The sequence below is a fragment of the Prosthecobacter sp. genome (genome assembly GCF_014879935.1).
In the GTDB taxonomy this organism is placed as follows: Bacteria; Verrucomicrobiota; Verrucomicrobiia; order Verrucomicrobiales; family Verrucomicrobiaceae; genus Prosthecobacter.
Window position 1 is genome coordinate 1 of the sequence record NZ_JACSRD010000164.1, and the last position, 44,232, is coordinate 44,232.

The window sequence follows — 44,232 nt, forward strand, 5'->3', positions numbered from 1 at the left end:
TGTGAGGCGCGAAGCGTCGTGGAGTGCGGTGGCAGAGATGCAAGGGCACCTTGCATCGACGACACCGCTTTCGAGCCAGTAAAGCAGTTCCACATTCGACCTTGCAGGCATTCTCCTGGGCGCAATCATTCTCACGCCCATGAAACTCTTGTTCGTCGCCCTCATCTTTGTCAGCAGCGCCTTCGCTGACACTCCCGCGCAGATCGCCGCCGACTATCATAGTAAAGCTGCGGCGGCGCTACAGAAGGTTAACGACACCCTTGAAAAAGCCACCGTGCCACTAATCGCCGACCTTGTGAAGTCCGGTGACACCGATGGCGCAGACCTGCTGCGCACGCAGATGAAGTCTAAAGTAGGTGGCGATCCGGTGCTAAAGCCTCAGGCAAGGGCGAAAGACTTGTTCAAAAACTACGATGCCGCCCGCGTGAAAGCCTTGGAACCTGCCAAGAAAGCAGCCATCGCACGGATTGATGCCATGCTCGCCAGCAGCGAAGGCAAAAAGCTGGATGTCTTGACTGCACTGAACAAAGTACGCGCTGAGATCGAGGCGGGAAAGCCCGCGATGGATCCGACCTCGACAGGCCTGGCCAGACAATGGACCTATCATATGAATGCCACCACCGACCGTGTGAGTGGCATGATTATTTTTGAAAAGGGCGGTGTATTGAAGTTAGACTTCCCCAACAATCAAGACAGCGGCACTTGGAAAAAGACCCAGGAGCCCGATACATACGAGACGAATGTGAGAGGCGAAAAGGGTCTGCTTAAGGTCACAGGGCAAACCGCTGAGTGGAAACGCGAGGTGGGTATCCGTTATCTCAGAGCCAAAGAAGGCGGTTCTGAACTTTAACCCAAAAATGGCATCACACGAATTGCGTCGCATACGCAACGCTGCCGCCAGGAGAGTTGGCGCTGCATCTCATCGAATCGGTAGGCAGCGAAAAATCGAAAACCAGTCGCGGATACCATAAGAATTTCCGGCCATCGCCAATGCGATGATGATCCAAGGCAAGCGGGACAGGAATATCTGCCACCACATCAGCCAGTGCTCCGGCTGCCAGATTGGCTTTTTCGGCTTCGTTTGGGCACGACGTTTCATGCCTGCCTACAATACGCAGATGCTTGGGTGAACAAGCAAGTTGGTTGAACAACAGATTTCGAATCTGTTATTTAACGCACGCCTTTCCCAGGGGAGCCAAAGCGTTAGACGGAATGCTACCGGTTAACTTTTTTCGTCAGGTGATCAAATCACCCGGTCATTCCCGCCATCGACCGGAATCTGTGCTCCGGTGACCTTCGCGAACAACGGGCTCGCCATGGCGGCGACCATGTTGCCGATGTCTTTGGAGCGGATCTCGACCTTCATGAGGTTCTTGGTCTTGTATTCCTCGACGGTCATGTTGTAGCGGGCGGCGCTTTTGGCGAGGGCTTCGGGGGTCCACAGTTTCGTGTCGAAGACGGCGTCGGGGTGCACGATGTTGACGCGGATCTTCCACGGGGCGAGTTCGAGGGCGGCGACGCGGCAGAGCTGCGTGAGCGCGGCCTTGGAGCAGGAGTAGGCACTGGCGCCGGGGCCGGGAGCTTTGAAGTTGCGGCTGCCGACGAAGATGATGCTGCCATCGACGCTGTGCTTCACATACGGGATGACTTTATTCATCAGCTTTTGATGGCTGGTGAGGTTGATCATGATCGTGCGATCCCAATCGGTCTGCTCCATGACGTCGAGGGCGTCGTTCTTCGGGAAGATGCCGGCGTTGCTGACGACGATGTCGATGCCGCCGAACTCGCGCACGGTGAAGTCGATGGCGTCCTGCACAGGCTGGTCCTCGGTGAGGTTCACGACGATGCCGATGGCCCCGATCTTCTTCATGATGTCGGGGATTTCCTTGTCGATGTCGAGACCGACAACCTGCGCGCCCTGCTCGGCGAGAGATTCGGCGATGGCGAAGCCGATGCCGGCGGCGCAGCCGGTGACGAGGGCGACTTTGCCCTGATGAACCTTGCGGGCGGGGCCTTTGCGGAGCTTGGCCTGCTCAAGGTCCCAGTATTCGATGTCGAAGATGTCCTTCTCGCTGAGCGGTGCCCAGCCGCCAGTGCGCTCGCCGAGTGCGACGGTGGCGGCGGTGCTCTCGGCGATGTCGGCGACGATTTTGGCGTCCTTCAACGTATCGCCAAAGCTGACGATGCCATTGCCAGGCCACACGGCGAAGCGCGGAGCGGCGTCGAGCATGGTCTGCGTGCTCGCGTGGGCTTTGAAGTAGCTTTCGTAGTTGGCGGCAAAAGTTTGGATGCTGGCGGAGTGGTCGTCACCGAGCACGACGGGGATGCGCTTCGTGCGAATGCTGTGATCGGGGGTCAAGGGGCCGCGGGTGGCGCAATCGGCGATGTTGGGCAGTGCTCCGTAGCTCAAAGCGGCCTCGCTGGTGCTGAGGCGGGCGATTTGCGGGAAGCCGCGAGTCTTGGAAACGAGCTGGCGGAGCTGCGCGAGCTGTAACAGGGGCATTCCTGCCCCTGCGGGCACCGACGGGCCAGGAATGGCCCGATTACTCAGATACTCCTCGGCCTTCGTGACGAACTCGATGTGCTTTTCGTAGCTGGCCTTGGCGTCGTCGTTGAAGGTGAAGAGGCCATGCTTGAGCAGCACGATGCCTTCGATGCCTTCTTTTCGCAGATCGGTCTTTTGGAGCACTTCGGCGACTTGTTTGGCCAAAACGAAGCCGGGCATCACGTAGGGCAACACGAGCACTTTGGAGCCGAAGAGCTCCTTCGTGCGGGCTTCGCCGTCTTGGGCGCAGGTGAGGGCGGAGATGGCATTCGCGTGGCTGTGATCGACGAACTTGAACGGCAGGATGGCGTGCAGGATGGCCTCGATGCTCGCGGCGGGCGCATTCGGGTTCGTCATCGCGGCGCGTTGTTGCAGGACCATGTCCTCATCGGTCATGGTGGGCAGTTTGGCCATTTTGAGCAGCGCCTCCATGCGCACGGGGGCAAAGCCGGCCCGCTCGATGGTGGCGAGATCCCAGCCGCTGCCCTTCACGTAGCAAATGTCCACGGAATCGCCGAAGTAGTCCTTCTCGGTGACTTTGACGGAGGTATTGCCACCACCATGAAGAACGAGTTCCGGGTTCCGGCCGAGCAGGCGGGAGGTATAGACGCGCTGTCCGAGAGCGTCGGTTCCGAAAGTGGCGGCTTCAGTGTCGTTCCAGAGGCTGTGCATGGCGGGAGAAAAGGAGCGCCAGACTTCCGATGGATGGGCCGTGAAGCAAGGGGATTTTCCCCGCTGTCAGAACTGATTCTGACCACGGATTTCACGAATGGGCACGAATCGGAACCCATCCGTGCCAATCCGTGAAATCCGTGGAAAAATCTCAGACAAGCTTGCGCTCGCGCATCTCTCCCAGCGTCCACTCGTATTCCCGCACCAACTGATCCACCACATCACCGCTGCGCATTTCCGGCGGCAACACTTCCCAGGTGTAGGTTTCCATCTCGATGTGCTGGCATTTCGTTGGATTGTTCCCTAGCCAGTCCATCGCGCCAATCAGATGATCCCGCGTGCTGTCAAAGCCATCGCCCGGTTGCGCATGGATCGGGATATGGAAATGCACGCGCCACTCCTCGCCGAGGTGGTCGGGATTGGATTGGGCAAACTCGAGCGCGTCCGGCAGATCCTTGAACCGGCGCAGCGGCTCGTCCGCGCCATAGCTGGCGATGACCTGATGGAAATACACCGGCTCATTGAAGCCCCGCAGCCGCTCCACGTTCCCGGCCGTTGGCTTCAATTTCAGCGCCGAGCTGAAGTGCAGCTTGCTCAGCCGGATTCCAGCGCCCGTGATGCGGTCCAGGGCCTTCTTCGCGTCCTCAAACTCGATCGCGAGATGGCAGGTGTCGTAATTGAGGCCGATGAACTTGAAGAAATCGCGATCCTGCGGGTGGCGATCAAAGTAGAGGCCGAAAAACTTCAGCGTCTCGCCGCTGGTCTCAAACAAGCCGAGCGGCTCTGGCTCCAGGCCCAGATGCAGATCGTGCCCGCTCTTCGTGGCGACTTTCTCGATGTGCTCGCGGCACAGCTTCAGATTCGTGAAGATAGCGTTCAGCTCATCCGTGCCGACATTGAAGGTCTTGTGCGATCCCGGCAGCGTGCTGACGCTGCCGCTCACTCCGGGCGGCAAAAGCTGCGCCAGGATGTCGAAGAGCAGATTCGTGTAATCCAGCCGCTCCTTTGTGCTCCAGTCCGGCTTGAACACATGCTCTTTGACCCTCGTGCCATGAAACGCGCCGTAGGGGAAGCCATTGATGGTGAAAACGTAGCAGTGGTTCGCATCGAGCCACGCCTTGAACTCATCCAGCCTGCCCGGCGCGCTCAATTCCACCGCCGCCTGCTGGCTGAGTCGCAAACCGATGCCATACGGCTTCCCGCCACTGACACGATCCTTCACCCGCAGCGTGTTCTCCTTCAGCCCACGCCACGTCTCCTCCCACGTCTCACCGCGATGGATGTTCGTGCAGTAACCGAGATGGATGTCGTGATTCAGGCGCATGATGGAACAAGATCCGGGCAGGGAAGGGGTTGGGGAAATGCCCGGAACGCCACCTTCCGTCAAATGCAACGTCGGGCAAGCGTGCGGTGAAGTGTGTTGGTGCCAGGCATGTGCCTGGCATTCAAAAGACAATGGCACAGATAGGTGGCATCCCCTCAGATCCTTCATTCGCGTGACTCGGCGAATGCTTCGAGCGGTTGATCAGTGTTACCGGCAGCATGATGCCTGGGAATCCAGGCCGTGTTAAAAACCTGTTTGGAAGTCGCGGAGCGACGAACGTGCCGTAGCCCGGCCTTTCAAGGCCGGGAACAGGAGACGGCGGGACGCCCCAAGGCATCCGGTGTCGCAGAGCGACACGCGAACTGGCGCGTCGAGAGGACGGGTTCGGGCGTCGCACAGCGGCACGGGTCATGGCTCAACGCGATCACCCGCATGGTCGCCCGGTCTTCAAAGGCCGGGCTACGAGACGGCTTGCCGCTCCGCGGCAGAGGTTTTCAAACACGGTCTGGCCAAAACCAGGGCCTTTCGTCGGCGCTGCTTGCGATTCGTCCTTTGTCTTCGACTTGAGAAAGTGTGAACAGCTCATGCCGCAGCGGTCCTGCTCCTTGGGGCACTTCGGAGACGAGGAGTGGCTGGATTGGCATGCGGTGGTTGTGACCTAACCCGGTGCCGAACCCGTGTTCAGTTTGGGACCCGGCCAAGTCTTGCAGGTTTTGTCCGGATGCACGAGCATCGCTGTCATCATGGGAATGTTTGACACCATCCACTTCAAGAAGCCGCTGGCCTGTCCGTCCTGCGGAGCGGAGATCACCTCCCTCCAGACGAAGGACTTCGAATGCGGGCTCACGTCTTACCAGATCGGTTCCGTGCTGCGCGGTGGCAGCGTGCATAGCGGCATCATCAAAGAAACGTTGTGGTGCGATGCCTGTCACAAGGCAGGTCGATCACCAGCAAACTCACCCGTGTATCTCGTGGTCTGGCACACCGTGCTTGCCGGTGTGGAGCGGGAACTCGCAAAAGCCGAGGCGCGTCTGACCGCCGTGGACCGGCTCGACCTCATCGCCTGGCTCGACGAAGCTCAGCTTGAGGCTGACCGCTGGCACCGCCGTTACTCCAAGCTCCACAGCGATGTCACCCGCTGGCATGAGCACCTCACAAACCCACCCGGTCCTGAACCTGCGGATGAAGAGGGTAAACGCCAGCGTGCCTTCCGCCGTCTCTTATCCCTGCCGGATGAAATCCTCAACGCTTCCGATCCGCTCGCCGCGATTCTGGCCGCCAACCAGATCAATTCCGAGGAGCATGGGCACTGAGGTAAAAACATGGACTGCGGCAGCCTGCTGCCGCTTTTCCGAGGCAGCCCTGCTGCCGTCAAAGTCTCCCAGCTACCGAAGAAGCCCCTCCGCTGCCGCAGACGCGGTAGCGCCTCAGCGAGACATCACCTTGGAAGGTTCGACGGCCAGCAGGCTGGCCTCCCGAAAGCGGCAGCAGGCTGCCGCAGTCCATGTAGTCCATGTTGTCCACGTCACTCGCCATCCTCGGCGGCGATTTCATCGAAGGGGAAGCTGGCGATGGTCTTCACCCACGCTGGCGTCGCCTCACGCTTGAAGGCTGCGGCACTGCACCACTTCCATTGTGAGGCCAGCGGCACCAAACCGTGATGCCGTGGGTTTTGATGCACATAGTTCAGTCGCGCCAGATAGCTCTGCGGGTAGGTGAGATGCGTCTCGCGGTAGTTTTGCCACAGCCGCGTGCGTCCCGGCGTGCCGTCCTCGGTGTTCAATCGCTTGGTCGCCAGGCTGTGCAGTTTCTGCACCACCTCCCTCAACGTCTCCGCGCCTCCCGGCGGACTGTGAGCGACAACATGGTAGTGATTCGAAAGCACCGCCCACGCTTCCAGTTTCCAGCCACGCTCCGCAAAAGTATTGAAAAGCATCTGCTCAAACCAGTCCCGACGTCCGGCGGTGGCAAAAAGATGCGCTTTCTCACGAGCGCGTGCCGTGAGGAAATACACACCACTCTCCGAGAGTCGATGAGGCGGCGCATGAGGCCAATGTCGTGTGCCGCGAAGGCACTCCTCATCGGATGGAACATCAGGCATCATGGCGAGAAGGATGGCAGTGACTTGGTGGAATGGTCAACCACGGGCTTCATGGACAACATGGACACGGACACAGACATGGACTGCGGCAGCCCGCTGCCGCTTTTCCGAGGCAGCCCTGCTGCCGTCAAAGTCTCCCGACCACTGAAGAAACCTCTCGGCTGCCGCCAACGCGAGAGCGCCTCGACGAAACAACGGCGCAGACCATTCGACGGCCAGCAGGCTGGCCTCCCGAAAGCGGCAGCAGGCTGCCGCAGTCCATGTCGTCCATGTTGTCCCCAAGGCGCAAGAGCGCTGAAATCAGAACGCTCGCGCCTTCTTCCTCTCTGGCGGTGCTCCTCATCCTTGCCCGCGAATGGGTCGCAGGGGCTCGTCGAGTGGTTGGAAAGCCAAGGGACGAAACATCACTCGGCTGATCAGCTTGTTGGCGACCTGAAAGCGCCCATAATCGTGTTGCACCCAAAGCTCATGAAACTCCTACGTGACACTTCTCCCCAACTCCGAAGCGAATGGGATTCCGCTAACAACGGCGACCTGAGTTTCGACAACGTCAGATCGGGAGCCAAACAGAAGGCGCACTGGATATGCGCAAAGAATCCGCTTCACCGTTGGGAGGCACAAATCAGAGATCGCTCAATGGGACATGGCTGTCCATATTGTTCGGGACGACTCTTCCTCAAGGAAGAGTCTTTTGGGAGCTTGCACCCTGGGCTGCTCAAGCAATGGGACAGCGTTAGGAATGTCGGCATCGACCCTTTCGGAATTGGTCCGCTCAACAAGATGCGCATTTGGTGGAGGTGCGGAAAATGCCAGCACAGTTGGGCGACCCAGCTACGCGCGCGCACCAAAAAGGATGCAGGATGTCCAAACTGCCGAATTGCAGCCAATTCACTGGCCAGTGCCGCACCAGAAATCGCCCAACAATGGCATCCAGAGAAGAATGGCAGCAAGGTGCCCGAAAATGTTGCGGTAGGCTCGCGATACATCGCATGGTGAAAGTGTGGCCGAGACCCATCTCATGTTTGGCCATCCCAAGTTCGAAGTAGGACCATGGCAAAGACTGGGTGCCCGCTTTGTGTCTCTGATCGGCCAACGTCGGCTAAACCAACGCTTGCCGACTACTCCCCCACGTTATCCGCACAGTGGCATCCCTCGAAAAACGGAACACTGACGCCCCGTGATGTGACGATAGGATCGAGCCGGAAAGTCTGGTGGCAATGTGACAATGACAAAACTCATGAGTGGCCAGCGACGGTTAGCAATCGTGTCCGATTCGGTCACGGTTGCCCCAAGTGCGCAAAGCGCAGCGCCAGCCCGTCCATCACTAACAATCTGGCGACGAAGTTCCCGGCACTTGCCAGACAGTGGCACCCGGAAAAGAACGGCGCTTTAACGCCCGAGGACGTCACACCTGGAAGCCAGAAGAGAGTTTGGTGGCGTTGCGATGCCGAATCGCCGCATGTTTGGGACGCCACGATCTACAATCGAACAAGTCGTCAACCTGATGCACATTGCCCGAGTTGTTCCGGCAATAAGCTCGTTGATGCGAACTCACTGGCAACAGTTCACCCAGAGATCGCCAAGGAATGGCATCCGTCCAAGAACGGGGAGTTAAAGCCGGAAGATGTGACTCGGGCGAGCGGCAAGAAGGTGTGGTGGATTTGCGCAAGGAATCCATCCCACGAATGGGAAGGCACCGTCAAGAACCGGACAGTCCACAAAAGCGGCTGCCCACATTGCGAATCCGAAACACGTTCGAGCCGATTCGAGATGTCTCTGATCGAAATGGCGCAGTCATACATCGACTACTCGGGCACCTTCCATCGCAGTCTGACTGCGCTTCGAACTTTAACGAAGCAAGCTGTTCCGCGCACAGTCCAACTCAGGCACACGTTCTTCCGAATGCTCTATTCATCTGCTATCACTGCTTTGGAGACCTATCTCAGCGATGCATTCGTTCAGAACGTTGTGACTGACCAAAGTCGGATGGAGACATTGCTCTCGACGGCACCAGAGTTCCTCGACCGCAAGTATGCGCTTTCCGATGTTGTTGATTGGAGCAAAAACCTGAATCGCCGTGTCACGGAATACCTCGTTGGCATCATCTGGCACAATCTCAGCAAGGTGAGACCCATGTATTCAACGGTTCTGGGAGTGAACTTTCCCTCAGATTCAAAATCGATCTATCAGGCGATTGCAGTGAGACATGATCTGGTTCACCGCAACGGCAGATCGAAGGAAAACCATTTCCATCGAATCACCAGTGTGGAAGTCGATAAGCTGCTCAACGACGTGGAGAGCTTTGTTCAGCACATCGACAGCCAAGTAAAAAGCTTGCCGAAACCCACCCATCGGTAGGACCGCTTCCCATCCCGCGTTTCATGTCCCCGCATGAAACCCCTCCTCGCGCTTTTCCTTTCTCTCACCGCCGCCACGGCTGCGGACCTGACATTGCTCGACGTGGGGAAATCGGATTACCAGATCGTTTTGCCGGATGCGTTGCCTTCACCGGCTTTGGACGAAAGTCTCGTGCAGACGGCGCGGCTGCTCCAAACGGCGTTTTTGGCGAACAAGGTCGAAGTCGCGGTCGTGAGGGAAAAGGAGCGGGATGCGGCGAAACCGGCGTTGATGCTCGGGAATACGCAGTTCGCGCAGAAGAATGGCCTCGAGGTGACGAAGCTGCGGGATTGGAGCTTTGTGCATCAGGTGGTGGGCAAGGATGTGATCATCGTGGGGCATGATCATCGGTCGAAGGCGCCGACGGACAATGCGCGGCGGCCGAACTGGGATCGCGTGGGCACGGCGAAGGCGGCTGTGGACTTTGCGCGGCAGTTCATGGGCGTGCGCTTTTTGTATCCTGATCTGCCGGGCTACACGCCGGTGAGCGGCGCGGCGAAGATCGACCTCATGGAGTCGCCCGCGATCGAGTTTCTGCCGATGAAGACGATGACGGTGCCGGAGTCGCTGAACGTGACCACCACGCCGCTGCTGCGGGTGAACACGGCGCATCCGGCGGGCGCGTCGTTTTACGATCTCGCGCACAATCGCTTTCCTCGCGTGGACGAGCAGTTCGGCGGTCACACGTGGGAGCGGGCGGTGCCGGCGGAGTTGTTTGCGGAGCACCCGGAATACTTCGCGCTGATCAGCGGCTCGCGTTTGAAGCCGGAGGGCAACGGGCAGTATTGCCTGTCGAATCCCGACGTGCAGGAGCGCATCTACCGCGATCTCGCGGGCTTCTTCGACAAAGGCTACGACAGCGTCGATCTCGGTCAGCCGGACGGCTTTCGCGAGTGTCAGTGCGAGAAGTGCAATGCGCTTTACGGCACGGGCAAAGACTGGTCGGAGAAGATCTGGATCTTCCACCGCGATGTCGCGCGGCGTTTGGAGAAGTCGCATCCGGGCAAGCAGGTGACGATGATGAGCTACATCCTCACCGCCGCACCGCCGAAGAGCTTCAAAGCCTTCCCTTCAAACACCTGCATCATGCTCACCGGCACCAACGAGGAGGACATCGTCCCGTGGCGCGGCATCGACGTGCCGCGCGGCTTCACCGGCTACGTTTACAACTGGTGCCCGAACCTCGGCACGCGCTACACGCCGATGCGCACGCCCGGCTACATCGAGCAGCAGGTGCAACGGCTCGCCGTGAACCGCATCCAGTCGCTCTACCGCGACGGCCCCGGCCAGCTCTTCGGCCTCGAAGGCCCCGTCTATTACACCATGGGCCGCATGTTTGACGATCCGGCGAACAACCACGCGAAGGACCTCGTCCCCGAGTTCTGCGAGGCCGCGTTTCAAAACAAGAGCATCGCCTTCTCCATGCGTGCCTTTTACGACGAGCTGTATCACGCCATCGCACTCTACTCCGACCACATCGGCACGCGCACCGACGTGTGGACCTACAAACCGCTGCCCACCGATGCCCGCGGACGCAAAACAGTGCAGGACCCGTTTCAGCTCATCGCCTTCCTCTACACGCCGCGCGTGCTCGTCACGATGGAGGGCCATCTCGCGCAGGCGCAAAAGCTCGCCACCACGCCGAAGGTGAAGACGCGCCTCGCGCTCGTGCGCACCGAGTTCGACTACTTGAAGCACTTCGCGAAGGTCGTGCACCTGCATCAGGCCTGGCAGATGCTGCCCGACACCGGCTCGCTGCATCGCCTGCTCGATGCCATCGACGCACGAAACGCCTTCATCGCCACGCTTTACGTCAAAGGGCACCAAAAAGAGTGGAACCACATTCTGTTCCCCTTTCCCGGCCACGACGCGAAGCACCTACAACTCGCCCACGACGGCTACCAGGAGCCCTACGCCAGCACCTGCTTCAACTGGGACACCAAGGCCATGCGCAACGCCCCGCCCATGGGCCTCAAGAAACTCACCATCGCCAAAACGACCGCGAAACTCACGCTCGACAGCCCCGAGTGGCAAAACACCACCGCGCATGAACTCACGCTCCTCCCGCCGCTGCACACGCTGCCGCGCATCACGACGATCCGCCTCCTCTACGACGAAAAAGCCCTCCACCTCCGAGCCGAAGCCGAACTCGGCGACGAAGCGACTTTCGCCGCCTTTAAGCGAGATCGCCTTCTCAACAACCAAGAGGCCTTCGATGTCTATTTGGCTCCGAATCCGGCTCAGCCGCTCTTCTACCGCCTCACCCAAGGCGCGAATGCCGCCTCCAAATACGACGCGCTCAACGGCCGCATCACCGACGTGATGGATCCGCGTCACGGCAAAGACGACCCCACCTGGAACGGCGACTGGACCAGCGAAGCCCGCGTCGATTCGAAAGCCAAACGCTGGCATGCGCATCTCGTCATTCCCTTCACCACCCTCGGCGTCGAACCACCCAGCAAAGGCATCACCTGGAAAGCCAACTTCGGCCGCAACCACGCCCTGCCTCGCGAAATCGTCGACCGCGCGATCTGGTCGTCGTCCCTCACCAGCACGAGCATGGATGACACGACCGTGATGGGCGATATCGTGTTTGAGTGAAGGCACATGACATGGACTGCGGCAGCCTGCTGCCGCTTTTCCCAGGCAGCCCAGCTGCCGCCGGAGTCTCCAGGTGGACGAAGAACACCCTCTGCTGGCGCAAACGCGAAAGCGCCTCGGCGTGGCATCACTTGGGGACGCTCGACGGCCAGCAGGGCTGGCCTCCCGAAAGCGGCAGCAGGCTGCCGCAGTCCATGTCGCAAGGCGCGAAGACCGGCTCTCGCCATCGCGTTTACCCAGCCGCATGTTCCTCCGCGCCCTTCTCCTCCCGCTTCTCGCTGCCTCCCTCCACGCCGAGGACATTACCTGGCAGCTTCAGTATGACGCCAAAACGCTGCCTGACGGCACCTGGAGCAGCGTCGGCACTCCGAAGGCCAAACTCGAGGCCGATGGTCTGCGCATCGAGGACGACGGCACTGGCTTCGGACATTACCGCGCAGGCTGGAAGGCGGGCGAGGATGAGGAAGTCATCGTCGAGGCCGAGGTGAAGGTCCTTTCGACCACGGGCGCGGTGAAGGGCAAGACCACGTCCTCGCTCTGGCCATGGCGCGATGGTGGCCCGGTCGTGATTCAACTGAGCGATGGCAAGCATCAGGAAGGTCTCGCGCTGTTCCCGAACCAGGCGACGAACTTCACCGACCGCTTCATTCCACAGGACACGACGAATCGTTTTCACACGTATCGGCTCGTCATTCGTGGAACGGACATGCAGATGTTTGTGGATTGCGAACGCAAGGTGGTGGGCCAAGGAGCCTTCTGGAAGCCGGTGGAGTCGAAGGAGCCCTTCATTCTCTTCGGTTCCACGGCCAAGACGGCGACGGGCAACGCGATCTGGAAATCCGTGAAGCTCGGCACGCGAAAAGCGGCCACGCCATTGCCCAAACCGCAGCTCAAAGTCACCGTCAGCGAGCCGTGGATCATCCCGGAGCGCAAAGGCGTGCCCGAGACGCGGCCTTACTTGTATGACATGGGCAAAGGCCTGCTCCTCATGAGCGTGGCGCAGGGGCCGGATGCGTTCTACGAGCCCTACGGCCTCTACAAATCGACCGACGCCGCCAAGACGTGGTCACCCATCACTGGCATCGATCAAAAGCCCGAAACACCGCTCCCATGCCTGCGCCGTCCGGATGGCAGCATCGCCGCCATGTCACGCTGGACGTGGTCGCAGCCGGACGGAGCCGTTTTTGGCAAAACCTGGCGGCTCAATGCCGACGCGACCACCTTCACGATGGAGGACAACCGCCTCAATCTGCCCGCTCAGTATGCGAACGAGCAAAAGAGCGACCAGACCATCTGCGAGCGCCACCTCTGGAACGATGCCGACGGTGGCATGACGATGGTCGTCTGGACTCGCAAGAACACCAAACGCCCCGATGGCCGCAATCAAACCGAGCGCTGGTCCCATCTCATGCGCAGCACCGACGGCGGCAAAACGTGGAATCACTTCTCCGTCGTCGGCCCCGGCGGCGAGCCCGCTGTGTGCCGCCTGAGCGACACTGAACAAGTCGCCGTCATCCGCGGCGACCGGAACTCGTGCATGAAGCAGATGTTTTCCCACGACGCTGGCAAAACGTGGACGCAGCCCGTGCAGATGGAGGAAGGCCGCGTGCTGCCCGATCTCGTCATGATGAGCAACGGCGTGCTCGCCTGCAGCTACGGCCGCCCCGCGAGCTGCCTCATGTTCAGCCTCGACAAGGGCAAAACCTGGACCAGCCACCACGTCATCTCCGACCGCGTCCGCTTCAACTATACCAGCATCCGCGAGATCAGCCCCGGCCGTCTGCTTTACATCCACGACGCGCCAAAGATGACGTGTGTTTATGTCGATGTGGAGAAGATCGTCCGCTGAGCGAGCTACCGCGCTGGAGAGTCTCCCGGAAGCCAGAAGTGGCGTGTTTTGACACCTGACGAGTCTTTCTCGCGCGAGTGCATCTGGCTCGTGTCCGGCACCTGCCAGAAGGAGCGATGATCACTTGCTGAACCAGGGACTTTGACGAAAGACAGTTCGTCGATGCTGGTCGTGACGGTGGCATCGCGACGACCATTCCGGCACCACGGATTGAGCCAGGCGATTGCGATGACTTCCTGGCTGTGAAGCGGTTCGTGACGCGTGAAGCGCTCGCGCATGGTGCCCTGGCCGTAGATGCAGGTGAAGTCGGCCATAGGCAGCACCTGCTGTGACCACTGGCCGGGTTCGAGATAGCGACGCGTCTGGTAGATGGCGAAATCGAGATCCGTGCGTGTGGCGATGCTGCGATGAGTGAGATTGAAGTCGAAGCCACGCCCCCCGCGGACACGCAATGCCTCCGATGGCCCCACAGACTTCCAGTCGAACGTTTTGCCCGCCGGTGCCACGAAGACGAGAAAATCGAGTGGCACGATCTCGCCGGCTCCGACGAGCGTGTTTCGTTGTTCAGGCGCTTCCACGCGGATGTTGAGGGAAAAGGCGTTGGCACCGGCTGCTCCGCTCGTGTGAACGCCTGCGCAGTGAACTTCCTCCGCGGTGCGACCTTTGCTGAGCAGCACTTTCCGGCCGCCGAGGCCCGTGGCGGCCACGCTGAGCTGCATCGGCTCAAAGCGCAGGGGCTTGGAGCGAGTCCACGACTCGTCGAACCACTCAGCCTCGGCAGCCGCCATGTAGAGAGTGAAGGCGCGGTCGATCTTCCCATCCTCAAAGTCGGCGAGGGTCTTCACGGGCTCGATCTGGTCTGGCGCAAAGGTGGTAAAGGGCTTTCCTTCGCCAAGCGTGACGACTTCGATGTCGTCGATGAGGCATTCACCGAGCGAATCTGGTGCGAGAAAGACGCCCACGTGTTCCTGGGCCCAGCGGTTGTAGTAATTGCGCGGTGCGTCTGTGCTGAAGCCGGAGCGGCGGAAATTTCGCCACGTGGGATGATTGAAATTGAGGGTGACTTCGACCCACTCAGGCTTCGCCATCACCCGAATGGTCTGCGGCTCAGTGAAGACATCGCTATTGCCGTAGTAGGCGGTCGGGCCTCCGCAGTAGATCGAAATGGTGCCGCTGATCACCTTGAGACGGAGGCGTAGCGCATCGGCCTCCGGAGGAAAGTAGGGCGCGAGCCGCAGGATCGAGCCCGCACCGCTGGCGAAGGCCTGTGAATCGCTCACTTTCACGCGCAGGGCTTTGCCGCCGCTGTCAGGCACCACTTCGACGCTGCTCCAGGCACGCGCCCGTTGGCGGAAGTCCTCGCTCCAGCGATGAATGTCGATGAAGCCCTTCTGGAATGGACCGATGGCTGCTGAATCGAAGTTTTCCACCATGCCGAGCGGCGCAGCCTCACTTGCATGCAGCCAGCTCATGCCAAGTGCCAGGCATGCACAAAGGAAGACGAACGGGCGGTGCTTCATGGAAGTGAGTACGTTTCCTCTCACGTTGTCATGCGCCTGCGTGAAAAGTGAGTGCGTTTCGGCGGGATGTGCGGAATCTGAAGCGTTTCATCCAACATGAAAGCTCTTCTCGCCGCCCTTTCCTTCTCCAGCCTGACTCTGGTGCTTTGCTGGCAATTGTGTGCTGCCGAACCCATCCCGGACAAGCTGGTGGTGCTGACGTTTGATGACTCGGTGGCCAGTCAGGCGACGTTTGTCGCACCGCTTCTGAAGAAGCATGGGTTTGGGGCGACGTTTTTCATCACGGAGGGCTTCGAGTTCCTCGTGGACAAGAAGAACTACATGACCTGGGAGCAGATCAAGGCGCTGCACGACCAAGGCTTCGAGATCGGCAATCACACACGCAAACACGCGGGGGTGAACAAGCAGAAGCCGGAGCAGCTCGCCGCTGACGTGGAATTCATCGAGCAGCAGTGCCTGAAGTTCGGCATTCCGAAGCCGGTGAGCTTCTGCTACCCCGGTTATGCGACCAGCGAGACGGCGGTGAAGCTGCTCCGCGAACGTGGCTACTCGTTCGCACGTGCTGGAGGCGCGAAGGCTTTCGATCCGATGACCGACGATCCATTGACGATGCCGCAGGCCTTCGACGGCAAGCCGGACAGCACGCTGGAGCAATTCAAAGCCGCCGTGGCGCAGGCGAAGGACGGCAAGATCGCCGTGATGACCTTTCACGGCGTGCCGGACATCAAGCATCCGTGGGTGAACACCGATCCGGCCAAATTTGAGGCTTACATGCAGCATCTCAAAGACGAAGGGTGCACGGTGATCGCCATGCGCGACCTGTTGAAGTATCTCGCGGCGAAGTAATGCCTGCGGCTGGCGTATAGAGACGGCCATGAAGTCCATTCTCGCCCTTTTGCTCCTGCTGCTCAGCGCACCCACCTTCGCCCAGGTCATCCAGCGTGACGTCCGCTACCTCGATGACGGTCACGCACGACATGTGCTCGACATCTACGCGCCGGAGAACGCGAAGAACCTGCCCGTGGTCTTCTGGATGCATGGCGGCGGCTGGCAGCAGGGGGACAAATCCAGCGTGCAGACCAAGCCCAAATGGTTCCTGGAACGCGGCTTCGTCTTTGTCTCGACAAACTACCGCCTGCTTCCCGAGGTGGACATGGGCACGCTCATCCGTGATTGCGCGAAGTCCTTCGGCTGGGTGCAAAAACACATCGCGGAGCACGGTGGCGATCCAAAACGCGTGCTGGTGGGCGGCCACAGCGCCGGAGCCCAGCTCGCGGCGATTCTTTGCACCGACGACCGCTACCTGAAGGAAGTCGGCGCGGATTTCTCCAGCCTCATCGGCTGCGTGCCCGTCGATGGCGACACCTACAACGTCCCGGCCATCATCGAAGTCGCTGAAACACGGGCGCGTGTGCACGGCTTTCCGCTGCCGAGTTTCGGTCATCGGCTGAAGTTCGGGAACGATCCCGCGCTGCACAAAGACTTCTCCGCCGTCACGCATGTGGCGAAGGGCAGAGGCATCCCGCCCTTCCTCATCTTGCATGTCTCTCATCATCCGGACAACACCGCCCAGGCCCGGCACTTCGGCGACAAGCTGAAGGCAGCCGAGGTGCCGGTGACGCTCTTCGGCGCGCGGGACACGGAGCACGTGAAACTCAACAGCGACCTCGGCCTCGCCAGCGATCCGGCCACGAAGGCGCTGGACGCGTTTGTCGCGTCGATCCTGAAGAAGTGACGCGTTTGCAGGAATTCGATGTGGTTGGGGTGCCGCAGGTGCGGCAGCGTTTTGGAGTGCTCCAGCCCTCTGGAGCTTTTTGCAGTCCGACAGACGTTCGAAAGCGGCGGAGGGCCGCCGCACTCCATGACGCTGCCGCGAGCCTGCCAGCCAAAGTCGGCCAAGGCAAACTGGTGGCAGGTCCGGCTTGTTGCGCGGGTCGTGCCGGGCGTCCGACACCTCCCCAAACATGTCCGCTTCCTTCCAGGTGGGCATCGTGTATGTACACCTGCGTCCAACCAGACCGACCGCCATGAAGCCGTTTTGCGCCCTCCTGCTCGCCGCCGTGCAGCTTTCTGCTGCTGAATCCCTCTTCGACGGCAAGACGCTCACGCACTGGAGTGGCAAGGCGGAGCACTGGCGTGTCGAAGACGGTGCCATCACCGGCGAAATCCCTGCGGACAGGCCGCTCAAGGGCAACGAATGGATCTTCTGGGACGGCGAGGTGCATGACTTCGATCTCATGGTGGACTTCCGCATCACCGGCGGGCCCAGCGCGAACAGCGGCATCCAGTTTCGCTGTCAACAAAGTCAACAAGGTCACGCCAGCGGCTATCAAGCCGATCTCGATCAAGGCGCGGTGTGGCTCGGCCGCATCTACGACGAGCATGGACGTGCTTTGATTTGTGAGCGCGGCTCGCGCGTGAACATCGCGCCGGATGGTCGTCGGTGGGCGGATGTGTTTGCGGAGCCGAAGAGCCTTCAAAGCGTCATCAAGCCCGGTGAGTGGAACCGATACCGGATCACCGCCAGCGCCTCGCACGTCGAGGTGCGCGTGAACGACGTGCTCATGAGCGTACCCGACGATCACGAGGCCAAAGCCGCCGAGTGGAGTGGCAAGATCGCCTTCCAGCTCCACAGCGGCCCCGGACCGGCCAAGATTCAGTTCCGCAACATCGAACTGACGCACCTTGGCAAAACGGCGATGCCGCAGCGCGAAGCCAAACTTGAAACTTTAAACCTGAAACCTGAAACAGACGCGATTTCGCCGCCTGCGGAGCTGAATCTCGGCTTTGAAACCGGCACGCTCGCAGGCTGGAAAGCCGAAGGAGATGCTTGGGAGAAGCAACCGGTCGAAGGAGACACCGTCGCAGCCCGCAAACGCGGCAACTCGCAGCATGCGGGCAAGTTCTGGCTCGGCGGTTACGAGCGCATCGGCGACAAAGGCACCGGCACGCTCACATCATCGAGTTTTGTCGCCACGCATCCTTGGGCCAGTTTTCTTGTTGGCGCAGGACGTTCGATGAAAACTGAGATCGTCAGCGAAGCGGACGGAAAAGTCCTTTTCAGTGCCAGTGGCGAAAATCGTGAGGACATGGCCCGCGTGGCCGTGAACCTCGAAAAGCACGTCGGGAAGAAGATTTTCATCCGCATCGTCGATCAAAGCAGAAGCGGCTGGGGTCATGTGAACTTCGATGACTTCGTGTTTCATGCCGAGAAGCCGAGTTTTGCCGCCAGTGCGCTCACCATCAGCGGTGACCGCACGAAGCGTGGCGATAAAAGCCCGGTGCTCTGGCATTTGTTGCCGAATCCATCGAAAGACCTGCCCGAGATGCGGGTGCAGGATGGTTTTCAGGTCGAGTTGATCGCGAAGGAGCCGGATGTGAAGCAGCCGATCGCGTTTTGCTTCGACGAGCGCGGGCGCATGTGGGTCGCGGAGGCGTTTTCGTATCCGAATCGCCAGCCCGAAGGTCAGGGGAAGGATCGCATCACCATTTTGGAGGATGCGGATGGAAACGGCAGCTTCGAGACGAAGAAAACCTTCTGCGAAGGGCTGAATCTCGTCAGCGGCATCGAGGTGGGCTTTGGCGGCGTGTGGGTCGGGGCTGCGCCGTATTTGATGTTCATTCCTCGGGATGGAGACAAGCCGCTGCCGCTCGGCAGTAATCGGGCCATTCCTGGCCCGTCTGGAGCAGATGGGGCCAAGAATGGCCCCGTTACTCAAGTGCCCGGCGTGAGTTTCACCGCCTACTCGCTCCTCGACGGCTTCGGCTATCAAGACACACACGAAACGCTGAACAGCTTCCTCTGGGGCCCGGACGGCTGGCTTTACGGCAATCAGGGCGTCTTCAACACCAGCGCCATCGGCAAGCCGGGCGCGGAGGCGAAGGATCGCGTCACGATGCGCGCGGGGGTGTGGCGCTATCATCCGGTGCGGCATGTGTTTGAGGTGTTCTGCCACGGCGGATCGAACCAGTGGGGGCTCGACTACAACAGCAACGGCCATCTCTTCATGACGCACTGCCGCAGCTTCTGGGGCAAGGGCGGCACGACGTACGCCATCCGCAACGGCCACTTCTGGAATCAGGCGAACGCGAATTATCCGTCCTTCGTCTCCGCCACCGCGCCGGACTTCGCGCCCGAACTGCAAAACTACCTGCCCGCCTCCGCGCGTTACGACAGCGGTGAAGGCGGCGCGGGCAAACCGGGCACCACGGCCGTGTATGGCGGTCACTCGCACGTCGGCACGATGATCTACAACGGCGACAACTGGCCCGCGATCTACCGCGACCATCTTTTCACGCACAACCTGCACGGTCATCAGCTCAATCATCAGCACATGGTGCGCACCGGCAGCGGCTACGAGACCTTCCACGCCGGCTTCGACCTCCTTCACAGCTCCGCGCCCGATTACATCCCCGTCGATCTCCAAACCGGCCCCGACGGTGCCGTCTATGTCATCGACTGGACCGACACCCAGCACTGCCACAACCCCGACGACGAAAAATGGGACCGCAGCAACGGGCGCATCTACCGCATCTCGTGGAAGGAGACTTACAAGCCGCGAAAAGCCGGTTTCGACTCAGCAGACGAGTTTTCACTCTTGTTTGGATGTTTAAGCCCGAACGGTTGGCGCTTTAGAACATCAATGAAGTTGCTTGCCGAGAAGGCAGCGAACAAAAGCCTTCGTCCGATTGACCCTGATGGCTCCATTGCGAAGTCCATCCAGAGCAAGTCCGAGAGATTAGCCTGGCCTCAAGATGACTTTTCGATCTTGAAGCTGATATGGGCCAGCAACGCTGCGGGCCAGCTATCTCCAACCATGATTGCGGCAGCACTCAGTCGTGACAGTGACATCGCTCGCTCCTGGACCATCCAACTCGCCACGGAAGAAGCCGGGAAATCCAAGCTCAGCTCCGAGACGCTTCTCAAACTCGCGCAGACCGATCCTTCATCCACCGTGCGCCTCGCGCTGGCATCGGCGTTGCCGAATCTGGATGCGGAGACGGTTTGGGAGGTCGCCTCGGCGCTGGCGATGCATGGTGAGGACAAGGATGACCGCTTTTTGCCGAAGATGATCTGGTTCGGCCTCGCGCGGGTCATTGAGGAGGATTGGGCGCGCGGTCTGGCGCTGGCGGAGAAGACACCGATGCCTTCGCTGGCTGATTCGATCCGCTGGTTCGCCGGGAAGAGCGCCGAAGGCCGCGAGGCGCTGGTGAAGACGCTGAAAACGACGCGCGATCTGAAACTGCTGGCGTTTTCGTTGAAGGATGAGGCCAGGGTGGAGATGCCGCAGGCGTGGGTGGAATTTCGTAACCGGGGCATTCCTGCCCCGAGTCAGAATGGGGGCAGGAATGCCCCCGTTACGGATGAACTCTCGGCGCTGTTTGGAGACAAGGAGGTGCTGAGTGAAATGCGCGCTCTTTTGGCGGACACGGGCAACCCGCTGCCGCAGCGCCGTGCGGCCTTTGATTTGCTGAAACGCACCGGCGATGCCGAATCGACGCCGATCTTCGCGAAGCTGCTCGATGAGCCTGCATTCACGGCGGCGGTCATTCCGCTGCTTTCGCGCTCGAAGGAGCCGAAAACGGCGGCGGCGCTGATGGAGAGGTTTGACCGATTTGACGTGGCGATGCAAACGACGGCGCTGGGCGTGCTCACGAGTCGTGCTGAGTTGGCGAAACCGCTGCTGGAGGCCGTGAAGGCGGGCCGCTTCGACAAGAAGCATCTCAGCAGCCTGCAAATCCGCCAGATGCGCAATTTGAACCACGCGGAGATCAACACGCTGCTCGACGCGACGTGGGGCAAGGTGAACGAATCGAGCGCGGCGGCGAAGGCGAGCATCGCGAAGCTCAAGAAGGCCTACGAATCCGCGCCGCTGTGGGCCTTCAACGCTAAATCGGGCGAGCAGACCTTCCAGCAGCTCTGTGCCGTGTGTCACGCGATGGGCGGTGTGGGCGGCAAGCTCGGCCCCGATCTCGCCGGATCGTGGCGCAACGGCCTCGACTACTTTTTGGAGAACATCATCGACCCGAACGCGGTGGTCGGAGACAACTTCAAGCTTCACGTTTTGACCAAAAAAGACGGCAGCGTCGTCTCCGGCGTCATCGAGCAGGAAACCGACACCGCCATCACGGCGCGCACCGTGACCGAAAGCGTCGTCATCTCGAAGTCAGACCTTAAAGAGCGCCAGAAGACGCCCGTGTCCCTCATGCCGCCCGGTTTGCTCGAAGCGCTGCCGGAGCGGAAGGCGCTGGAGCTGCTGAAGTATCTGCTGAGCAGGCGGGAGTGATGTTTCGGGTTGAGGTGAGGTGTGCGGCGGCTTTTCCTCCGGGATGAAAAGCATTCCGCTCGTGATGATGTCGATGTGCCTGCTCCTGGCAGCGCCGGTGAAGGCACAGGTGGATGAGTTCATCCTGGACTCGTTGCGTGTGGTCGAAGATCCAGATGGGAACACGAACCTGCGTTCCGGGCCTTCGTTGAAATCGAAAATCGTCGGCCAGGTGGCCTCCGGCAGCGTGGTGGCCATCGAGCAGGAGCCGAAGGACGGCTGGGTAAGGCTGCTCATGGAGGACAGCGAAGAGAAGCCGCGCTTCATCCACGGCAGTCGTTTGCGGCCGGTCAAAGCATGGCGGCAGGTTGCCATCGCCGAAGCGAAAGACCGCAGGCTCGGAGTGCTGAAAAATGCGGGTTTCGAGGTGCGGGTGCTGGCGGTTCCGTTTGTGGCCGCGGATCACCAGATCACGCGAGATGAGCAGGGCGGGCATCGGGTGGATGGTGAATGGCCGTGGGGCAGGGACGGCGGGTTGCCGAGCTTCTCGCTCTCGCTGACGGTCACGCAGAGCGGCGAGGCGGTCACCCTTCAGAAAGCGGCCGTGCAGAACTTGTATGAGCCGAACATGAGCTCGATCACGCTGCTGAGGTCCGATGTCGCGGGCGGGCCTGTGCTGGTGCTCATGCTGAACGGAGATGGCGCAGGTGGTTACTGCGTTGTGTGGGCGTTTCAGGGCGGACGTTATCGCGGCAGGGCGGTGTTCACGCCGTTTTGAGGCGGAAGCGCAGCACTCGCTCGAAACAAGGAAAGGGCCGGCGTGGTGCGTATGTCTGGGATGCGCACGTTCATCCTGCTTGTTTGTCTCACCGTCTCTGTTTTCGCCGCTGATGACCTCACGGTGCTCAAACCGGCCGCGGATGGCACGACGCCGGAGCAGGCGCTGGAAAACTGGCTGGTGAGGAAGTTCAACGGGCTCGTCGATCGACGCACGGCAGCCTTTGAAAAGGCGATCAAGAGCGCTGCCGCCTGCAAGACGTGGCAGGAGGAGCGGCGGGCGTTTTTCCTGGAACGCATCGGCGGACTGCCGGAGCGCACGCAGCTGAAGGCGCAGATCACCGGCACGCTGGAGGGGAAAGGCTATCGCGTGGAGAAGATTGTGCTGGAGACGCGGCCTTCCTTTCATCTGACGGCGAATCTTTACCTGCCCGACACGCCTCCACCGTGGCCGGCGGTGCTGGTCCCGTGCGGTCACAGCCACGAGGGCAAGGCGGTGGGGCAGTATCAGCTCATCTGCATGCTGCTGGCTCGTCATGGGATGGCGGCGATGTGCTACGACCCCATCGGCCAGGGGGAGCGCTACCAGATGCTGGACCAGGCCAAAGAACACGCGGTGTTCGACGATGCGCCGCACGTGAAGACGCCGCATCCTTTCGCACGGCTCGTGTGCACCACCGAACACACGATGATCGGCCTCAGCAGCGCATTGATCGGCGCGAACGTGGCGCAGTTCCGCATCTGGGACGGCATGCGCGTCATCGACTACCTGCAAAGCCGCAAAGACATCATCGCCGACAAGATCGGCTGCACGGGCAACAGCGGCGGCGGGACGGAGACGGCGTATTTGATGGCGCTGGACGACCGCATCGTGGCCGCGGCACCGGGTTGCTTCCTGACGACGTTCAAGAAGCTGATCGAGACGAAAGGCCCGCAGGATGGCGAGCAGAACATTTTCGGCCAGATCGCCTTCGGCATGGACGAGGCGGATTATTGCATCATGCGAGCGCCGAAGCCCACGCTCATCTGCGCCGGCACGCGGGACGTGACCTTCGACTTCGGCGGGACGATGGACGTGTTCCGCGAGGCGAAGCGCTTTTATTCACGGCTGGGCTACTCCGACCAGATCGACATCGCCGCGCCGGACGCGCCGCATGGCTTCACGCTGCAATTGCGCGAGGCGGTGACTCGATTCATGAGCCGCTGGCTGCTGGGGAAGGACGTGATCGTGCGGGAGGTCGCGTCGCTGCCGGATTCGTTCGATGACAACGAGCTGCGGGCACTTTCGCAGCCCGACTGGACGATGGAGCAGCTCCAATGCACGCCGAAAGGCCAGGTGCTGCTGATTCCGGGCGAGCGTTCGTGTTTTCAGATCAATGCGGGCATCGCCGCCAAGCTGAAACAGGATCGTGGCACGGCCTGGAGCGGCATGAACGACGAGCGGAAGCGGAAGATCATTCGCGAGACCATCGCGCTGCCGGAAGAAGAGTTGCCGACGCAAATCCGCGTGACCGCCACCTTGCCACGCGATGGCTTCACCATCGAGAAACTGGTGATGAAGGTCGATGACGGCTTCGAGCTGCCTGCGCTGCTGTTTGTGCCAGAGAAAGCAAAGGGCACGGCCACGCTTTACCTTCACGGCGAGAGCATGCAGGCGGATGCCGCAACCGGTGGACCGATTGAAAAGCTCGTGCGCGCGGGCGAGATCGTGCTGGCGGCCGAATTGCGCGGCATCGGCGAGACTGAGACGGGCCTGCGCAAGACCGCCTACGGTCGCGGACGCTTTGGCCGTGATCTGCTGGAGGTGCTCACGGTTTATCTGATGGGCGGCAGTTATATCGGTGTGCGGACGGAGGATGTGCAGGCCTGGACGCGGCATTTGCAGACAAAGGCGAAGTCGATGCGCGTGATCGCCATCGGCGAGGCGGCGATTCCCGCGCTGCATGCGGCCGCGTTGGAGCCGGAGCACTTTGAAGCCGTCACGCTGCGCAGAATGATTGCCTCGTGGGAGGCGCTGGTGGGCGCGGACGAGTCCTTCAACCAGGCGGTGAACCTGGTCCATGGCGTTCTGCGGCACTACGACCTGCCGGAGTTGATCGAGATGGCCGGGAGAGATCGCGTGCGGCTTGAGGAGCCGGTGGATGTCATGGGCAGGCCGACGGATTGAAACAGGGCCGGACGGGAAAACGGTTCTTGCATCGCCGCGGCGGATTTGATCATCTAGGCGGATGATCATTCGTCTCCTTCTCTGCTGTCTCGCTCTCGCCGCCACGATTCATGCCCAGGGCAGGCAGCCGAACATCCTGTGGCTGATCGCAGAGGATTTCGGGCCGCATCTGGGCTGCTACGGCACGAAGGAAGTATCGTCGCCCGTGCTGGACGCGCTGGCGGCGAAGGGGATGCGCTTCACGCGGTTCTACACCACCGCGCCGGTGTGCTCGGCCAGCCGCTCGGCCTTCAACACGGGGATGTATCAGACGACGATCGGCGCGCACAATCACCGCTCGCATCGCGATGACGGCTACACGTTGCCCGCAGGCGTGAAGCTGATCAGCGAGCGGATGCGCGGCGCGGGCTATTTCACGGCGAATGTGAAGGAGCTGCCACCAGAGGCCGGTTTCAAGGGCTCGGGGAAGACCGACTGGAACTTCGCACCGCCGATGAAGCCGTTTGATTCATCCAAATGGGATGATCTGAAGCACCACCAGCCGTTTTACGCGCAGCTCAACTTCCAGGAAACGCATCGCACCTTTCATGGGGAGGCCCATGCCGATCCGGCGAAGGTGGAGATCCCGCCGTACTATCCCGATCATGAGGTGACGCGGAAGGATTGGGCGCAATATCTCGATGCGGCGACGGAGCTGGACCGGAAGATCGGCAAAGTGATGGAACTGCTGAAACGGGACGGACTGCTGGAGAACACGGTGATCTGCTTCTTTGGCGACAACGGGCAGGCGCATGTGCGCGGAAAGCAGTTCTGCTATGAGGAGGGGCTGAACGTGCCGCTGATCATGCAGTGGCCGTCCGGTGTGCCAGCTCCGCAAGGTTATGAAGCGGGCAGGGTGAGCGACCAGTTGCTCATGTCGATCGACCTGACCGCGAGTTCGCTGGATTGGGCGGGCGTGACCAAGCCGAAGGGCATGCAGGGGCGGGTGTTCATGGGCGCGCACGCCGAGCCGCCGCGGGAACATGTGTTCGGCGCGCGGGACCGTTGCGACATGACGGTGTTCCGTTTTCGCACGGTGGCGGACGCGCGCTATCGCTACATCCACAACTTCACACCGGACCGGCCATTTCTACAGTTCAATCGTTACAAGGAGGCGCAGTATCCGGTGTGGAACCTGATCAAGGAACTCGCGGCGCAGGACAAGCTGACACCCGCTCAGGCAGTGCTGGCCGCGCCGACGATGCCGGAGGAAGAGCTCTATGATCTGCAAAACGATCCGTTCGAGGTGCGCAACCTCGCGCAATCGAACAAACCGGAGGACCGGGCGGCGCTGGAGCGGCTGCGCGGCGTGCTGAACGAATGGATCGAGCGCACGAACGATCAAGGACGCATCCCCGAGCCGGAGGAGGTGGCGAAGAACGAAGGAAGCACGAAGCCGCCGCAAGCGAAGAAAGGGAAGAAGAAGGCGAAGTGAGGCGGCGGAATGACGAAATCCGAATGAGGAATGAGGAATGAGGAATGAGGAATGACGAATGACGAATGACGAATGATCGGGCGAGAAGGCGCGTGAGCGTTTTGGAGTGCGGCGGCCCTCCGCCGCTTTCGAGCGGCGTGGGTCATTCGGAAAGCTCCAGGACGCTGGCGCGTTTGCGCTGGGGCATCGTGTTGGTTTTTGCATTCGGTTCTTCTCTGATGGTCCTGGCCGGCGAGTGGCCGCGGGAGTTGCAGGCGTATCGCGGCACGACGCCGAGGGTGGATGGCGTGATCGAGACGGGAGAGTGGGATGATGCGGTGAAGTTTGATGGCGTCAGCGGATGGACGCCGCAGTTTTCGCCGACGACGAATCCCAAGGATCGCTCGCTGACCGGCTGGGTGAAGTTTGACTCGAGGCGGCTGTATTTCGCGTTTCGCATCACGGATGACGTGCTTTATGGCATCGACACGGAGAGATGGCTGCCGGAGAAGAATCCGAAGGCACATGAGCTCACGCGTGAGGGCTGGCCGTGGTTTGGCGATGAGATGGAACTGCTCATCAACGCCTCGAACCGCTGGAAAGCTGACGAGAACGCTGCTGGTGACGGGGCGTCCTGGCAGATGGTGTGCAATCTGACCAAATCGCGGCTCGGCGGCGTGGGAAAAGGTGGTTTGCTCGAAGGCGAGCCGCGTTCGGATGCGAAGGCGTGGGAAACGTATCAGCGTTGGATTCAAACCGGCGCGATGGAGGCGGTGGCGAAGGTTTTGCCCGACGGAAGCGGCTACATCATCGAATGGGCGGTGAGTTTTGATCCCTGCCTTGAGATCGCACCGGGGGTGTTCTTCAAACCCGGCGACGAAGAGGTGACAATGGGCCTGAACATTGCCGTGGGTGATCTGGATGAGAAGACGAAAGGCGCGGGGAACTTCGGCAACTTTCATCATGAGGACTGGTTCGCGGGCGAGAAGAACAAACGGACGAATCTGCGGCAGTGGGGCACGCTGCGGCTGATGCCGGGGGTGAAATGACGAATTCCGAATGACGAATGACGAAGCCCGGACATCGTCGGCGCGTGAAGCTGCTCCCCAACCATCGCGCGCATGACGCGCAGCACCTCATCCGGCGCTGGCGTGTGCTCGCGCGGGAGACGGGATGCCGGACCCGCGTGCTGTGCGGGCTGGACGACGTGGCGGTGATCGCGATTGAATCGGCGGCGGCGCAAAAGGGCGCTCCAGCGGTTTACTTGTCATCCGGCGTGCATGGTGATGAAGCTGCTGCGGCCTGGGGATTGCTGCTGTGGGGGGAGAAGCATTGGAGAAAGCTGGCCCAGGGGTCTTTCTTGATCGCTCCGTGCCTCAACCCGATCGGGCTGATGCTGAACACGCGGGCGGATCATCGCGGGATCGACATCAACCGCCGCTTTCACGATGCGGAGGATGTGATCTGCGGCCCGTGGCAGCGCTGGATCACCGGAAAGGCGATGCGTTTCGGCCTGTGCCTGCATGAGGACTACGACGCGCAGGGAATCTATCTCTATGAGCTCAATCACGCGCGGGAGACGGCGGGACACGAGATCATCGGGCGGTGTGCCAGCGTGATCGCCCCTGACCCGCGCACGGCCATCGACGGCCAGCGTGCCCGGGGCGGCGTGATCCGCCGCCGCACGCTGCCGACGCATCTACCAGGCATGCCGGAGGCGATTGAACTGCACCAGCGTGACTGTCCGCTCACGCTGACGTTTGAGACACCGTCGGAGTTCGATCTCGACACGCGGGTGAGGGCGCAGGTGAAGTTCATCGAATCCGCGATGGAGGTGCTGGGCGCATGAGCCGGCTGCTGGCCGTTTTGGCAGTGCTCATGCTGTCTGCTTGCGCGGCGTTGAAGCCGTCCGGCGTGCGCCCGGTGCTGTGCGCGGAGGACTGGGTGAGTTTTGATGGCAAGACGATGCCCTGGCAGTCGTGGGCGGTGCCGTCTGGCACGAAGCCACGCGGGATCGTGATCGCCGTGCATGGACTCAGCGGTGCGAAGTCGGATTTCTGGTTCCTCGGCCAGGAGCTGCCAAAGCGCGGCTACACGGTCTATGCGTATGATCTGCGCGGTCAGGGGAATGATCCTGTCATCGGGGAGCGGGGCGACATCACTGGTCAAAAGGTCTGGAAGCGTGACCTGGCCACGTTTCATGCCTTGGTGAAGCGCAGGCATCCGAAAGTGCCGGTGTTCTGGTATGGCGAGAGCCTCGGCAGCCTCATCGCCCTGCACACGGCGGCGGATCTGTTGGGAAATCGCAGTGATCCAGAGGCGATCATCCTGGCCTCGCCTGTGGCCGGTCTGCGGCAGACGATCAGCGGCTTCCAGCGTTTCCTGCTGGAGACGGCGGCGAAGCTTTCACCCCGCACACGCTACACGCTGGGGGAACTGGCGGGCGTGGACGAGAAGAAGATCCAGGTGACGTCCAATTCGACGCATGGCGGCCAGATGGCGGTGACGCCGCATCATGTGGGCGCGTTTTCGCTGCGGCTGCTGACCACGATCGGCGAGATGCTGGATGAGAACCCGGACGCGGTGCGCGATCTGAAGATGCCGGTGCTGTTTGTGGCATCTCCCAATGACGTGATGTCCTCCGCAGACCAGATCCAGGGTCTTTTTGCTCAGGTGCGCAGCCGGGACAAGAAGCTGCTGTGGTACACGCGCTCCTACCATCTGCTGCTGCATGACGTGCAGCGGCAGGAAGTGGTGAATGACGTGGCCAGATGGCTCGACCGGCAGGTGAAGGACAGGGAACGCTGAACTCACAATCCCCCATGAATCTGGACGATCTTGTTTTTGATGCCGTGAGCCTGGCTGAACTGCCGCTGAAGGCCGCTGAAGTGACGAAGAGCGTGAAAGCGCAGGCGGGTCGTGCGGCCACGCCGAAGGCGGTGGCGGCTGCGTTGGAGACCTTGCGCGCCGCGAGCCGCTTGAACCGCATCCAGGCTGGCAAAACGATGCTCTTCACCACGCAGAGCCTCGAATCGGCCACGGCATCGATTTTGCGCAGCTTGATCGCGGCCGCGAAACAACCGCCGCAGGCTGCGAAACTGCGGACGAAGCTGCCCACGAGCCTGCAAACGCATTTTGAGACCGCTTTGACCGGTCTGGTGGCCCAAGGTGCCGCGTTTGTGCTGCCTGGAGCGAAGCGGCTGGTTTATGCACAAAGGCCGAAGCCATCTGCGCTGCTCGACAAGGCACGACAGCGGGCGTTGCAGAAGATCCTCGATGAACTCAACGCGGCACGTGAGGTACCTGTGACAGTGGCGGATTTCGCAGCCTGGCTGGATGGGGAAACGCCGGATGTCATGGCTGCGGCGACATGCGGGGCTGAACCGCTGCTCGTCGTGCCGGATGAGGCCGTTTTGCGAGTGTGGTATGAGCAGGACCGGCAGCGTTCATCGACGCTGATGGTGCCCATTCCTCGCACATTTGAGAAATACAGCGCGTGGGCGGAGGAGCGTGGCGGGATCGCTGATAGTCAGGCATTGCGAAACTTGATGGAGGGCCTTTACAACACGGGACGCATCCTGCTAGAACCTTGCGAACGACCACAAGACCTCCCTGAGCATGAACGTGCCATGCTCGTGCGGATGTCTCTTGGTCCTCCCGGTTACTCCTGGTGCTGGATCGCCTGATTCAGCGCCATCCCGAATCCTCCCGAAGACCCATGTCTCCCTACGTCGCTCTGAATCCGTTCGCCGTCACGAGTGTCGGCGAAAATGACCTGTGGAATGCCGCCTCGCTGCTGGATGTGCCAGACATCCACTCGGCGGCGTTTTGTGTGCTGAAAAACACCGTGGACCAGGTGCGCTTGCAGAAGCGCAGCCAGGTGCGCTTCGTGCGTGGCGCGGGCGGCTCTGGAAAGTCGCACCTCTTTGCGCGGCTGCATCGTGTGTGCGCGGACGGCATCTTCTACGCGTATGCGCCGAATCCGCCGCTGCAGCCGGAAGCGCTGGAACAGTTCGTCCTTTCGCGCTTCGTCACCAGCCTGCGGCACCCTGCGCGCACGGCGGAGGGAAAGGCCCCCTACAGCCAGCTCCGTCTGCTGGCGTATGCGTTGTTGAAGCCGGTGGTGGAGCAGAATTTCACCTTTCCCGAGCTGCACGAGGCGTGGGCGGAGATCAGCCTCGACACACGGAAGGAGATGATCCACCAGGCGGTGCAGATCCTGGAGAATGACCATCCCATGGTGCCGCGCAGTGTGCTGCGCTGCCTGCTCACGGTGCTGCGTGAGGACAAGGAGCACCTGGCCGCGCAGTGGCTTTCTGGCGCGGCGTATCTGACGGAGAGTGAATTGAAGTACCTCGGCGTCACCGAGCCGCTGCAACGCGGTGAGATGGGGCCCGTGATCCAGCTTTTCGGCAAACTGGCCTCGCAGGCCGGATCACCCGTCGTGCTGGCGCTCGACCAGCTCGATCTCATCGCCACGCCGCCGCAGTTTGACGAGATGCAGCGCCTGCTGTTCTCGCTGATCGATCAGAGCGAGAACTGGGTGGTGCTCATCGGCGTGGTGGCGGAACGTTTTGCCATGTGGGATGCGGCGCTCACGCAGGCACTGCGGGGCCGCATCGGCGTGCCGGATGCGTACGCGCCGCTCGGCTTCCGCCTGCCGGTGATCGACATGCTGCCCATCGGCAGCGAGCAGAAGCGGCAGCTCCTGGCCTGCCGCCTGGACGCGCCTGCGCTCGCGGAGCAGCGCAAGAAAGACGGCGTCAGCTCGGCCATTCATCCGCTGCTGGAGGAGGACATCGCACGCCTCACCGCCGGCGGGGCGATCTTCCCGCGTCATTTGCTCGCCGCAGCGGCGGAGGTGTATGCCTCGCGCGTTTCAGATGTGATGCCGGGTTTGCAGCCGGCGGTTGCCGCCACGCCTGAGGCTGTGGTGAACGCCGTGCCGCCTGCAACGCAGACTGCGGCACCGGCACCGGTCGTCGCTGCCCCGGCGGTCGCCGTCCCGATTCCTGTCCCGACGCCTGTTCCGGAAGCTGCTGCTTCCGCGGCGGTGCCTGTCGTTCCAGTGGTCGAAGCGGTGGCTCCCAAGCCGGCGCCTCCGCCCCCTTCGATTCCCGTGACTGAAACCGTGGTGGTGCCAACACCGGTCGTCGCTCCGAAGGCCGTGACGCCACCGCCAGCCGCTTCTGAACCTGCGGCGGCAGTGGTCGTTGCTGCCGCCGTGGCAGCGCCCGTGATCGCCCCGGTGATCGTTTCCAAGATGCCGCTGGCGGAAAAGATGGACGCCCTGCTCAAGGAGGCCATGGAGGCGGCCAAGGGCGACACCGCAGCGCCGAGCGCGGTCGATCTGGGCGAACGTGCCCGCGATGTGATCGAGCTCATGGTCGCGCCGCCGGTGACCATCACGGAAGGCGATCTGCGCAAAACCTACGACAACTTCGACGGCACCGACCGCTGGTTCGAGTGGGGCGGCGGCCGCGTGCGCCTGGTGACGAGCAATTCAATGCGCGGCAGCTTCATTGCGGTGCTGGAACGCCTCAAGGAGGCAGCCGGGGACACGCTGCTGCTGCGTCATGCGGTGGCGCCGGTCTCGGGACAGCTCACGCTCGAGCTGCTGAACGCCTTCAAGGCCAGGAACACCTTCCACCACCTGCCGGCCTCCGAAACCGTGGTGCTGGCCGCATTGGGACGCCTCCTTGCCGCGCAGCGTGAGGGCTCCTATGACGAGCTGGCCACCGAGCCGCCCGCCAGCAGGGACCATGTGCTCGCCGCCCTGCGCAGTCATCCCCTGCTGCGTGGCCTGCGCCTGTGGGACATGATTCAAAAAGCACATGCGCCGAAGGCCTCGCGTGCTCCCGCACCGCCGCCTCCTCCGTCGTCTGTCCTTTCGACCATCGCCCGTTCGAAACCCGGCTCTCCTCCATCACCCGCCGCGCCTGCGATTCCTGCGGTGCCGGCCATGGTGGTGACGGTCCCGCCACCGTCGCTTCCGGGTGCGACTCCCGCTCCGCCGCCACTGCCTGTGGCAAAGCCCGCGCCTCCACCGGTGCCGGTGGCAAAACCACCGATGCCGCCCATCACCGCAGTGCCCACCGCGCAAAAGCCCGTCGCACGTCCGCCCGCGCCACCCGTGGCAAAGCCGCCGCCCGGCGTTCCGCGTCCTCCCGTGGCCAGGAAACTGCCGCCGCCCTCGACCGAAAACGCGGCCTGATCGGCGTGCCGTGCTTTCACGGTTACAAACCGGGCTGGTGTGACGTTTACGCGCCCAGCCATGAAAGCATTCGTTCTCCTTCTGCTCAGCATCGTCGCGTTTCAAGCCTTCGCCGCGGAGTCGAAGCGGCCAAACATTCTCTTTATCTACGCGGATGACCAGTCCACGAAGACCGTGGGCTGTTATCCAGGTTCATGGCCATGGGTGAAGACGCCAAACATTGATGCCTTGGCAAAAAACGGCATCCGCTTCCAGGCCGCCTACCTCGGCTCCTGGTGCATGCCCTCGCGCGCCACCCTGCTCACCGGCCGACATCCGCACGGGATCGAGTCGATGTCGATGGAAGGCCAGTATCCCGGCAGCACTTACGATCCGAAGCAGTGCCCCTTTGTTCCTGCAGAGATGCGCAAACAGGGCTACCACACCGCGCACATCGGCAAGTGGCACACCGGCACCGATTCCGGCTGGGAGCGCGATTGGGATCATCAGATCGTGTGGAACCGCCCGCTGCACCCCGAAAATGCCGGCGCATATTACCAGACACAGATCATGAGCGTCGATGGCAAGGAACAGACCATCGAAGGCTATCCGGCCGACAACTACACGCAGTGGTCGCTCGACTACATCCGCGGCAAAAACCGCGACGCCGCAAAGCCATGGTATCTCTGGCTCTGCTACGGCAGCATTCACGGCCCCTCCACGCCCGCCAAACGCCACAAGGGCGCTTACAAAGATGCCGAAGTGCCGCTTCCTGCCGACATCTTTCCGCCACGCGAGGGCAAACCCAAATACGTCGAAGAGATGCAGGCATGGACGAAGGGGGATGACGGCCATCCGGTCGCGGGCAAAGGCGGCGAAGGTGCAGGAAAAGGCAAAAAAGCCGCCCGCTTCGACAACTGGGTCCGTCAGGTGAACGAGTGCGTGCCCGCCATCGACGAAGGTGTCGGACAGCTCGTGGCGGCGCTGAAAGAGACCGGCCAGTACGACAACACGCTCATCGTTTACACCGCCGATCAGGGCTTTGCGATGGGCGAGCACGGCTTCCGCATCAAGCTCGCCCCTTACGACGCGAACTATCGTTCGCCTTTCATCGTCAGCATGCCCTCGCGCTTTCCGACGGGTAAATTCTGCCCGCAGTCCGTGAACGCAACGGACGTCATGGCGACATTTCTCTCGATCATGGGTGTCAAGGTGCCGTGGCCGTTGCATGGCCGTGATTTCACCTCGCTGCTGGAGAATCCTGACGCCGCCTGGCCGCACACCTGTTACTACGAGCACATGGGCAATGAATACGGTGCGAAGGTTTCTCAAACGATCCTCACCGGTGCCACGCAGGCCAACTTTCAGGGCGTGCCGCTCTACTCCGCACTCGTGCAGGATCACTTCAAGCTCGTGCATTACCTCGACGGCAGATCCGGCGAGGAACTCTACGATTTGAACGCTGATCCCGAAGAACTGAACAACCTCATCAGCGATCCTACACACGCGGAACGCATCGCAAAGCTTCGGGAGGCGATGAAGGCAGAACTCAAACGCACCGAAGCCGGGTTTGGCGAGGTGGTGAAGTGAGCAATCGCGTCTTGTGTAAGCGAGATGGCGTGAAAAGACCACACAGGGTGTGATCTGGCCTTTTCACGGACGGGTAGGGAACCTCCGGTGAGGCACCTGGCTGGGCGGAAGGCTCGATAGATGCCCGGGCCCTCACATCGCGCTCTCTTCCCCGCCCCACCATCATGGCAGTGCCGGTTTCCATCCGGGCTTGCAGACGGGGTTCATCTGGCTGAGCAGGACGGCGTGTTTCTCCAGCACGGTCTTTTGATCCGCGTGGGCCGCAAGATTCACGGTCTCTTCAGGATCGCTCACATGGTCGTAAAGTTCACGGTCGGTCGTTTCACCGGTCTTCCAGTTCCTCCACTCGGTGTAGCGATGGGTGGCGGTGCGGATGGTGTAGCCCATGTGGGTGGGCGCTTCTTCCGGCTCGCGATCGTAGTAGGCCGGTCGCGAGTGCTGGGTGAGCGCGGCTTCGCGCACGGTGGCATTTGGGTCGGCAAGGACAGGAGCGAGGCTCACGCCGTCCGTGGTCGTGGGCTTGGGCAGGCCGCAGACCTCGGCGAGTGTGGGGTACAGATCCATCAACTCGGCCAGCGATTCGGTTTTCTGCCCGGCCGTCTTCATGTCCGGCGTGGCGATGATCATGGGCACGCGGGCATCGAGCTCGAAGTTGGAAGTCTTCGCAAACAAGGTCTGCTCGCCGAGGTGATAGCCGTGGTCGGACCAGAAGACGATGACGGTGTTGTCGGTCAGACCGAGGCGGTCGAGCGCATCGAGCACCTTGCCGACCTGCGCATCCATGTAGCTGATGTTGGCGAGGTAACCATGACGCATCTCGCGGATGTTGTGGGCGGTGACTTTGCGGGCCTTCGGACCTGATCCGAGAATCTCGCGGCTGTCATGCCACGCGATGCGCGGCGCGTCCGTGGGCCATTCAGGATGCTTTGGCACCGCGATGTCCTCTCGGCGATACAGGTCCCAGTATTTCTTCGGCGCGTTGAAGGGCGAATGCGGCTTCCAGAATCCCACGGCGAGGAAGAACGGTTTCCTCTCGGCTTTGCGTTGTTCGAGTGCCTCGACGGCCAGTTTGGCCACGCGTCCGTCGAAGTACGCCTCATCCGGCACATCGCGGCACTCGCACTTGGGGTCGGTGGCGCTGCTGGGCGGCACGGGCTCCTTCACCCCCGGCTTGTCAGCGCCGTGATTCGCGAAGTGCATCTGCGCCGGCACGCTCCACGAGGCGGGATCGCCCTGGATCTCGTGAATCCAGTTGTGGAAGATCTTGCCGATGTTCTGGGTGAAGTAACCGCTCTTCATGAAGTGCTGCGGCAGTGTGATCGCATCCGGTGCATGCGTGCGGAAGTGCGTGGCGAGGTCCCACACCTGCAGTGAGTCGAGCCTGCGCCCGGTCATGATCGAGGCCCGCGACGGATTGCACACCGCCTGCTGGCAGTAAGCCTTGTTGAACAGCAACCCGCGTGACGCGAGCCGGTCCAGATTCGGTGTTTTCACCATCGGATGCCCGTAGCAGCCGAGATCATTGCGCAGATCATCGGAGGCGATGAAGAGCACGTTCATCGGCTGCGCCGACGATGATGAAACCACAATGAGGAAGGATGAGAGGAGGGCGAATGCGTGTTTCATGGTTCAATAGACGAGGCTGCGGAAACCGGGAACGCGATGGAAGGTGATCAAATTGCCGTTGTGTGCGGAGTGCGCCTGTTCATCGCCACTGCGGCTCACGATGCAGAGATCATCGCCATCAATGCACATCGCGGCGTAATGGCGGGATTCCCTCGGCGTGTCGCCCTTCGCCACGAGTCCGGCGAAGCACCAGTCGATCATGTTTTTGGAAAAATGGAGGACGAGCCGCTGGCGCTCGTTGTCCGGCAGGCCCCAGCGTTCCTTCGGCATCCGTTCGGGGCGGATTGTTGAGTCGGTGGATTGCGATCCGAGCAACCAGAAGAGCTTCGTCTGCTCATCCCGCAGCACATGAAACCGCATCTGCCCGCCCGGACAGGGCGCGTACAGCATCGGCGTGCCTGCGGGCGATTTCACCAGCGCGGTGGTCATGCTGCCATCGTCGTTTTCGTGCACCTGTGCGATTGCGGCGTAGTTGGTCATGCCGGTGTTCGCCCGCATCCAGAGGTGGAAGGTTTTACCCTCAGGATCGAACCACACGTGATCCGGATCGGTGAACTGCACCACATTCGTCTCGCACCATCCCAGCGGCGCGATGCCGCGGCCTTTCGGGGGCACGAGGAAGGTCACCTTCTTGCGATCCATTGGATGAAACGGCAGGCCGAAGGCGTTCGGCAGCCGCGATTCGGGAATGTCCTCGAACACCATCTCGCTGGCAAAGGTCCAGTTCTCGCGCTTCGTGAGGTCGCTGTCCGCCTTCGCCCGCATAAGCACCGGCGCGAGATCCGCCACCTGCCAGCCAGTGATGCCGCGCTTCGGCGCGTGCTTTTCCATGACGAGATACACATTCCCCTTCGCGAAATGGACGTTGCACGCGCTTTGATGCCAGATGCCGGTGTCGTTCAAAAACGAGCGCTTGCTCCACGTCACGCCTTCGTCATCGGAGCGGATCACCGCCACCTGCTTGTCGCGACCGAGGATGTAGAGCGCCTTTCCGGCCACGAACGGCCTCGCAAAGCTCAAATCGAAGTCCGCACGATGCGTCCACGTCTTCCCACGGTCGTCGCTGGTGAGGATGCGCGATTCATGAAACGCTTTTCCTTCCGGCGGCACCGGTTTGCCCGCCGATGAAATCTCATGCGTCACCAGCAGCCGTCCGGAAGGCAGGCGACAGATGCCCGGCGTGTAACCATAAATCCGCGCAGGGTCCGGCGATTCCCAAATCGTGACATGCTCCTGCGCCAGCGGACGTATTTGAGCGAACGCGGTGACTGAGAAGGCAAAGATCGTGAAAACGAATCGGATCATGGTGCAGCAGGCAGCGCTTTGAGCCAGGCGAGATTGAAGACGTAGTGATTGCGGCTGCTGATGAGCTGGATGCGGCCGTCGCGGGTCTGGATGGCGGCGAGGTAGCCGTTGTGCTCGGCGCGGGTGTCGCTGAGCGGGAACATGTTGCGGTCGATGCCGTTCACGGTGCGCTCTTTGCCGCCGGGAGTGACGAGACGCTTGTGCGGCCACGTTTTGCCATCGTCGAAGGAGATCGCGGCGAAGAGACCTGCGCCGTTGAAGTCGCCGTTTTGGCTTTTGAAGGTCATGCCGTTCGGTTTGCGGGCATTCGCGGAGAGATCGGTGAAGGAGCAGAAAAGCAGCGGGCCTTCGCGCAGGCGGATGAGCACCTGACGCTGCACGCTGCTGATGGCGGGGAATTCGGTCGCTTCATGCGTCCAGGTCTTGCCGCCGTCGCTGGAGAAGCTGGCGGGTGTTTTGAAGTTGAAGGGCTTCTGCTCAGATTCGCTGTTGAGACGGCCGAAGCTCATCAAACGGCCGTCATTGAGCTCGACGATGGGTGCGTGGATGCCCGCGTGACGTGCGGCGCTGCCGTTGCGATGGGTGAGTTTCTTGTCGGTGATGAGTTCGGAGGTCCAGGTCTTGCCGCCGTCGGTGCTTTTGGTGAGGCTGGTGGTGGTGACGTCCTGCGTCATCCAGATCGTGCCATCGCGGCTGCGCATGAGCTGGTTTCCGATCTCGCTCCACGGCTGGATCATCTGCGGCTTGCTCCAGGTGACGCCGTTGTCGATGCTGTGGCGCACGATGTTTTCGCGCAGGCCGCGGGCGAGGTGGAAGAGCGTTTTTTCGCCATCCCACCAGAGTTTCGGCGCGTGGTTATTCACGTCCGCGCCGTCCCAGAAGAGCGATGCAGGCTCCCACTCGCTCGCACCGAGGCGCAAACGGCTGGCGAGGTTGTTCAGCTCCGTGCCGGCCTCATCGACGCAGGAATACCACACCGCGAGTAGATCACCATTCGGGCATTCGGCGATGGCCGGACTGTGATTGTGACCCGAAAACGTCGGGCCAAACGAATTCGGCTCCACTTTGACGAAGGGCTTCGGGCCTTCAAAGAACGGCACATCCTGCGGCGGCAGTTCGATCTTCGGCGTGCTCTGCGAAACGTTCTGCGCATGCAGAGCAGGCTTCGGCAGCGGCAGTTTCTCACCTTTCGGCCAATCACCGAGCACGACGCGGAAGCCAATGCGCTCATTCACTGCCTCCGGCACCCACGACATGCGATTCGCCGAACGCAGCAACCGCGTCTGCGTGGAATGACTGCCGCCTCGGATCACACGGAAGTCACCATCCACGCGGCCAAGCGGATTGGTCTGCTCCGCGGCCTCATACGGGCCATACCAGTCCGCGCACCACTCGGCGACGTTGCCATGCATGTCGAAAAGGCCCCACGCATTCGCTGGAGTGCGTCCGACCTTCAGCGAGAGCTTCGTGGCCTTCGGCTGAAACTCTGGCGGCAGTTTTTCATCCGGGAAAAAGCGATCACGCACGCCGGTGTCGTTCGGCCACGAGTGAAAACCGGCCGGAAGCGCATCGCCGGTATGAAACAGGGTCGTCGTGCCCGCACGGCACGCGAACTCCCACTCCGCCTCCGTCGGCAGTCGATACGTTTGGCCCTCCTTCTTCGACAACCACTCGCAAAACGCCACCGCGTCGATCCAACTCACCTCCGTGACCGCGTCATCATTATGCTGGCCTCGATGCTTCGGTTCGAAGTGACGGTATTGACCGAGAGTGACCTCGGTGACGCTGATTTGGAATGCCTGCGTGATCGACACGCGATGGGCGGGCTTTTCATCCCAATCGGCGTCATCAAACTTCGCTGCGTGCTTCTTCACGTTGTAATCCGCTGCTGGTCCGTCCTGCCCCATGATGAAGCTGCCCGGTGAAATGGGCACCAACTTCATGTCGATGGAGTTGGTGATCGGTTCGGCGGCGAGCAGAGGACTGAGGGCGAGGAAAAGAAGAAGCGGACGCATTTGGAGAAATGCGTGAACGCTCACTTCCGCTGCCACTTGTCGTCTTTCTCCATCACCGAGCGCTGACCTTCGCCGTTGAGCCTGACTTTGGCTTCGGCGTCGGCTTTGAGGGAGGCATCGAAGAAGGTGGTTCCCAGCGCGAGGATGACGCGGTGAAAACTGGGATTTTGCTGAAGGCCTTTGCCGGGCAGTGCGAGTTCGCCAAAGGCACCGTGCTCGGCTTCGTGGAGGACGAGTTCCTATTTGTCGCCGGGCGGTGGGGCGGGATAGACGCCAAGGCGAGACTCCGTGTCACCGCCAAGGCTGATGCCGCCAAGCCTTCGGCACCACCATGACCGAGTTCATCACGCACCACCGCATCTCACATACGCATCGCCTTCGCCTCCGGCTTCTAAAGCCTTAGTCGCTTCAACGAAGCCTTCAAACGCGCCTGCGGCTGTTCGCCGAGGGAGTATCGACGCGGTCATTGGGCTGAGCGCTGCCTTCAACGCAAAGCATCCAACCATATCAGGAACTTGTCCTTCCACCTCGCGGATTCTTCGTCACGGCCCAAAGCGAAGCCGTGACCGCCGGAGTTCACGATCAGGAGCTCCACCGGGACATTCACTTTCCGCAATGCTTCAGCGAGGAGTTCGGCATTTGGCAGCGGCACGACTTTGTCGTTGTTGGCGTGGCAGAGGAAGAAGGGCGGGAGGCCGGGGCGGGCACGCTTTTCGAGGGAGAACTCGGCGATGCGGGCTTCGCTCGGTGCGGGGCCGAGGAGGCGATCGCGGGAGCCAGCGTGCGTGTGCTCTCCGTGCATGAGGGTGACGGCATACATGAGCACGGCGAAGTCGGGGCGCGAGCCGTCGGCGGCATCGCCGAGCATGGCGGCGCTACCTGCGAGATGGCCGCCGGCGGAGAAACCGATGATGCCGATGCGCTGCGGATCGATCTGCCAATCGGCGGCGTGGCGACGGAGCACGCGGATGGCCTCGAGGGCATCTTGCTGGCTGTCGGGCAGGCCTTTTTCAAAGGTGTCCGGTTTGGGCAGTCGATACTTCAAGACGGCCATCGTGAGGCCTTGCGAGGCAAAATGGCGTGCGATGGCATGTCCCTCGCGGTCGATGACCTCCAGCGCGTAACCACCGCCAGGGCACACGACCATCGCGGCGTTGCGATGCGCGACTTTGGCGGGTCGATAGACGGTGAGCGTGGGCGTTTGGATGTTTTCGATGGTTCGGTTGAGGCCGAGGTCGTCGTAGTTGCCGATGCGGAAGGTGACATTTTCGGCTTCGGGTGCTGGAGCGCCTTTCACGGCCTTCGCAGGCGGCGGACGCAGCGGAAACTCGGCGTGGGCTCCCGGCGCGATGGTTTGAGCGTGCAGCAGGCTCGCGGCGGCGATGAGGAGGATGAGCGAGAGTTTCATTTCGTGGGCGCTTTCGGCTGGGCTTCTTGTTGAAGGTAGGTCGCGAAGCTGCGGCCGAGGTCGGCGCCGGTTTCGCGGTAGCCGGTGATGGTGGCGGCGGGGATGTTGTTGACGGTTTCGAGGATGAGCTTGAGCGCATCGGGGGCGGCGTGGCTGTGGACCCAGTTTTTGCCGATCTGCTGCCAGAAGCGCGAGTAGTCGGGGCCGTCGAACCGGGTGATCGGGCTGAAGGGGATCGCGCCTTTGAACTCTTCGCGGGCGATCTCGATGAAGCGTGTCTGACGCTCGGCGGCGATGGCGGACAGGTGCTCCTTTGGCAGGGCAAAGAAGGACGAGCGGCCACCGGTGCCGGGATTGTGCAGGTCGAAGAAAACGGCGAAGCGCTGCTGTGCGACGAGATCACGCACGAGTTTCTGCGCGGCGGCGACTTCGGGATAGTGCGGCGCATCGGACCAGTCGCGGTTGTGGTCGTGCGGCAGGCCTTCTTTGCCGCCATCGCCGGTGAGCACGCGGTCCACATCCATGATGGGCACGGCGATGATCTCCGCGTGCTCGCGCAGCCACACGGCAGACGCTTCATTGCTGGCGAGCCACTCGATGAAGCCCGCGCAAACCCAACTGCCGCCGCATTCCCATGCGTGTTGTCTGGCGAGCACGAGAATGGCGGGCGCGTCGGCCTTGGCGGGCTTGCTGCGCAAGGCGGTGACGCTTTGACCTTCGCGTGAGCGGGCGAGTTCGAAGGGCTTCCAAGTGCTCGCGTGCTTCTCTGCGAGCGCGGCGGTGTCTTTTGGCAAAAATGGCGGTCCCCAGGCGAGCCAGAGCGTGCTGGCGGTGGCCTTGATGCGGTAGCTCATCACCTCCGGGGGTGTCGCGTCGGCGGGCTTCTTTTCGCCTGCGGCTGTTTGCGTCCATGTCGAGCCATCGGCGGACATGAACGCGTGGTCCGGGCCGGTCACGACGAGGCCGACGCGTTTGCCTTTGCGTTTGTCATCGGTGAGCAGCGGTTGCTCCGAGGCCATGACCTCAAACGTCACATCCTCGCCCACTGGCAGTCCTTCCGCGCGAAAATACCACCAGCACGGCCAGCCCCGCGCTGCATCGCCACCGGGCTTGAAGCGGATGACGTGCGCCTTTTGATCAATCGAGACGACTTTCGCAGAACCGCCGTCGAAGTCGGTGTGAATCGAGATTTCACCGCGCACCTCACCCGCGATGACGCTGACCATCGCGAGGGCGAAGGCATGAAACGATGAAACGCGGCGGTGCATGGTCAGCGGGTCGGTTTGAAGGTGTCGGGCGGTGCGACGCAGAACTGCACGACGGCCTCGCGCACGCGGGCGGTCTGCTCCGGCGTCATGGTAAGGAAACGGTGCAGCCCCTTGCCGCTTTTGCTTTTGTTGAAGTTGGTCGCGCCGTTTGGTTCGATGCTCACGGTGCCCGGCGGCGAGAGATCGAAATAACCGCGGTCCGGCAGCACGGCATACAGCACGGCCGTGGGATCCCAGGTGGGCCGGTCGTGCGGTGGCGGCAGGTAGCGGATGTAGGCCTCCTTCAGCGGATGATGCGGCAGGTAGTCGAGATCGCGCTCGATGACCTCATGCGGAAACGTCGCCGCCCAGCCGATCTCGAAGCCGCTCCACACGATGGGCGTGGGCCATTGCTTCGCCACCTTCTCGGCGGTGGGCACGTCGATGCGCACGTTGTATTCGAGATGCCGCGTGGTGTGATTCACCGTCTGAAACATGCCCGCCATCACGCTGAGTAGTTTCACCTTTTTCGCGACGAGTTCGCGTCCGCCGGGCGCATCGAGCAGACGCCCGAGATTCGTGAAAAAGCCCACCTGCGCGATGACCACGCTGTGATCCGGCTGCGCGGCGAGCGTCTTCATCAGCAACGCGACTGCCTCCGGTGCCTCCGTGCCGCTCGTGAGGTCATGCGGATAAAGCAGCGAGCCATCGGCACTCTTTTCCTCCGCCAGTAAATTGAAGCGCCCGGGCTCCTTCGCTCCGCCATCACGCACGACGCCGATGGGGATGTCCGGACGGCCATAAAACGTGTTCACCGCATCCGTGAACGCCGCCGCCTGCGGATGATCCTTCGTGATCGTGACCGCCAGCAGCTCGCACGCTCCGCGCGACTGCAAGTTGTGAATCATGATGAGCGCCATCAGATCATCGACATCGTTCCCCATGTCCGTGTCAAAGATGAGCCGCACCGGCTCCGCGTGCGTGGTGATAAGCGTCGCATGCAGCAGCGCGAAGATGGCGAGGAGGTGTTTCATGAGGTGAGGGGCGTGGGTGGGGCTCAAGCGTGACCCCATACCATGCACTACCTGTCTTCAATGGCCGCTGCATCCTTGGCGGCACTTTATCGGTAAACTGAAGGTGGGGCGAAGATGAGACAGCGACCTTCAATGCCTCAATCAAGCCAAAACGCAGCGCTCTGCACCCGGCAGAACGGTTAGATTATTGGTGAGTCATGATTCCTACCACGGGCAGGGGACGCCATGCAGCCGTTGAAAGGGACGACGCTTTATCTCGATGCCTTAGACCGCGCCTGCTTCTCGCTGGATGCCCTGCATCACCAGTTCCCGGGCGGTCGCCATCATGTCCAAGCTCATCATCAGCCGCTCGGCAGGGGGCTTGCGCATCATGGCGTCAAACAGCCGCCGTTGATCTCCGGCGACTCGTTTCGAGTGCAACTCCCTCGCCCATCCCATCTTAAGCTTCTCCGTGCTCACATCCTCGACAACCCGAAGCAAACCTTGGCCTACATGAAAAAGGAGTAGCTTATAGGATCGGAGGATGCATCGGGGCACCACTGATAGATCTCTCCAATGCGCTTGGAGCCCCCCAATGTGATGGGGAGAAGGAGTCAAACTGGGTTTTGTTCCAGTTGAGTTTTGTGAGTGCCAATATCTCCTGCGCCAGCGCAGCTTGGTCACTGTCGTTCTGGAAGTAGCGTATGTGCAAGCTCCGAGGGACATACGGACCAGGATACTTTCTGTAAAATGGTATGCTGCCTCGTGTGTAGAGCAGTGAGTTGTGTTCGTCCAAGACGATATGAGTGCCACGGAGCGGCGGGTAAGAGCCAACACGAAAGAGTCGCAGAACCGATGAACGAAGAGCCAAGTAGTCCCGAAATCGGACACCATGCCTTTCGGCTGCTGCATTGAACCCCTTAAGTTCAGCCTCGTCGAACCCCGAAGACTTGTGGATCACGATCCTTTCAGGCTTTCGTTGCGAATTGGCGATGGCAAAACTTGCGATCGCATCTGACAACAACTGCTCGGCAGACTCTGCCGAGAGGTGATATTCAAAGTCCTCTGGCGACTTCCGAGCCAGCCCTCCCTTTAAAATAGTGCCTTCGCCACGATCATTGAACACCTGCGTTAGGCATGAGTGGAAAGCATCGCCCTCAGGCCGTCTGGCGAACGAAATGCCACATAGCATGTGCTGTGTCCTCCTGGTGTCTTTTCGAGTTTCCAAGGTATCCCACCAGCCTTGTAGAATAGTGCTCCAAAAAGATTCCAGGCCCTAGTCGCCGGGTCCTGAACGCCTTTGGCATTCGCGCTGTAGGTTCTCGGCCAAATAAGCTGAAAGACAGCCCCGCGCTGGAGGCAGAGGCCCTTCAAATAATCATGGAAGTCAACGCCCTTGTCCGAATCATCAGCGGCAAGCTCACCATCATCCTCATCATCAAAGCGTGGCTTCACCACTTTGCGGACTGCATCGTTTGGAAGACAGACGACGACGTTTGGCCTCGCAGAGGCCTCTTCGTAGAGTGCTACGATGCGCTTGTGAAACAGATTTGCCAGACCGACAACCGCGCCTGCGCTTGATACCTCCGCCTTTATCTCCGCTTCAGTGACTACGGACTCCCAGCTTTGGTCAGTCAGAAATGAGCAGCGCAGGCCAACGTCAGCACTCAATCCGGGGAAGGCCGGATGCATATTCGGATTGGCGGCATCAATGCCAGGGATACCCGCATCACAGACCTTCATCCACTCTCTAAATGCCGCTATAGTCTTGGGTGTTCCAACAAGACCGATGCGAATGGAGGTCAGCGCTCTAGGACTACCAACATCCACTGGGCCGAAGTTCTGGATGCCCTCACGAATATCATACGAGCACTGTCCACCCCCGAACGAGAGGATCGGCTCGCTAATGACTGTCGTGGTCCAGTTCATGGCATGAAAAGCTCTTGCTACTCATCTGCGACCAAGATGGGCTTCTTATCAGCGGGAGCGATGGTTTTCCAATCTTCATCACGAATGGACGGACTCACGTTGAGTCGCGAAGGACGGTGAATGCGGATTGAAGCAGATGGTATCTGAAAGATGTCCTGCTCTTTACAGAGTCTTCGCTGTCCTGAGTGGGTATCGAAGGTAGCAGCGGCGAAAGCGGAGTGGTAGGAAGAGGGA

33 protein-coding genes are annotated in these 44,232 nt (G+C 61.2%); 20 read left to right on the top strand and 13 right to left on the bottom strand.

What is annotated here, in order from left to right; translation table 11 throughout:
- Positions 1-139 precede the first annotated feature (139 nt).
- Positions 140-850 (top strand): hypothetical protein, encoded by a 711-nt coding sequence (locus tag IAE77_RS16210; RefSeq protein ID WP_294228367.1) that lies wholly within the window; start codon positions 140-142, stop codon positions 848-850.
- Positions 851-919: 69 nt separating this feature from the next.
- Here the strand turns inward: IAE77_RS16210 and IAE77_RS16215 are convergent, their stop codons facing one another.
- The 3 genes from IAE77_RS16215 to eboE form a co-directional block, all read right to left on the bottom strand.
- Positions 920-1,099, bottom strand: coding sequence for a hypothetical protein (locus IAE77_RS16215; protein ID WP_294228369.1), 180 nt, complete (start codon positions 1,097-1,099; stop codon positions 920-922).
- Between the two features lie 144 nt (positions 1,100-1,243).
- Positions 1,244-3,217, bottom strand: a complete 1,974-nt coding sequence (locus IAE77_RS16220; RefSeq protein WP_294228372.1) for a bifunctional aldolase/short-chain dehydrogenase — start codon at positions 3,215-3,217, stop codon at positions 1,244-1,246.
- A 151-nt stretch (positions 3,218-3,368) separates the two neighbouring features.
- Positions 3,369-4,541: a metabolite traffic protein EboE gene (gene eboE / locus IAE77_RS16225; RefSeq protein ID WP_294228373.1), complete on the bottom strand. Its 1,173-nt coding sequence runs from the start codon at positions 4,539-4,541 to the stop codon at positions 3,369-3,371.
- A 743-nt stretch (positions 4,542-5,284) separates the two neighbouring features.
- On the opposite strand from eboE, the gene IAE77_RS16230 reads away from it, so the two are divergent.
- Positions 5,285-5,854 (top strand): hypothetical protein, encoded by a 570-nt coding sequence (locus IAE77_RS16230; protein ID WP_294228375.1) that lies wholly within the window; start codon positions 5,285-5,287, stop codon positions 5,852-5,854.
- 212 nt (positions 5,855-6,066) lie between these two features.
- On the opposite strand, the gene IAE77_RS16235 is transcribed toward IAE77_RS16230, so the two are convergent.
- A complete protein-coding gene (locus IAE77_RS16235; RefSeq protein ID WP_294228376.1) occupies positions 6,067-6,645 on the bottom strand; it encodes a transposase in 579 nt (192 codons plus the stop codon).
- Positions 6,646-7,110: 465 nt separating this feature from the next.
- Between IAE77_RS16235 and IAE77_RS16240 the strand changes: the two genes are divergently transcribed.
- From IAE77_RS16240 to IAE77_RS16255, 4 genes are all read left to right on the top strand, one after another.
- Complete coding sequence (locus tag IAE77_RS16240; RefSeq protein ID WP_294228378.1) at positions 7,111-7,638, top strand: zinc-ribbon domain-containing protein; 528 nt, start codon at positions 7,111-7,113, stop codon at positions 7,636-7,638.
- A gap of 54 nt (positions 7,639-7,692) precedes the next feature.
- Positions 7,693-9,000, top strand: coding sequence for a zinc-ribbon domain-containing protein (locus IAE77_RS16245; protein WP_294228380.1), 1,308 nt, complete (start codon positions 7,693-7,695; stop codon positions 8,998-9,000).
- Positions 9,001-9,033: 33 nt separating this feature from the next.
- Positions 9,034-11,640, top strand: a complete 2,607-nt coding sequence (locus IAE77_RS16250) for a DUF4838 domain-containing protein (protein ID WP_294228382.1) — start codon at positions 9,034-9,036, stop codon at positions 11,638-11,640.
- A gap of 244 nt (positions 11,641-11,884) precedes the next feature.
- Positions 11,885-13,489 (top strand): sialidase family protein, encoded by a 1,605-nt coding sequence (locus IAE77_RS16255; RefSeq protein WP_294228384.1) that lies wholly within the window; start codon positions 11,885-11,887, stop codon positions 13,487-13,489.
- Between the two features lie 5 nt (positions 13,490-13,494).
- On the opposite strand, the gene IAE77_RS16260 is transcribed toward IAE77_RS16255, so the two are convergent.
- On the bottom strand, positions 13,495-15,009 hold the full coding sequence (locus IAE77_RS16260) for a hypothetical protein (RefSeq protein WP_294228391.1): 1,515 nt from the start codon (positions 15,007-15,009) through the stop codon (positions 13,495-13,497).
- A gap of 96 nt (positions 15,010-15,105) precedes the next feature.
- On the opposite strand from IAE77_RS16260, the gene IAE77_RS16265 reads away from it, so the two are divergent.
- The 12 genes from IAE77_RS16265 (at position 15,106) to IAE77_RS16320 (ending at position 33,455) form a co-directional block, all read left to right on the top strand.
- Entirely contained in the window at positions 15,106-15,855 is a 750-nt protein-coding gene (locus IAE77_RS16265) for a polysaccharide deacetylase family protein (protein WP_294228394.1), read from the top strand.
- Positions 15,856-15,883: 28 nt separating this feature from the next.
- Entirely contained in the window at positions 15,884-16,744 is an 861-nt protein-coding gene (locus tag IAE77_RS16270) for an alpha/beta hydrolase (protein WP_294228400.1), read from the top strand.
- Between the two features lie 229 nt (positions 16,745-16,973).
- Entirely contained in the window at positions 16,974-21,296 is a 4,323-nt protein-coding gene (locus IAE77_RS16275) for a PVC-type heme-binding CxxCH protein (protein WP_294228408.1), read from the top strand.
- 43 nt (positions 21,297-21,339) lie between these two features.
- Positions 21,340-22,053, top strand: coding sequence for an SH3 domain-containing protein (locus IAE77_RS16280; RefSeq protein ID WP_294228427.1), 714 nt, complete (start codon positions 21,340-21,342; stop codon positions 22,051-22,053).
- Between the two features lie 60 nt (positions 22,054-22,113).
- Positions 22,114-24,219: a hypothetical protein gene (locus IAE77_RS16285; protein ID WP_294228436.1), complete on the top strand. Its 2,106-nt coding sequence runs from the start codon at positions 22,114-22,116 to the stop codon at positions 24,217-24,219.
- 61 nt (positions 24,220-24,280) lie between these two features.
- Positions 24,281-25,693 (top strand): sulfatase, encoded by a 1,413-nt coding sequence (locus IAE77_RS16290; RefSeq protein WP_294228442.1) that lies wholly within the window; start codon positions 24,281-24,283, stop codon positions 25,691-25,693.
- A gap of 218 nt (positions 25,694-25,911) precedes the next feature.
- A complete protein-coding gene (locus IAE77_RS16295) occupies positions 25,912-26,721 on the top strand; it encodes a hypothetical protein (protein ID WP_294228450.1) in 810 nt (269 codons plus the stop codon).
- A gap of 44 nt (positions 26,722-26,765) precedes the next feature.
- Positions 26,766-27,521 carry a M14 family metallocarboxypeptidase gene (locus IAE77_RS16300; RefSeq protein ID WP_294228459.1) on the top strand — a complete coding sequence of 252 codons (756 nt, stop codon included), beginning with the start codon at positions 26,766-26,768 and terminating at the stop codon, positions 27,519-27,521.
- Positions 27,518-28,480 carry an alpha/beta fold hydrolase gene (locus IAE77_RS16305; RefSeq protein WP_294228467.1) on the top strand — a complete coding sequence of 321 codons (963 nt, stop codon included), beginning with the start codon at positions 27,518-27,520 and terminating at the stop codon, positions 28,478-28,480. The genes IAE77_RS16300 and IAE77_RS16305 overlap by 4 nt, the downstream gene beginning before the upstream one ends.
- A gap of 14 nt (positions 28,481-28,494) precedes the next feature.
- Complete coding sequence (locus IAE77_RS16310; RefSeq protein WP_294228476.1) at positions 28,495-29,358, top strand: hypothetical protein; 864 nt, start codon at positions 28,495-28,497, stop codon at positions 29,356-29,358.
- 32 nt (positions 29,359-29,390) lie between these two features.
- Positions 29,391-31,886, top strand: a complete 2,496-nt coding sequence (locus IAE77_RS16315) for a hypothetical protein (protein WP_294228485.1) — start codon at positions 29,391-29,393, stop codon at positions 31,884-31,886.
- A gap of 60 nt (positions 31,887-31,946) precedes the next feature.
- On the top strand, positions 31,947-33,455 hold the full coding sequence (locus IAE77_RS16320) for a sulfatase-like hydrolase/transferase (protein WP_294228495.1): 1,509 nt from the start codon (positions 31,947-31,949) through the stop codon (positions 33,453-33,455).
- A gap of 162 nt (positions 33,456-33,617) precedes the next feature.
- Here the strand turns inward: IAE77_RS16320 and IAE77_RS16325 are convergent, their stop codons facing one another.
- From IAE77_RS16325 to IAE77_RS16335, 3 genes are read right to left on the bottom strand one after another with little or no spacing between them, the layout of a single operon-like run.
- Complete coding sequence (locus IAE77_RS16325) at positions 33,618-35,081, bottom strand: sulfatase (RefSeq protein WP_294228505.1); 1,464 nt, start codon at positions 35,079-35,081, stop codon at positions 33,618-33,620.
- Positions 35,082-35,084: 3 nt separating this feature from the next.
- Positions 35,085-36,386 (bottom strand): sialidase family protein, encoded by a 1,302-nt coding sequence (locus IAE77_RS16330; RefSeq protein ID WP_294228507.1) that lies wholly within the window; start codon positions 36,384-36,386, stop codon positions 35,085-35,087.
- Positions 36,383-38,401, bottom strand: a complete 2,019-nt coding sequence (locus IAE77_RS16335) for an SUMF1/EgtB/PvdO family nonheme iron enzyme (protein ID WP_294228508.1) — start codon at positions 38,399-38,401, stop codon at positions 36,383-36,385. Before IAE77_RS16335 ends, IAE77_RS16330 begins: the two co-directional genes overlap by 4 nt.
- Positions 38,402-38,409: 8 nt before the next feature.
- Here IAE77_RS16335 and IAE77_RS16340 point away from each other — a divergent pair, with 8 nt between their 5' ends.
- Entirely contained in the window at positions 38,410-38,736 is a 327-nt protein-coding gene (locus IAE77_RS16340; RefSeq protein ID WP_294228510.1) for a hypothetical protein, read from the top strand.
- Positions 38,737-38,885: 149 nt separating this feature from the next.
- Here IAE77_RS16340 and IAE77_RS16345 read toward each other — a convergent pair whose 3' ends face one another.
- Genes IAE77_RS16345 through IAE77_RS16355 form a run of 3 tightly spaced genes read right to left on the bottom strand, consistent with a single transcriptional unit; the run spans position 38,886 to position 42,090 of the window.
- Positions 38,886-39,809, bottom strand: coding sequence for an alpha/beta hydrolase (locus IAE77_RS16345; RefSeq protein WP_294228511.1), 924 nt, complete (start codon positions 39,807-39,809; stop codon positions 38,886-38,888).
- Positions 39,806-41,077: a M14-type cytosolic carboxypeptidase gene (locus IAE77_RS16350; protein WP_294228513.1), complete on the bottom strand. Its 1,272-nt coding sequence runs from the start codon at positions 41,075-41,077 to the stop codon at positions 39,806-39,808. The genes IAE77_RS16345 and IAE77_RS16350 overlap by 4 nt, the downstream gene beginning before the upstream one ends.
- Before the next feature lie 2 nt (positions 41,078-41,079).
- Entirely contained in the window at positions 41,080-42,090 is a 1,011-nt protein-coding gene (locus IAE77_RS16355) for a nucleoside hydrolase (protein WP_294228514.1), read from the bottom strand.
- Positions 42,091-42,315: 225 nt separating this feature from the next.
- On the opposite strand from IAE77_RS16355, the gene IAE77_RS16360 reads away from it, so the two are divergent.
- The gene (locus IAE77_RS16360; protein WP_294228516.1) at positions 42,316-42,597 is read left to right on the top strand and encodes a hypothetical protein; all 282 of its coding nucleotides are present in this window, start codon (positions 42,316-42,318) and stop codon (positions 42,595-42,597) included.
- A gap of 603 nt (positions 42,598-43,200) precedes the next feature.
- Here the strand turns inward: IAE77_RS16360 and IAE77_RS16365 are convergent.
- Complete coding sequence (locus IAE77_RS16365) at positions 43,201-43,998, bottom strand: hypothetical protein (protein ID WP_294228517.1); 798 nt, start codon at positions 43,996-43,998, stop codon at positions 43,201-43,203.
- 17 nt (positions 43,999-44,015) lie between these two features.
- The coding region (locus IAE77_RS16370; protein ID WP_294228519.1) for a hypothetical protein at positions 44,016-44,232 on the bottom strand (217 nt) is incomplete at its 5' end.

Coding starts and splice junctions, on each gene's coding strand:
- IAE77_RS16215 (WP_294228369.1), bottom strand. CDS start 1,099: ATGAAACGTCGTGCCCAAACGAAGCCGAAAAAGCCAATCTGGCAGCCG.
- IAE77_RS16335 (WP_294228508.1), bottom strand. CDS start 38,401: ATGCGTCCGCTTCTTCTTTTCCTCGCCCTCAGTCCTCTGCTCGCCGCC.
- IAE77_RS16345 (WP_294228511.1), bottom strand. CDS start 39,809: ATGAAACTCTCGCTCATCCTCCTCATCGCCGCCGCGAGCCTGCTGCAC.
- IAE77_RS16330 (WP_294228507.1), bottom strand. CDS start 36,386: ATGATCCGATTCGTTTTCACGATCTTTGCCTTCTCAGTCACCGCGTTC.
- IAE77_RS16325 (WP_294228505.1), bottom strand. CDS start 35,081: ATGAAACACGCATTCGCCCTCCTCTCATCCTTCCTCATTGTGGTTTCA.
- eboE (WP_294228373.1), bottom strand. CDS start 4,541: ATGCGCCTGAATCACGACATCCATCTCGGTTACTGCACGAACATCCAT.
- IAE77_RS16315 (WP_294228485.1), top strand. CDS start 29,391: ATGTCTCCCTACGTCGCTCTGAATCCGTTCGCCGTCACGAGTGTCGGC.
- IAE77_RS16230 (WP_294228375.1), top strand. CDS start 5,285: ATGGGAATGTTTGACACCATCCACTTCAAGAAGCCGCTGGCCTGTCCG.
- IAE77_RS16210 (WP_294228367.1), top strand. CDS start 140: ATGAAACTCTTGTTCGTCGCCCTCATCTTTGTCAGCAGCGCCTTCGCT.
- IAE77_RS16360 (WP_294228516.1), top strand. CDS start 42,316: ATGCAGCCGTTGAAAGGGACGACGCTTTATCTCGATGCCTTAGACCGC.
- IAE77_RS16270 (WP_294228400.1), top strand. CDS start 15,884: ATGAAGTCCATTCTCGCCCTTTTGCTCCTGCTGCTCAGCGCACCCACC.
- IAE77_RS16255 (WP_294228384.1), top strand. CDS start 11,885: ATGTTCCTCCGCGCCCTTCTCCTCCCGCTTCTCGCTGCCTCCCTCCAC.
- IAE77_RS16280 (WP_294228427.1), top strand. CDS start 21,340: ATGAAAAGCATTCCGCTCGTGATGATGTCGATGTGCCTGCTCCTGGCA.
- IAE77_RS16290 (WP_294228442.1), top strand. CDS start 24,281: ATGATCATTCGTCTCCTTCTCTGCTGTCTCGCTCTCGCCGCCACGATT.
- IAE77_RS16305 (WP_294228467.1), top strand. CDS start 27,518: ATGAGCCGGCTGCTGGCCGTTTTGGCAGTGCTCATGCTGTCTGCTTGC.
- IAE77_RS16235 (WP_294228376.1), bottom strand. CDS start 6,645: ATGATGCCTGATGTTCCATCCGATGAGGAGTGCCTTCGCGGCACACGA.
- IAE77_RS16220 (WP_294228372.1), bottom strand. CDS start 3,217: ATGCACAGCCTCTGGAACGACACTGAAGCCGCCACTTTCGGAACCGAC.
- IAE77_RS16240 (WP_294228378.1), top strand. CDS start 7,111: ATGAAACTCCTACGTGACACTTCTCCCCAACTCCGAAGCGAATGGGAT.
- IAE77_RS16320 (WP_294228495.1), top strand. CDS start 31,947: ATGAAAGCATTCGTTCTCCTTCTGCTCAGCATCGTCGCGTTTCAAGCC.
- IAE77_RS16340 (WP_294228510.1), top strand. CDS start 38,410: ATGCGTGAACGCTCACTTCCGCTGCCACTTGTCGTCTTTCTCCATCAC.
- IAE77_RS16275 (WP_294228408.1), top strand. CDS start 16,974: ATGTCCGCTTCCTTCCAGGTGGGCATCGTGTATGTACACCTGCGTCCA.
- IAE77_RS16295 (WP_294228450.1), top strand. CDS start 25,912: ATGGTCCTGGCCGGCGAGTGGCCGCGGGAGTTGCAGGCGTATCGCGGC.
- IAE77_RS16310 (WP_294228476.1), top strand. CDS start 28,495: ATGAATCTGGACGATCTTGTTTTTGATGCCGTGAGCCTGGCTGAACTG.
- IAE77_RS16265 (WP_294228394.1), top strand. CDS start 15,106: ATGAAAGCTCTTCTCGCCGCCCTTTCCTTCTCCAGCCTGACTCTGGTG.
- IAE77_RS16355 (WP_294228514.1), bottom strand. CDS start 42,090: ATGAAACACCTCCTCGCCATCTTCGCGCTGCTGCATGCGACGCTTATC.
- IAE77_RS16260 (WP_294228391.1), bottom strand. CDS start 15,009: ATGAAGCACCGCCCGTTCGTCTTCCTTTGTGCATGCCTGGCACTTGGC.
- IAE77_RS16285 (WP_294228436.1), top strand. CDS start 22,114: ATGCGCACGTTCATCCTGCTTGTTTGTCTCACCGTCTCTGTTTTCGCC.
- IAE77_RS16250 (WP_294228382.1), top strand. CDS start 9,034: ATGAAACCCCTCCTCGCGCTTTTCCTTTCTCTCACCGCCGCCACGGCT.
- IAE77_RS16350 (WP_294228513.1), bottom strand. CDS start 41,077: ATGCACCGCCGCGTTTCATCGTTTCATGCCTTCGCCCTCGCGATGGTC.
- IAE77_RS16245 (WP_294228380.1), top strand. CDS start 7,693: ATGGCAAAGACTGGGTGCCCGCTTTGTGTCTCTGATCGGCCAACGTCG.
- IAE77_RS16365 (WP_294228517.1), bottom strand. CDS start 43,998: ATGAACTGGACCACGACAGTCATTAGCGAGCCGATCCTCTCGTTCGGG.